The sequence below is a fragment of the Geodermatophilus sp. URMC 62 genome, assembly GCF_052931475.1.
The window spans coordinates 4,116,170-4,172,307 of the sequence record NZ_JBRFHY010000001.1 but is presented as its reverse complement, the minus strand read 5'-3'; the positions used below and the strand labels follow the sequence as shown (position 1 = coordinate 4,172,307).

Genomic DNA, 56,138 nt, shown 5'->3' with positions numbered 1-56,138 from the left:
CGGTCGGCGTCAGCGCGCGGTGCCGCGGGCCGGGGTGCGCCCAGCGGACGGGGTCGCCGGGCAGGAAGACGGTGACGCTGCGGGCGCCGACCGCGGCGGCGAGGTGCGCCGAGCCGGTGTCGTTGCCCACCAGCACGGCGCTGTCGCGCAGCAGCGCGGCGAGCCCGCCGAGGCTGGTGGCGCCGGTGAGGTCGACCGCCGGTGCCCGCATCGCCGCGACCACCCGCGCGGAGATCTCCCGCTCGCCGGGCACCCCGGTGACGACGACGGCCAGGCCGTCGGCGGCCAGCGCGTCGCCGACGGCCGCGTAGCGCTCGACCGGCCAGCGCCGGGTGGGTGCCGAGGCGCCGGGGTGCAGGACGGCGTAGCGGCCGGGCTCGAGGCCGGCGGCCGCGAGGGTGGCCGCGTGCTCGGCCTCGTCGGCGGCGGTCACGGGGAAGCCCATGCCGGCGTCCCCGCCGGGGGGCAGGCCGTCGCGCCGCGGCAGCCCCAGGTGCTCGAGCAGGGCGACGTGCCGGTCGGCCTCGTGCAGGTGCAGCGGGTAGCGCAGGTGCAGCGCCTCGCTGCCGGGCGGCGGGGCCCAGCCGGTCGGGGCGAAGCCGCCGGTGAGCCGGGCGCCGAGGGCGGCGGTGACCCGGTTGGCGGCCGGCCGGTCGCCGTAGGCCTGCAGCGCGAGGTCGAACCGGCGCTCCCGGGCGGCCGCGGTGAACGGTGCCCAGCCGGCGTCGTCGACCGGGCCGTCGGGGATGCCGGGGGCGCCGGGGAAGGCCAGCAGGTCGTCGACGGTGCCGCCGAGCCGCTCGACCACCGGCGCCATCCGGCCGAAGGTGACCAGGCTGACCTCGACGTCGGGACGGGCGGCGCGCAGCCTGCGCAGCGCCGGGACCGTGCAGAGCAGGTCGCCGAGCCCGACGCGCAGCCGGACGAGGGCGACCCGGCGGACGGCGGGGTCGGCGAGCGGGGGTGTCACCAGCGCCCCCTGCCCCGGCCGTGTGGCGGACTAACGCCGGGGCCGCGCCGCGGCGAGACCCGTGGTGCACTACAGGTCCGCCCCCCAGAGCCGGAGGTCCCCGCGTGCCCCGCCCCGCCGTCCCCGCTGGTCCCGTGCACGTGCTGCGGCTGTGCAGCGTCTTCGAACCGGATGCGCAGCAACGACCGGCGCGGCCGGGGCACCTGGCCGGGGAGCTCGACGGGCGGGCAGCGCGCTTCGACCCGATCGGCGGGATGCAGAACCACACCGCCACGCTGACCCGCTGCCTCGACGACCGGGGGGTGCGGCAGACGGTGGTCACCGCCCGGCTGGCCGGCCCCCGCGGCGAGACGCCTCTCGGCGCCGGCGCGCGGGTGCACCGGACCGGCCTGCCGGTGCCGCGGCTGCGGCAGCTGTGGGCCCTGACCGGGCTCCCCGCGGTGCTGCGCGCCGGGCGGCGGGCCGGCTCCCCGCCCGTCGACGTCGTCCACGCCCACCAGGGCGAGGACCTCGCCACCCTGCCGCTGGCCCGGCTGGCCGCCCGGGTGCACGACTGCCCCCTGGTGGTCACGCTGCACTGCAGCGTCGGGCACACGCTGACCGGCCGCGGCGCCCGGGTGCGGCTGCTGCGGGCGCTGGGCGGGTGGATCGAGCGCAGCACGCTGCGGCGGGCCGATGCCGTCGTGGTCCTCACCGGGCGCACGGCCGCCGCGCTGGACGCCGACGGCGTGCCGGCGGAGCGGATCTCGACCATCCCCTCGGGCTTCGACCCGGCGCTGTTCACCCGTGCGGCCGGCGACGTCTTCCCCGGCGTGGCCCGGCCGCGGATCGGTTACGTCGGGCGGCTGGCGCCGCAGAAGCGGGCCGACCTGCTGGTGCGGGCGTTCGGGCGGGTGCGCTCCGCGGCCTCCCTGGTCGTCGTCGGCGACGGCCCCGACCGGGCGCTGGTGGAGCGGCTGGCCGCCGAGGGACCGGCGGCGGAGCGGACGGCGCTGGCCGGGTTCGTCGAGCACGGCCGGGTGCCCGCCGTGCTGGCCTCGCTCGACGTGCTGGTGCTGCCCTCGGCCTACGAGGAGATGGGCTCGGTGCTCACCGAGGCGATGGCCGCGGGGCTGCCCGTGGTGGCCAGCGACGTCGGCGGGATCCCCGAGGTCGTGCGGCACGGCGAGACCGGACTGCTCGTGCCGCCCGGCGACGTCGACGCGCTGGCCGCCGCGCTGGACCTGCTCGCCGGCGACCCGGCGCTGCGGGCCCGCCTGGCCGCCGGTGCCCGGGCCCGCTCGGCCGACTACGGCTGGCCGGCGCTGGCCGCGCGGGTGGCCGGCGTCTACGACCGGGTGCTGGGGGTGCCCGCCGTCGAGCGGGCCGCCGCGTGAGCGATCCCGCCCGGGTCGCCGTCCTGGTGCCGGTGCACGACCAGGCCGCCTTCCTGCCCCGCGCCCTGGAGTCGCTGCTCGCCCAGGAGGAGACCGCGTGGGAGGCGGTGGTCGTCGACGACGGCTCGCGGGAGCCGGACGCCGTGGCCGCCGCCGTCCCCGCCGACCCGCGGGTGCGGCTGGTGCGCACCCGGGACAACCGCGGCCTGGGGGCGGCGCTCAACACCGCGCTCGACGAGACCACCGCCCCCGTCGTCGCCCACCTGCCCGCCGACGACGTCTGGTTCCCCGGCCACCTGGCCGCCCTGCTCGGCTGCCTGGCCGACCCGGCGGTGGTGCTGGCCCGCGCCGGGCTCGACGAGCCCGCCGGCACGCCGTACGCGCAGCTCGTGCAGGTGGCGCACCGGCGCACCGGCGACCGGTGGACCGAGCGCGCCGAGCTGGAGACCGACGACCTCGACCGGCTGATGTGGTCGCGGGTCGCCGCCCGCGGGCGGACCGCCGACACCGGCCGGGTCACCTGCGCCTGGACGCGGCACCCCGGGCAGCGGTCGCGGGCGATCCGCGAGTCGTTCGACGGCGGGCTCAACGTCTTCCGCACGCGCTACCGGGTGACGCACCCGCTGCGGTTCGCCTCCACCGACGGTGGGGAGACCGACGAGGTCGCCCGCTACGCCCGCTTCCGGTCGCGGTCCCACCCCGCCGCCGACGACGGGCTGCGCGTGCTCGTCGTCGGGGAGCTGGCCTTCAACCCCGAGCGGGTGCTGGCGCTGGCCGAGCGCGGGCACTCCCTCACCGGGCTGTGGACCGACACCGCCCTCGGCGACGCCACCGTCGGGCGGCTGCCGTTCGGCTCCGTGCCCGACGTCGACCGCGACCGGTGGCGCGAGGGGGTGCGCGACCTGGCGCCCGACGTCGTCTGGGCGCAGCTGAACTGGCGTGCGGTGCCGTTCGCGCACGCCGTCCGCTCGGCCTTCCCGGACCTGCCGTTCGTGTGGCACTTCAAGGAGTCGCCGCAGCGCAGCGTCGTCCGCGGGGAGTGGCCGCTGCTGGCCGACCTGGTGTGCGGGGCCGACGCCTGCCTGCTGGCCACCGCGGAGGAGCGCGACTGGTTCGCCCTGGCGCTGGCCGGCCGGGTGGACCCCGCGCGGCTCGGCGTCCTGGACGGCGACCTGCCCAAGCGCGAGTGGCTCGACGCGCCGCTGTCCCCGAAGCTCTCGGACGCCGACGGGCAGCCGCACACCGCCGTCGTCGGCCGGCCCTCGGGGCTCGACCTCGACTGGGTGCTGGCGCTGGCCGACCGCGGTGTGCACACCCACCTCTACGGGCAGGTGCGCGCGCCGGGGCCCAAGGGCTCGTGGACCGGCTGGCTGGAGGAGGCCCTCGCCCGCGCGCCCGGCCACGTGCACGTGCACCCGGCGGTGGGGCCGGAGGACTGGGTGCGCGAGCTGTCCCGGTACGACGCCGGCTGGCTGCACCGCTTCGACAGCAGCAACGGCGGGGACCTGCGCCGGGCCAGCTGGGACGACCTCAACTCCCCCGCCCGGCTGCCGGTGCTGCTCGCCGCCGGCCTGCCGCTGCTGCAGCAGGCCAACCCCGGGTCGCTGGTGTCGGTGGAGCGGGTGCTGCGCGCGGACGGGACCGGGCTGTCCTACCGCTGCGCCGACGACGTCGCCGACGTCCTCACCGCCGAGGTGGCGGGGCGGACCGGGCAGGCCGCCGCGCTGGCCGCCCGCGAGCGGCACACCTTCGACGCCCACGCCGACCGCCTGGTCGACCTCTTCCGCTCGATCACCCGCTGCTGAAGGACCCCCTGCCCCCCACCGCTCGCACGCTCGCGGCGGGCCTCTCGGGGCCGGGCGGAAACGTCGGACCCCGCTCGTAGCGTCGGCGCCGTCCCGAGCGAGGAGGGCCGCGAGGAGGGCCGCGAGGAGGTCGAGGTGTCCCACGAGCTGCGCTGGGCGGTCACCGACGGGCCGGACGGCACGGCGGCGGTCGTGCTGCCCGACGACGACGCCTCGGCGCGCCGGCTCGCCGCGCAGGCCGGCGGGTTGTGGTGCGCGCGCGAGGCCGGCGGCTGCGGCGGGGAGCTGGTCGTCGTCCACGGCCGCGGCGTCCCGCCCACCCTCCGCCACACCGGGCACACGGCCTGCGCCTTCGGCCGGGGGTCGCGGTCGGCCGGACCGGCCTACGACCACCTGCGCTACCGGCCCGCCCTCCTGGCCTGGCTGGGCGGGCAGGGACACCGGCCGCGGCTGTGCACGGTGCCCGACCCGGGCGGGCACACCGGCCTGCACGTCGTCGTGGACGAGGTCGGGGCCGCGCTGGAGGTGCAGCTCGCGCCGCTGCCGGACACCGCCTGGCGGCAGCGCGACGACGGCCTGCGCCGGCAGGTCGGGCGGGTCACCTGGCTCCACGGCCCCGACGCCGACGTCACTGCGGCGACCGAGGCGAGCGTGCGCGGCGTCTCCCTCGCGCTGCGCCGCCACGACCGGGGTCTGCTCGTCGGCGTCCGGGACGCTGACGGCCGCACCCGCTGGGTCCGGCTCGCCGCCTGCCGCCTGACGGCCGACGGTGTCGAGGCGCCCGGCGTCGAGGAGGCCCGGGCCGTGCACGCCCGGCGCACCGCCGAGCGGCGCGTGGCGGCCCGGCGGGCCGCGCGGCGTGCCACGGCGGCCGGTTCCCTCGCGGGGCAGCTCCCGCTGTGGCCCCTCCCGTCCCCGCTGTAGGCGTCCGGGCCGGTCAGGACGACGCGGAGGTGGTGCTCTCGTCCGCGGCGACCTGCGGCGCCGGCTCCAGCGGCCGCACGTCCTCGAGCTGCCGCACCTCCTCCGGCTGCCGCGCCTCCTCCGGCTGCGGCGCCTCCGCCGGCTGGTCCGCCCCCGGCTGCTGACGCGTCCGGTGCAGGGTGGGGGGCCACGCCAGGTGCGGCAGGTGCGGGTGCGGCAGCCGCGCGACCACCGCGGGTGGCAGGTGGACGTGCGGCAGGTGCAGGTGCGGCAGGTGGACGTGGGGCACGTGCAGCTCCGGCCGGTGCAACCGGTGCGGCACGCCGGGCGGGAGCCGCTGCGCCATCACCGCCGCCGCCCGCAGCCGCAGCGACTCCTCGCGCCTGGCCCGCATCGCGGCCTGCGCCGCCCGGTGGTTGCGCTCCCAGCGCGCGGTGTTGGTCCGCGCCATGGCGATGACCAGCGCGAGCTCCAGCACGAAGCCGACGACGGCGACGATCGCCCACTCCATGACGGCCCCTCCTCCGAGGCCGCCGCGCAGCCCGGTCCCCCGGCGTCCGCGGCGATGCGCACAGGATGCAGCCGACCGCGTATCCGGAACAAGTCCGTTCGTGCGGCGCACCGGCGACACGCCGGGGAACCGTCAGCGGGACCCGCGGAGGTCAGAACCGCAGCACGGCCTGCAGCGGCGGGGACGGTCGCCGGCGGGCGGCCAGGTCGCCCAGCAGCGCCGGGCCCTCGTCGAACGGGACGACGTCGGTGACCAGGTGCCGGCGGACGTCGTCCCCGCGCTCGCGCAGCAGGTCGAGCGTGACGCCGGCGAGCGCCGTGCGGGGCCACGCGGCCGCCATCCCGCGCGGCACCCGCCCGATCTGCGCGCACACCACCGACAGCCCGTTGTGGTGGAACTCCTCGCCGAGCCGGACCGCGTCCGCGCCGGCCTGGTAGAAGCCCAGGTCGACGACGACGCCCTGCGGCCGCAGCGCCTTGAGCCCGGTGGCCAGTGCCGTGTCGTGCCCGCGGCACTGCAGGACGAGGTCGGCGCCGGCGTCGCCCGGCCCGTGCCGCCACCGCTGCTTGACCGCGTGCCAGGCGTCGCCGTCGACGGTGGCCAGCCCCAGCGCGCCGGCCACGGCGCGGCGCTCGGCGGACGGCTCGGCGACGACGACGTCGGCCGCGCCGTGGGAGACGGCGAGCAGCGCCGAGAGCAGGCCGATGACCCCCGCGCCGGTGACCAGGACGTGCCGGCCGCGGACGCCGTCGCCGACCCCGCCGGCGGGTCCCCCGAACGCGGCGGTGGCGTGCAGCAGGCCGTTGACGCAGATCGGGCCCATCTGCGCGAGGTAGACCCCGAGCAGCGGGTCGAGGTCGCCGGGCACCGGGATCACCGGCGTGACCGCCGGGTCGGCGCAGCGGCCGGTGCGGTGCCCGTAGGCCAGGGCCACCCGGGTGCCCTCGGGCAGGTCAGCGGTGCGGCTCTCGGTGACCCGCCCGACCTCCATGTAGCCCAGGCCCCTCACGGGGTAGCCGGCGGGCGGCCCGTCGGGGGCGAAGGAGCGCAGGTCGGGGTCGAAGTGCAGCCGGTGGTGCGGGTCGGTGCCGCGCACCAGCGCCACCTCGGTGCCGGCGCTGACCCCGCTGTACTCGGTGGTCACCCACACCTGGCCCGGGCCCGGGTCGGGCTCGGTGTCGTCCAGCACGGCCGGCTCCCCCGGGGCGACGACGCCGATGGTGCGGACCGGCCTCACGGCTGCACCGTCCTGCCATCGGCGGCGGCGGGGACGCCGTCCGGCGCGGTCAGCGACTCGACGTGCCGGCCGGTGACGAGCCCGGCTCCCGGCCCGGTGCGGATGCTCACCCGGCCGTCCTGCCCCTGCTCCGCGCCGCCCAACCACGGGCGGGGACGCATCCGCGGTTCAGGTGGGCACCACCGGGTAGTGCACGACCAGTTGCACGACACAACCTCGCCCGACACCCCTACCTGCCCGGGAGGCACCGTGACCTGGATCTGGATCGTCGTGGCCGTGGTGGCGATCGCCGCCGTCTACGGCGTGTGGATCGGCAACACCGTGCGCTGGACGAAGCGCAACGACAACCTGCGCCGGCGCAGCCCCCGGGCCTTCAACCGCGACGACGTCGACCACCTCAACCACCGGCGGTGACCGGACACCCCTGCTGCCGCGACGGCGGCTGGACCGGGGTCGCGCGGGACCGGCCCACCTGACGCGCCGCCGCCCGGCGGCGGCGCGGGCGACGGTCCACCGGCAGCCGCCGCGGCCTGGCAGGCTCCCTGGGTGCCGCCCGGACCGACCTGGCTCGCGACCGCGGTCGGGATCCTGCTGGTGCTGCTGGTCCTGCGCGACGTCGTGCACACCCTGTGGCACCCCAGCGGGCGGCGGGGGCTGAGCCGGCGGCTGATGCAGGCCCTCTGGCGGGCCGGGCGCAGGTCACGGAGGTCGGGGACCGGCTTCCTCGGCGGGCCGATGGCCATGGTCGTCGTCGTCCTCGCCTGGGTGCTGCTGCTGGTGGTCGGCTGGACCCTCGTCTACTGGCCGCACCTGCCGGACGGCTTCGTGTACGGCAGCGGCCTGGCGGCCGACCGGGGCGGACCGCTCGACGCGGCCTACCTGTCGCTGGTCACCCTGGCGACCCTCGGCTTCGGCGACATCGTCCCGCAGGACCCCTGGCTGCGGCTGGCCGTGCCGGTGCAGGCGCTGATCGGCTTCGTCCTGCTGACGGCGGCGGTGACCTGGGTGCTGCAGGTCTACCCCGCGCTGAGCCGCCGGCGGGCGCTGGCGCTGCGGCTGGCGCTGCTGCGGCGGGCCGCGCTGCCCGCGGCGGCCGTCGGCGCGGGCCTGCTGCGGGAGCTGGCCGTCGACCTGGCGCAGGTGCGCATCGACGTCACCCAGCACGCCGAGACCCACTACTTCCGCGACGTCGACCCCGAGACGGCCCTGCCCCTGCAGCTGCCGGTCGCTCTCGACCTGGCCGAGGCGGCCGCCTGCTCCGCCGACGCCCAGGTCCGCACGGCCGCGCAACTGCTGCAGCTCGCGCTCGAGGACCTCACTGGCGTGCTGGACCGCCAGTTCCTCCACCGCGGCGCGACCGTGCGGGAACGGCTGGCCGCCTACGCCGACGACCACGGCCACCCGCCCGCCGCGGGGCTCAGCTGGTGAGGACCTGGGTGGCGGACTCCTTGAGCTTGGCGTTGGCCCAGCGCATCTGGCGCAGCGTGTCGGGGTGGCAGCGCTTCGCCAGCGCGAACAGCTCGCGCTCCTTCGCGCCCTGCGCGGCCTGGGCCAGCAGCTCCCAGTCCAGCGAGACGCCGGCGGCCTCGCGGTGCACGTGCCGCAGGTCGGCCAGCAGCAGCAGGCCCGGCTCCGGGCGCCGGCCGAGCAGGTCCGACGTCGTCTGCCGGATGCGCTCCAGCACGCCGGGCTCGCCCGGTGGCGTGGGGTCGAGGGCGAGGCCGTGGTCGCCGCCGATGCGGGCCAGCTCGGTCACGTGCCGCTGCGACCAGCCGGCGACGTCCCGGGCGACGTGGAAGACCTCGTGGTCGGCCGCGTGCCGGTCGGAGACGGCGAGCAGCGCCCTGGCGAGGTGGGTCTCCGACCGGTGCAGCTCCTCGATGGCCAGTGCCAGTTTGACCGCGCGCCCTCCCGCTCCTCGACCAGCGCCGCCGCGCCGCCCCGGGTCGGCGGGACCCCGTGGGTGACCGGCCGCGAGCCGGTCGTGGTCGGCGCCGGGGCCGGCCGGCCGTCGCCGCGCTCCAGCAGTTCCACCTGCGCGGCCGCGGTCTTGAAGATCGGCTGCTTGGACACCGGGTCCCAGTCGGTCGGGGTGAGCTCGTTGGCCGCCCGCCCGGGAGCGCCGTCCGGCTCGTGGCCGCCGGGAGTGTCCCAGTAGCCGTAGTGGAAGGGCAGGAACAGCACCCCGGGCCGGATGCCGCTGACCCGCAGCCGCGCCTCGACCCGGCCGCGCGGCGTGCCCACCTCCAGCAGGTCGCCCTCGCCCCAGCCGCGGTCGGCGGCGTCGGACGGCGACATCTCCACCCACACCTCCGGTGCCGCCGCCTGCAGCTGCGGCGCCCGGCCGGTCTTGGTGCGGGTGTGGAAGTGGTACAGCGTCCGGCCGGTCACCAGCTGGAACGGGAACTCCTGGCTCGGCAGTTCGTGCGGCGGCAGGTACTCGGCCGCCTTGAGGATCGCGCGGCCCTCCGGGTTGAGCGCCCGGTACTCGGTCTCCTCCAGCGGCGCGCCGGTGAGCAGGTCCCGCCGTAGCTCTCGCAGTACTCGGGGGCGGCGAAGAACCGCCCGTCGGCGTAGAGCCGCTCGGTGCCCTCCGGGGCCTCCTCGGTCACCGGCCACTGGATGCCGTTGCGCTCGCGCAGCCGGGCGTAGGACAGGCCGCTGTAGTCGCAGGGCCGCCCCCGGCTGCACTCCTTCCACCCCTCGAAGGCCGCCTCCGGGTCGGACCACTTCACCAGCGGCGCGCCGTCCTTGTCCCGCAGGCCGAGCCGGTGGGCGAAGTCGACGAGGATGTCGAGGTCGGACCGGGCCTCGCCGGGCGGGTCGACCGCCTTCTCCGACAGGTGCACCGTCCGGTCGACGTTGGTGAAGGTGCCGGTCTTCTCCCCCCACGTCGCCGCGGGCAGGACGACGTCGGCCAGCTGCGCGGTCTCGGTCAGGAAGAGGTCCTGCACGACGAGGAACAGCCGCTCCTGGGCCAGGATCGAGCGGATCCGGCCAAGCCCGGGCAGCGAGACCGCCGGGTTGGTGGCGGTGACGTAGAGGAAGCGCAGCGACCCCTCCTCGGCGTGCCGGAAGATCTGCATCGCGTGGGTCGGCGGCGAGTAGTGCGGGATGTCGAAGGGGTCGAGGTTCCAGACCCGGGCGAGGTCGGCCACCTGCGCGTCGTTGGACCAGTTGCGGAAGGCGGCCAGGTCGCCGTCGGCACCGGCCTCGCGGGTGTTCTCCGCCGTGGGCTGCCCGTTCATCTGCAGGATCCCGCAGCCGGGCCTGCCGAGCATGCCGCGGACCAGGTTGAGGTTGTTGACCTGGACGGCGGCCGCGGTGGCCTGGTGCGACTGGTAGAAGCCCTGCAGCACGGTGGACAGCAGCCGCTCGGCGGCGCCCAGCACGCGGGCGGCCTCCCGGACCTGCGCGGCCGGGACGTCGCACACCTCCTCGGCCACCTCGGGCGGGTAGTCGCGCAGCCGCTCCTCGAGCTCGGCGAAGCCGACGGTGTGCGCCTCGACGTACTCCCGGTCGATCCAGCCGTTGCCGACGACCTCGTGCAGCAGCGCGTTCACCAGCACGACGTTGGTGCCCGGCCGCGGCGCCAGGTGCACGGTCGCGGCGCGGGCGACCGGTGTCTCGCGGGGGTCGACGCAGACGATCCTCGGCGGGTTCGGTCCGGCCAGCCGGTCCAGGATGCGGGTCCACAGCACCGACTGCGTCTCGGCCACGTTGTGCCCGAACAGCGCGATGACGTCGCAGTGGTCGACGTCGGTGTAGGAGCCGGGCTGGCCGTCGGAGGCGAAGGTCTCCTTGAGCGCCGCGGCGGCGGTGGCGGTGCACAGCCGGGTGTTGCCGTCGACGTGGTTGGTGCCGATGCCGCCGTGGGCGATGAGGCCGAGGGTGTAGTACTCCTCCAGGAACAGCTGCCCGGAGGTGTAGAAGCCGACCGCGCTGGGGCCCTGCTCGTCGAGCAGCTCGCGGCAGCGGCCGGCGACGGCGTCCATCGCGGTGTCCCAGTCGGTCTCGACCAGCCGCCCGTCACGGCGGACCAGCGGCCGGGTGAGGCGGTCGGGTGAGTTGTTGGCCTGCCAGCCGAAGAGGTCCTTGGGGTCCAGCCGGCCGTGGTTGACCCGGTCCTCGGCCCGGCCGCGGACGCCCACGATGCGGCCGTCCTTCACCGCGATGTCCAAGCCGTCGCCGTTGCTGTGCAGGATCGTCGCCGACTGCACCCAGCGGTCGACGTCGTCCTCGGTCAGGCCGTCGGCCAGGTGCGAGTCCACCCGGACCGGCCAGGTCTCCCCCGGCCCGTACGGCGTGCGGGTGCCCCACGGCTCCGCGATCCGGTCGATCCGCGCCATCGACGGCCTCCTCGGCCCGGGCTGCTCCGGGCGACAGTTGACACACGGCAAGCGTGCACTGCGGACGGTACGTCCCGGCTCCGGGACCGGCCACCGCGGGCGGGCCGACGCCTCCCCTGAAGCCGCACGTCACGGCCTCGCCGCGGCCGGCCGGTTCCCCCGCGGCTGCCCGGGTAGCCCGGGGATCCGTCCCGGCCACAGGAGCCCGGGTGCCGTCGCCTGCGAGGACCCATGACCGAGAACACCCCGCCGTCGGGCAGCTCCACCGCCGAGCTGCTGCAGTCCCTGACCGACGACCTGACCCACCTGGTCCGCAGCGAGCTACAGCAGGCGCAGGCCGAGCTCGCGGGCAAGGCCCGCCGGGCCGGCCGGGCCGCCGCCCTGCTCGGCGGCGCGGCCGGGCTGGGCGGGCTCGCTGTCGCGACGTCGAGCGCCCTGCTGGTCCGCGTGCTGGAGCGACGGCTGTCCCCGCCGGCCGCCGCGGCCGTGGCGACCCTGCTCTACGGCGGCGGGGCCGCCGCCCTCGGGTCGGCCGGGCTGGCCGAGCTGCGCCGGATCGGCTCGCTGCTGCCCGGGCGGACGGTGGCGAGCGTGCGCGAGGACGTCCGGGTCGCCACGCGGACCGCGCCGCCCGGGACCACACCCGGCACCTGACACCGGGCCCGGCGCGACGTTTGTCTCACAACAAGTGTTGTACGCGACAAGGTCACGGGTAACAGGTCCTCCGGCTCCAGCAGCGGGCCGCTCCCGACACGCTCTCCCGACGGAGGTCCAGTGGACGTCTTCGACACCCCCACGCCCGAGCTGCAGACGATGCCGCTCGGGCTGTACGACCTGGTCACGTACTCGATCGTGGCCGCCGGCTTCGCCCTGTTCGCCTACTTCCTCTACTCGTGGACGAGCCGGGGTGAGATCGGCGTCCGGTACCGGCCCGCGGTCCTGGCCGGGCTGTGCATCGCGGCGGTGGCCACGCTGTCCTACCTCGTGCTGTTCATCCGGTGGGACACCGGGTTCACGCTCACCGACGGGGTGTTCACGCCGAACGCGGAGGCGGCGCGGGCGACGATCTACCCGCGCTACGTCGACTGGACGGTCACCGTCCCGCTGCTGACCGCCGAGCTGCTCGCGGTCTGCTCGCTGGCCGGCGCCCGCGCCCGCAACCTGCGGTTCTCCACGATGGCCGCGGCGTTCCTCATGATCCTCACCGGCTTCCTGGGCTCCCAGGTGCTGGCCGAGGGCCGCGACCGGACGGCGCTGGTCGTCTGGGGCCTGATCAGCACCGCGTTCTACGCCTACCTCTACGTCGCGCTGATCGGCGCCGTCCGCTCCTCGATGTCGTCGATGAGCGTCGAGGCGGGCCGGAGCCTGCGCAACGCCGCGATCGTGCTGCTGGGCACCTTCGGGGTGTACCCGCTGGTCTACGCCGTCCCGGTGTTCGTCGACGTCACCCCGGCGTGGCTCACCGGCATGCAGGTGGCCTACTCCGCGGCCGACGTGCTGGCCAAGGTCGGCTTCGGCGTGCTGGTGCACAAGGTGGCCAAGATGCGCACCGCCGAGGACGTCGCCGCCGGGATCGACACCCACCCGGAGTCGGTGTGGGTGAGCAACGTGCACCACAGCGAGGGCGTGCTGCCGGCGATGGCGGGCGGCCGCACCCAGTTCGCGGACAACACCGTCGACGACGCCCCCGAGTTCGCCGACCACCCGCGGCACCCGCACGAGCACCACGAGGTCGAGCACCTGCGCGAGCACGGGCTCGGCGACGGCCGGGTGCCCGCCGGCGGCGCGCGCCACGGGGCCACCCGGACGGCGGACGACCGGCACTGACCGTGCTCCCGCTGCTGGGGCTGCGGACGGCGGACCGGCGCGGCACCGCTCCCCCGGTCGCCGCTCCGTCCGCCGTCCCGGCCCGGGCGGCGACCGCCGTCTCGCTGGGCGCGGCGGCCGCCGTCGTAGCCGTCGAGGTGGTCGTCCCCGGCGGGTGGGGCCGGGCCGCGTGGGTCCCGCTGGTGGCCGGCCTGCTGGCCGGGCTGCCGCACGGGGCCGTGGACCACCTCGTCCCCGCCCGCCGGCTGGGCTGGGGACGGGCGCGGCTGGCGGCGTTCGCGCTCAGTTACGCCGTCCTGGCCGTGCTGGCCTGGCTGGTGTTCGAGGCCGTGCCGGGGCCCGCGCTCGTGGTCTTCGTGGCGCTGTCGGCCTGGCACTTCGGCACCGGGGAGACCGCGTTCGCCGACCTGCGCGCCGGCCGGCCCGTGCGCCGCGCGGCGCTGCCTGCCGCGGTGACCGGCGCGCTGGTGCTGCTGGTGCCCCTGGTCCGCGGCGCGGACCAGGCGGCGCCGGTGGTGGCCGCGGTCGTCCCGGGCAGCGACGGCGCCCTTCCCCCGGCGGTGGGCCCGGTGGTGCTCGCCGTCGTGCTGCCGGCCGCGGCGGCGCTGGCGCTGGCGCTGCTGCTCGAGGCCCGCTGGCTGGAGGCCGCGGAGGTGGGCGTGCTCGCCGTCCTCGTGCTGGTCGCCCCGCCGTTCGCCGCCTTCGGCGTCTGGTTCGGGTGCTGGCACGCCGTGCGGCACACCGCCCGCGTGGTGGCCGAGGACCCCGCCGACACCGCCGACCTCGCCGCCGGCCGGCTCGGCGCCCCGCTGCGCCGGTTCGCGCGCGCCGCGGCGCTGCCCACGGTCGCGGTCCTCGCCGTCCTGGCGCTGCTGTGGTCGGCCGCCGACGGGTGGCGCGGCTTCCTCGCCGCCGACCTCCCGCTGCTGGCGGCGCTCACCGTGCCCCACGCGCTCGTGGTGACCTGGCTGGACCGGGCGCAGTCCCGGACCGCGGTCCCCGGGGTCGCCGTGGCACGGTGACCGCCGTGGTCAACGTCCTCTCCATCCAGTCGCACGTCGCCTACGGGCACGTGGGCAACTCCTCGGCCGTCTTCCCGCTGCAGCGGCTGGGCGTCGAGGTCTGGCCGGTGCACACCGTGCAGTTCTCCAACCACACCGGCTACGGCGCCTGGACCGGGCGGGTGTTCGACGGGCAGGCGGTCGAGGAGGTCGTCGACGGCATCGCCGACCGCGGCGTGCTCGGCACCGCCGACGCCGTCCTGTCGGGGTACCTCGGCTCGGCCGACATCGGCCACGCCGTCGTCGGCACCGTCGGCCGGGTGCGGGCGGCCAACCCCGACGCCGTCTACTGCTGCGACCCGGTGATCGGCGACGTCGGCCGCGGCGTGTTCGTCCGCCCCGGCATCGAGGAGTTCATGCGCGAGGTCGCCGTCCCGGCCGCGGACCTGGTGACCCCCAACCACTACGAGCTCGACCTGCTGGCGCGGACGACGACGCGGTCGCTGCAGGAGGTGCAGGACGCCGTCGCCGCGGTGCAGGGGCTGGGCCCGCGCGTGGTGCTGACGACGTCGCTGGTCACCGACGACACCCCCGAGGACGCCGTGGACCTGCTCGCCTCCGAGGGCGGGCGGCACTTCCGGGTGCGCACACCCCGGCTGTCGGTGGCGGTCAACGGCGCCGGCGACGCGATCGCCGCCCTGTTCCTCGCCCACTGGCTGCAGACCCGCTCGGCCGGCGAGGCCCTGGGCCGGGCCGCGGCCAGCGTGTGGAGCCTGCTGCGGCGCACCGAGGAGGCCGGGTCGCGGGAGATCCTGCTCGTGGCGGCGCAGGACGAGTACGTCTCCCCGTCGCGCACCTTCGCCGTCGAGGAGCTGTGAGGGCGGTCGCCCGGCGCGCGGGTCCGGGCGGGCGCGCCCAGCATGGGCGGGTGCACCTGTTCCGGACCAAGCCCGTCGAGCGCCTCGGGGACGAGAGCGACGGGGTCGCCGACGGCGTCGGCCACCTGCGGAGGCAGCTGTCGGCGCGGCACCTCGTCGGATTCGGCATCGGCGTGGTCATCGGCACCGGCATCTTCACCCTCACCGGCGTCGCGGCCCGCGACACCGCCGGGCCCGCCGTCGTGGTCTCCTTCGCCATCGCCGGCGTCGTCGCCCTGCTGGCCGCGCTCTGCTACGCCGAGCTGGCCTCCTCCGCCCCGACCGCCGGCAGCGCCTACTCCTACGCCTACGCCACGGCCGGCGAGGTGGTCGCGTGGATCATCGGCTGGGACCTGTTCCTGGAGTTCGCCCTCGGCGCGGCCGTCGTGGCCCGCGGGTGGTCGGGCTACGTCGGCAACCTGCTCGACCTCCCGACGTCGCTGTTCGGCGAGGACGCCCCGGTCGACGTCGGCGCGGCGCTGATCGTCGTGGTGCTGACCGCCGTGGCGGTGCTGGGGATCAAGGAGTCGGCGCGGGTCACCGCCCTGCTCGTGGTGGTCAAGGTCGCGGTCTGCGTGTTCGTGGTCGTGGCCGGGGCGTGGTTCGTCCGCGGCGCCAACCTGACCCCGTTCGTCCCGCAGGGCCGCCCCGCCGAGGGCGGCAGCGGGCTGACCCAGCCGCTGATCCAGGCGATCGCCGGGATCGACCCGGTGGTGTTCGGCGTCGGCGGCGTGCTCACCGCCGCGGCGGTGGTGTTCTTCTCCTACACCGGCTTCGAGGCGGTCGCGAACCTCTCCGAGGAGACCCGCCGCCCCGGCCGCGACCTGCCGCTGGGCCTGCTCGGCACCCTGGGGCTGGCCACCGCGCTCTACATCGGCGTCTCGCTGGTGGTCGTCGGGATGGTCCCCTACGACCGCATCGACGCCGGCGCCCCGATCGCCGACGCCTTCGACCAGGTGGGCCTGGGCTGGGCGTCCGCGCTCATCTCGCTGGCCGCGGTGGCCGGGCTGACCTCGGTGATCCTCGTCGACCTGATCACCGTCGGGCGGATCGGCTTCGCGATGGGCCGCGACGGGCTGCTGCCGCAGTCGGTGGCCCGGGTCAGCCCGCGCACCGGGACGCCGGTGCGGGTCACGCTGCTGTTCGCCGTGCTCGTGCTGGCGATGGCCACCTTCGTGCCGCTCAGCGCACTGGCCGACCTCGTCAGCATCGGCACGCTGTTCGCCTTCCTGCTCGTGTCGGTCGCCGTCATCGTGCTGCGGCGCACCCGCCCCGAGCTGCGCCGGCCGTTCCGGGTGCCGTTCTCCCCCGTGGTCCCGGCGCTGTCCGCGCTCGCCTGCGGCTACCTGATGCTCAACCTGAGCATCGAGACCTGGCTGCGCTTCCTCGCCTGGCTGGCCATCGGCCTGGTGGTCTACGCCGCGTACGGCTACCGCCACTCCCGGGTCGGCCGGCCGGCCGTGACGGAGCGCCGCGCCCCCTGAGCCCGCCGGCGGAGCGAGGATCGTCGCGTGGACCTCAACTCCGACCTCGGCGAGGGCTTCGGCCAGTGGACGCTCGGCGACGACGACGCCCTGCTCGGCGTGGTGACCAGCGCCAACGTCGCCTGCGGCTTCCACGCCGGCGACCCGGTGATCCTGCGCCGCGTCTGCGACCGGGCCGCGTCGGCCGGCGTCGCGGTCGGGGCGCAGGTGGGCTACCGGGACCTCGCCGGGTTCGGCCGCCGCTTCCTCGACGTCGAGCCCGACGCGCTGACCCAGGACGTGCTCTACCAGGTCGGCGCGCTGGAGGCCTTCGCCCGCGTGGCCGGCACCCGCGTCCGCTACGTCAAGCCGCACGGGGCGCTCTACAACGCGATCGTCGCGCACGAGGAGCAGGCGGCGGCCGTCGTCCGCGCCGTCGTGGAGTACGACCGCACGCTGCCGGTGCTCGGGCTGCCCGGGTCGGCGTTCCTGCGGCTGGCCGCCGAGGCCGGGCTGACCGTCGTCGCCGAGGCCTTCGCCGACCGCGCCTACACGCCGGAGGGCACGCTGGTCCCGCGCCGGCTGCCCGGCGCGGTGCTGCACGACGCCGACGGGATCGCCCGCCGGTGCGTGGCCATGGCCACCGGGGAGCCGGTCGACGACGTCGACGGCGGCCGCCTGCGGCTGGCCCCCGACTCGATCTGCGTCCACGGCGACACCCCGGGCGCGGTCGCGATCGCGCGGCGGGTGCGCGAGGCGCTGACCGGCGCGGGGATCGACCTGGCGCCCTTCGCCCCGTGATGCGCGTGCTGCCCAGCGGCTCGACCGCGTTCCTCGTCGAGCTCGGCGACCTCGAGGAGGTCCTCGGTCTGTACGCGGCGCTGACCGAGGACCGGCCGCCCGGCGTCGTGGACCTCGTGCCGGCCGCGCGCACGCTGCTCGTGGTGACCGACCCCTCGCTCACCACGCCGGCCGCCGTCGAGGCGGCGGTGCGGCGGACTCCGCCCCGGCCCGGGCGCCGCGGCACCGGGGACCTGGTAGAGGTGCCGGTCGTCTACGACGGCGAGGACCTGGCCGACGTCGCCGGGCACCTCGGGACGGACGTCGGGGAGGTGGTGCGGCGGCACACCGGCACGGAGTGGACCGTCGCCTTCTCCGGCTTCGCGCCCGGGTTCGGCTACCTGACGGCGGCGGAGGGCGGCTGGGACCTGCCGCGCCGCGCCACCCCGCGGACCCGGGTGCCGGCCGGTTCGGTCGCCCTGGCCGGCGGCTTCACCGGGGTGTACCCGCGCGAGTCCCCCGGCGGGTGGCAGCTGATCGGACGCACCGACCTCCCGGTCCTCGACCTCCGCCGCGATCCCCCCGCGCTGCTGCGGCCCGGCGTGCGGGTGCGGTTCGTCGCGTGCTGACCGTCCTCTCCCCCGGCCCGCTGACCACGGTGCAGGACCGCGGCCGGCCCGGCCTCGGCGGCATCGGCGTGGGCCGGTCGGGAACCGCCGACCGCGCGTCGGCCGCGCTGGCCAACCGGCTGGTGGGCAACGACCCGGACGCGGCGGTCCTCGAGGCGACCCTGGGCGGGCTGGTGCTGCGGGCCGAGGCCGACCTCGTCGTCGTCACCACCGGGGCGCGCTGCCCCGGCAGCCCGGTGCACGCCGCGCCCGGGCTGGTCCGCGCCGGCGCGACGCTGGCGCTCCGGACGCCGGACGCCGGGCTGCGCACCTACCTCGCCGTCCGCGGCGGGATCGCCGCCGAGCCGGTGCTCGGCTCCCGGTCGACCGACGTGCTGTCGGGCCTGGGGCCGCCGCCGCTGCGGGCCGGTGACGTGCTGGCGGTGGGCCCGCCGTCCGGGGAGTGGCCGGGCGTGGACCTGGCGCCCGTGGCCGACCCGCCGTCCGGGCCGGTGACCGTGCGGCTGCTGCCCGGGCCGCGCGCCGACTGGCTCACCGACGCGTCCCTGGCCACGCTCGGCGGCGCCGCCTGGGAGGTGACCGCGGAGAGCAACCGGGTCGGGCTGCGGCTGGCCGGGCCGCGGCTGGAGCGGCGGGTGCCGGGCGAGCTGCCCAGCGAGGGGCTCGTCCGCGGCGCGCTGCAGGTGCCGCCGTCGGGTGCCCCGGTGCTGTTCCTCGCCGACGCGCCGGTCACCGGCGGCTACCCGGTGGCCGGCTACGTGGCCGACGCCGACGTCGACCGCTGCGCCCAGCTCCGCCCCGGCCAGACCGTCCGCCTCCGGCCCGGGAACGGGTAGGCGCCGCCCCCGGTCACGACCACCGCGCACCCCGGGGTGGGACGCGTCCTGCCGCTCCCCCTCGTCTCCTCGGTGGCGGGTCACGGGTCCGGGTTCGCCCCGGCCGCCGGCACCCGGCAGGGTGGGGACGTCGGCAGCCGATGCGTCGGCCGGGGAGACAGGGAGGGTCCATGGGCGTCAGGGACAGCGCGGAGTGGCAGGCACTGGCCGAGCACCACCGGGAGGTGGGCGACCGGCACCTGCGGGACCTGTTCGCCGAGGACCCCGGCCGCGGCACGGACCTCACCGTGGCCGCCGCCGACCTGTACCTGGACTACTCGAAGAACCGGCTCACCCGCGAGACGGTGCGGCTGCTCGCCGCGCTGGCCGAGAGCGTGGGCCTGCGCGAGCGCACCGAGGCGATGTTCCGCGGGGAGCACGTCAACGCGACCGAGGACCGCGCCGTCCTGCACGTGGCGCTGCGCGACCCGGCGACCAGCGGCCTCGACGTCGACGGCCACGACGTCCGGCAGGAGGTGCACGAGGTGCTCGGCCGGATGGCCGAGTTCGCCGACCGGGTCCGCGGCGGCGCGTGGACCGGGCACACCGGCGAGCGGATCCGCACGGTGGTCAACATCGGCATCGGCGGCTCCGACCTCGGCCCGGCCATGGCCTACCAGGCGCTGCGCGACCACTCCGACCGGTCGCTGGCCTTCCGGTTCGTCTCCAACATCGACCCGACCGACCTGGCCGAGGCCACCCGCGACCTCGACCCGGCGACCACGCTGTTCATCGTCGCGTCCAAGACCTTCACCACCCAGGAGACGCTCACCAACGCGACGGAGGCCCGGCGCTGGCTGGTCGAGGGCCTGGGCGGCGACGAGGGAGCGGTGGCGAAGCACTTCGTCGCCGTCTCCACCAACGCCGAGAAGGTGGCCGCGTTCGGCATCGACACGCAGAACATGTTCGGCTTCTGGGACTGGGTCGGCGGCCGGTACTCCTTCACCTCGGCCGTCGGCCTCTCGCTCATGGTCGCCATCGGCCCCGAGCAGTACCGGGAGCTGCTCGACGGCTTCCACGCCGTCGACGAGCACTTCCGCACCGCGCCGTACGAGGAGAACCTGCCGGCGCTGCTGGGCCTGATCTCGGTCTGGTACGTCGACTTCTTCGGGGCGCAGAGCCAGGCGGTGCTCCCCTACTCGCAGTACCTGGCGCGCTTCCCCGCCTACCTGCAGCAGCTGTGCATGGAGTCCAACGGCAAGTCGGTCACCCTGGACGGCTCGCCTGTCGACGTCGCCACCGGCGAGGTCGTGTGGGGCGAGCCGGGCACCAACGGCCAGCACGCCTTCTACCAGCTGCTGCACCAGGGCACGGTGCTGGTGCCGGCCGACTTCATCGGTTTCGCGCAGCCCGACCACGACCTCGACGGCATGCACGACCTGTTCCTGGCCAACTTCCTCGCCCAGCCGCGCGCGCTGGCCTTCGGCCGCACCGCCGAGGAGGTGGCGGCCGAGGGGACGGCGGCCGACGTCGTCCCGCACCGGGTGATGCCGGGCAACCGGCCGTCCAACGCGATCGTCGCGCCGAAGCTGACGCCGTCGGTGCTCGGGCAGCTGGTGGCCGCCTACGAGCACCGGGTCTTCACCCAGGGCGTCGTGTGGGGCATCAACTCCTTCGACCAGTGGGGCGTGGAGCTGGGCAAGGTGATGGCCAACCAGCTCGCGCCCAAGCTGCAGAGCGAGGCGGCGCCGGAGTACGACTCCGACTCCTCGACCAACGCGCTGGTCCGGCTGCTGCGCGAGGGCCGCGGCCGCCCGGCCTGAACGACCCACCGGTCCCCGCGAGATCTGCACACCGGCGGCCTTCGAGGGCTCGAAGGGCACCGGTGTGCAGATCTCGCGACCGGGCGGTCAGTCCTGCCCGCGGAGCTCCTCGAGGATCGGGCCGGCGACCTTGAACGCGTGGTTGGCCGCGGGCACGCCGGCGTAGACGGCCGCGTGCTGGAGCACCTCGGCGATGTCCTCGTCGGACAGGCCGTTGTTCTTGGCCGCCCGCACGTGCAGCGCGAACTCGTCCCAGTGCCGCAGGGCGATGCAGATCGACAGCGTGGCGATGCTGCGCTCGCGCCGCTCGAGCCCGGGCCGCTGCCAGACGTCGCCCCACGCGACCCGGGTGATGAAGTCCTGGAACCCGGCGGTGAACGGCGTCGTGCCCGCCACCGCCCGGTCGACCCAGGCGTCCCCGAGCACCTCGCGCCGGGTGCGCATGCCGGCCTCGTGGCGCTGGGCGTCGGTGGAGAGGTCGGGCTCGCTCACGCGTGGCCCCCCGTCGCGTCGAGGTGCCCGAGCAGCGCGCCGGTGACCTCCAGCGGCTGCTCCAGGTTGGGCAGGTGCGCGCCCGGGCTGATGCTCACCAGCGAGGCGCCGGCGATCCCGTCGGCGATGAGCTGCTGGTGCGGCGGCGGCAGCGCCGGGTCCTCAGCGCCCGACACCACCAGCGTCGGCGCGGTGATCCGGGCGAGCTCCTCGCGCAGGTCGACGGCGGCCACCACCTCGCAGCACAGCGCGTAGCCCTCGTCGTCGGCCCCGGCGATCATCGCCTCCAGCCGCGCCACGAGGTCGGGGTGCTCGGCGGCGTGGGCCGGCGTCAGCCAGCGCTGCACCACGGTCGAGGCCAGCGGCGCGGTGCCCCCGGACCGGGCCTGCGCGGCGCGGTCGAGGAAGCCCTGCGGGTCCGGCCGGGCCGAGGTGGCCAGCAGCGCCAGCTGCCCGACCCGGTCCGGCTCGCGCGCGGCCAGCCGCATCGCCGTCATCCCGCCCAGCGACAGCCCGACGACGTGCGCGCGCCGCGCGCCGATCCGGTCCAGCAGCGCGAGGGCGTCGTCGACCAGGTCGTCGAGCGAGTACGGGCCGGCCGGCGCCGGCGACTCCCCGTGCCCGCGGGTGTCGTAGGTGACGACCCGGTAGCGCTCGGCCAGCGCCGGCACCTGCGGGTCCCACATCCCGCGGGTCGCCCCCAGTGAGTTGGACAGGACGACGACCGGCGCGTCGGGCGGCCCGTCCTCCGTGTACGACACCTCGACGGCGGTCATCCGCGCTCTCCCTCGGTCAGTCGGTCGTGCTCGGCCAGCGCCGCGTCCACCTGCGCGCCGGCCTCCCCCACGTCGGGCGCGGCCGCGGCCAGCACCGCCGCGACGTCGACGTCGCTCCGGGCGGCCACGACCTCGGCCAGCGGCCGGCCGCTCTCCCGCGCCTCCCGGGTGGCCGCGGCGGCCGCGTCGTGCGCCGCTCCCCGGCCCAGCGACGGGGCCAGCGCCTCGGCCAGCGCGCCCGCCAGCGGACCCTCGCCGGCCGCGGTCACCGTCGCCGCCATCCGGGCGACGTCCGGGCGCAGCCCGCGCAGGCTCTCCGCCAGCCAGGACGCCGCCGACCCGACGGTGACCAGCAGCTCGGTGAGCGTCGGCCACTCGCTGTGCCAGGCACCGGCGGCCCGCTCGTGCTCCTGCTCCATCGCCCCGAGCAGCGTGGCCACCAGCCCCGGGGCCCGCCGCGCGCACGCCCGGGCGGAGATCGCCGCCACCGGGTTGCGCTTGTGCGGCATCGCCGACGACCCGCCCCGCCCCTCGCCGACCTCGGCGACCTCGGCCACCTCCGACTGGGCCATCAGCACCACGTCGACGGCGACCGTCGCCAGCACGCCGGCGGCCGTCCCCAGCGCGCCGGCGAGGTCGGCCACCGGCAGCCGCACCGTGAACCAGGGGACGGCGGGCGCCACCAGTCCGAGCTCCCCGGCCAGCGCCGCGCGCACCGCCACCCCGGCGCCGGACGACGCCGCCAGCGTGCCGACCGCGCCGCCGTACTGCACCGGCAGCGAGGCCACCACCTCGGCCAGCCGCAGCCGCGCCCCGTCCAGCCCGGCCAGCCAGCCGGCCGCCTTGAGGCCGAAGGTCGTCGGCAGCGCCTGCTGCATCAGCGTGCGGCCCATGACCACGTCGTCGCGGTGCGCCCGCGCCAGTTCGGCGCAGGTCGCGGCCGCCGCGGCCAGGTCGGCGTCGACCGCCGCCACCGCCTGCCGGGCCAGCAGCACCAGCGCCGTGTCGAGCACGTCCTGGCTGGTGGCGCCCACGTGCACGGCGACCGCGTCGCGCTCCCCGACGGCGTCCTGCAGCGCCCGCACCAGCGGCGGCACCGGGTTGCCGGCGTCGGCGGCCCGGGCGACGACGGTCGCGAGGTCCAGCCGCGACGGGTCGGCGCAGGCGTCGGCCACCGCGTCGGCGGCGGTGGCGGGCACCAGGCCGGAGGACGCCGCCGCGCGGGCCAGCGCGGCCTCGACGTCCAGCAGCGCGCGGAACCAGGCGTGGTCGGACACGGCCGCCGCCGCACCGCCGCGGGCGAAGGTTCCGGTGAACAGACCTGTCACGGGTCCCTTCCTACCGGCGCCGCACGGAGCCAGCCGGGTCAGATCGCGAAGAAGACCGTCTCGCGGTCGCCCTGCAGGTGGACGTCGAAGCGGTAGCCGTCGCCGGTGGGCTGCGCGAGCAGCGTGGCCCGGCGGTCCTCCGGCAGCGCCGACAGCACCGGGTCGGAGGCGTTGGCCTCGGCCTCGTCGGCGAAGTAGACGCGCGTGACCAGCCGGTCGAGCAGGCCGCGGGCGAACACCGAGACGTCGACGTGCGGCGCCTGCAGGCCGCCCTGGCCGTCGGGCACCCGGCCGGGCTTGAGGGTGAACACGGCGAACTCGCCGGTGACCGTGGCGGCGCGGGCGTAGCCGCGGAAGCCGGGGTGGGTGGAGGCACCGCGCGGGTCCTCCGGGGAAGGGAATCGGCCGTCCGGGTCGGCCTGCCACGTCTCGACCATCGCGTCGGGGACGACGTCGCCCGCGCCGTCGAGGACCCGGCCGCGGATCCAGATGCCCCCCGGCGTCCCCTCGGCCGCCGCCCAGGCCCCGTCGGCCCAGGTCAGCCCGATGGCCAGGTAGGGGCCGACCGTGGCGCTGGGCGTGGTGCCCAGCCGGAACGGCTCGGTGAGGAAGCCGGAGCCGCGCTGCCCCGAGCGGGGCTGGAAGGGGACGGCCGGGTCCGGCGGGACGTCGAGGGGGTCGATGACGCTCACGCCACGTCTCCGTCGTCGTCGGTCTCGAACGGCGTCTGCTCGGTGCCGCGCAGCACGATGTCCCACTCGAAGGCCAGCGCCCAGTTGTCCTGGGTCCGCTCGAGGGAGTAGCGGCTCACCGCACGGTGCCGCGCCACAGGAGGGATGGCGTTGTAGATCGGGTCCTGGCCGAACAGCGGGTCGTCGGGGAAGTACATCTGGGTGACCAGCCGCTGGGTGAACGCGCGGCCGAACAGGCTGAAGTGGATGTGCGCCGGGCGCCACGCGTTGTGGTGGTTGCCCCACGGGTAGGCGCCGGGCTTGACGGTCAGGAACTCGTAACGGCCCAGGCTGTCGGTGACCACCCGGCCCAGCCCGTCGAAGTGGGGGTCCAGCGGCGCCGGCCAGTCGTCGGCCAGGTGCCGGTAGCGGCCGGCGGCGTTGGCCTGCCAGATCTCCACCAGCGCGCCGGGCACCGGGCGGCCGTCGCTGTCGAGCACCCGGCCGTACACCAGGATCCGCTGGCCGATCGCCTCGCCGCCCAGCCGCAGCGTCAGGTCGGCGTCCTCGGGCCGGACCCGGTCCTCGCCGAGCACCGGGCCGGTGACCTCGGTGAGCCGGTGCGCCAGGTCGACCGGCGTCCGCAGCGGCGCGCGCAGCGCGGTGCTGCGGTAGTCGGGGAAGCCGACGGGCGTGCGCACCTCGGCTCGTTCGCGCAGGTAGCGCGGCAGGATCAGCCGGCTCTCCGATGTGGTCCCGGTCATACCCGGCAACGTACGTCCGGCGGACTACGCTGCCCAAGCCCGCGCTCCCACCCAGCGGAAGGACGGCCATGGCCGGAGGCAGTGCCGCGCCCGGGCGCTCGGTGACCTCCCGGGCGCTCGCCGTCCTCGACGCCTTCGACGCCGCCGCCCCCCGGCTGACCCTCACCGAGATCGCCGAGCGCTCGGGCACCCCGCTGACCACCACGCACCGGCTGCTCGCCGAGCTCACCGACTGGGGGGCGCTGTCGCGCCGCGCCGACGGGCGCTACGAGATCGGCCGCAAGCTCTGGGACCTCGGCCTGCTCGCCCCCGTGCAGCTGGAGCTGCGCCAGGTGGCCGCGCCGTTCCTGCTCGACGTGCACACCGCCACCCGCGACACCGTCCACCTCGCCGTCCGCGACGGGCCCTCCGCTCTCTACGTCGAGCGGATCTCCGGCCGCGAGTCGGTGCCGGTGGTCAGCCAGGTGGGCAGCCGGCTGCCCCTGCACGCCACGGGGGTGGGCAAGGTGCTGCTGGCGTCGGCGCCGGACGACGTCGTCGCCGAGGTCCTGGCCACGCCGGAGCGGACCACCCGGCACACCGTCGTGGACCCGACCCTGCTCGCCCGGGAGCTGGCCGAGGTCCGCCGCCGCGGCTGGGCGCGCACCGCCGAGGAGATGTCGTTGGGCACCGCCTCGGTCGCCGTCCCGGTGCGGGTGGAACGGCCGGCCGGCCCGGTGGTCGCCGCGGCGCTGGGCATCGTCGTCCCGAGCCACCGGCGCGACCTGGCGCGGCTGGTGCCGGTGCTCGAGGTCGCCGCCCGGGGCATCGGCCGGGCGCTGGCCAGGACCATCCCCTTCCGCTGAGCGGGAGTGCGCGCTGTCCGCCAGGACGTATCCGGGGTCACACTCGACCGCATGCGCACCCAGGTGGGGATCATCGGCGCCGGCCCGGCGGGCCTGCTGCTGTCTCGGCTGCTCGCCCTGCAGGGCATCGACTCGGTCGTGCTGGAGAACCGCTCCCGCGCGTACGTCGAGGCCCGCATCCGCGCTGGCATCCTCGAGCAGGGCACCGTCGACGTCCTCACCGAGGCCGGCCTGGGCGACCGGCTGCACCGCGAGGGCCTCGAGCACCGCGGCATCCACCTGCAGTACCCCGGGGTGCGGCACACCCTCGACTTCCCCGAGCTGTGCGGCCGCCGGGTGTGGGTCTACGGACAGACCGAGGTGGTCAAGGACCTCGTCGCCGCCCAGCTCGCCGGCGGGCCGCCGCTGTACTTCGACGTCTCCGACGTCGCGATCGACGACGTCGACACCGACGACCCCCGCATCCGCTTCACCGACGCCGACGGGACGCCGCAGGTGCTCGAGTGCGACGTCGTCGCCGGCACCGACGGCTTCCACGGCCCGTCGCGGGCGGTGGTGGCCGGGGGCGCCGGGGGGCAGCAGCTGTGGGAGCGCACCTACCCCTACGCGTGGCTGGGCATCCTGGCCGACGCCGCCCCCGCGACCGACGAGCTCATCTACGCCTGGCACCCCGACGGCTTCGCGCTGTACTCGATGCGCTCGCCGTCGGTGTCGCGGCTCTACCTGCAGGTCGACCCGTCGGAGCGGATCGAGGACTGGTCCGACGACCGCATCTGGGCGGGCCTGGCCACGCGGTTCGCGCTGGAGGGCTGGGAGATCAGCACGGGGACGGTCACCGAGAAGTCGATCCTGCCCATGCGCTCGTTCGTCAGCGCGCCGATGCGCCGCGGCCGGCTGTTCCTCGCCGGCGACGCCGCGCACATCGTGCCGCCGACCGGGGCCAAGGGCCTCAACCTCGCCGTCGCCGACGTCGTCCTGCTCTCCCGCGCGCTGGTCCGGCTGCTGCAGGAGAAGCAGACCGACCTGGTCGACGCCTACTCCGACACGGCCCTGGCGCGGGTCTGGCGGGCCACCCACTTCTCCTGGTGGATGACCTCGATGCTGCACACCACCGGCGACCCCTTCGACGCCCAGCTGCAGCTCTCCCAGCTGCGGCGGGTGTGCTCCTCGGAGGCGGCCGCCCGCGAGCTGGCCGAGAACTACACCGGCCTGCCGTACTAGTGGAAGGACCCTCCTGCCCCCCACCACTCGCTGACGCTCGTGGTGGGCCCCTGCAGGAGGGCCGTCAGAGCCCCGGCAGCAAGTCGCACACCCGCTCCGCCGTGCCCGGTGCGAGCGGCAGGTGCGGCAGGACGCCGGCCACCTCGTCCGGCTCCAGCCCCTGCTCGCCCAGCGCGGCCAGCAGCCGGCCGGCGTCCCCGGGCGGCACCGGCGAGGGCAGGCCGGCCTCCCGGACGGCGGCCAGCGCGAGGAACAGCGCGCCGGAGAGCCCCTCGTCCGGCTCGGACGCCGGGGACGGCGGCGCGGCCGCGGCCCGGGCGGTGGCCTCGGCGGCGCGGACCAGCGACAGCGGCAGCCCCTCGGACTCGACCTCCAGCAGCGGCGTGCCCCCCAGCGCGGCGAGCACGAGGTGCTCGGCCTCGGTGCGCAGTGGCTCCTCCCACTCCCCGGCGCGGACGACCGCGGCCACGTCGACGTCGGCGGGGTCCTCCCCGAGGTCGTCGAGCAGCTCGGCCCAGCGGCCGGGGCGGGTCCGGCGGGCGCGGTCGGCGGCCAGCACGCAGGTCTCGCGGACGAACGGCTCGATGACCTCGCGGTCGAAGCGGTCGGCGTAGACGGTCCCGTCGGCGTCGACGGCGTTGAGCGCGTCCTGGAAGCTGCCCGGCCGGGCGTCGCCGAGCTCGAGCCGGCCGTCCTCCTCTCCCGACAGCGACTGCCCGGTGGCGGCGCGGTCGCCGATGGTCGAGCCGGTCGCCACCAGCCGGCCACGGCGGCGCAGGTGGTGCGGGCGGTCGGACAGGCCGACGCTCCAGGCGCAGGCCTCGGCGATCAGCGCGGCCCGCCGCTCGCGCAGCACCTCGCGGCCCAGCAGCCCGAACCAGTCGGGCACGAATCCTCCGCCGTCGAACACCGCTCCTTGCTACCCCGCGGCCGGGCTCGCCGCAGCCGCCCGTCCTCAGCCGGCGGAGGAGCCCGGTGCCGCGCGCTCGGGAGTGCGGACGCGGACCAGGTCCTCGATCGTGGCGCGGGTCCCCCGCGCCCGCAGGGAGGTCAGCGTCGCGGCGAACGCGCCGGCCACCCGGGGGTGGTCGACCAGGTCGCCGAAGACGTCCCGCTCGCGGAGGAAGGCCAGCGGGTCCCCGTCACCGGAGCGGGCCCGGGCGAGCAGCGCGTCGCGCCGGGGGTCGGCCAGCTCGATCGGCCGCCCGGCGTCGTCGGCCCCCTCCGCGGTGCGCGCCCAGCCGGCCAGGACGGCGACCGACCGGCGGATCTCCCGCCCCGCCGCCAGGTCCGCGCGCAGCACCGGGAGCAGGAACTGCGGGATGCGGTCGGAGGCGTTCTCGCACAGCCGGGCGAGGGTGTCCCGGACGGCGGGGTTGGCGAAGCGGCCCACGAGATCGGCCTTGTACCGGCGCAGGTCGATGCCGGGCACCGGCGGCAGGGTCGGGGTGGCCTCGTCGTCGAGGTAGCCGAGCAGGAACTCCCGGAACAGCGCGTCCTGGCAGGCCTCGTGCACGTACACGTGACCGGCCAGCCGGCCGAGGTGGCCCAGCACCTGGTGGCCGGCGTTGAGCAGCCGCAGCTTCATCAGCTCGTAGGGCGCGACGTCGGCGACCAGCTGCACGCCGACGTCCTCCAGCGGCGGCCGTCCCCCGGGGAAGGAGTCCTCGAGCACCCACTGCGTGAACGGCTCGCAGACCACCGGCCAGGCGTCCGCCACGCCGAACCGGGTGTCGAGCTCGGCCCGGTCGGCGTCGGTGGTCACCGGGGTGATGCGGTCGACCATCGAGTCCGGGAACGGCACCTCGGCGGCGACCCACTCGCCCAGCGCCGGGTCCCGCAGCGCCGCGAAGGCGGCGAAGCTGCCGCGGGCGAGGTGCCCGTTGCCGGGGACGTTGTCGCAGGAGACGACGGCGAAGGGCGCCAGCCCGCGCTCGCGCCGCCGCACCAGCGCCTCGGTGACCAGGCCGAAGGTGGTCCGCGGTGCGGCGCCGGGCCGCAGGTCGGCGACCACGTCGGGCGCCTCGGCGTCGAAGGCGCCGGTGTCGGGCGAGGTGTTGTACCCGCCCTCGGTGACCGTCAGGGAGACGATGCGGGTCCCCGGCGCGGCCATCTTCTCGACCACCGCCTCGGGGTCGTCGGGCGCGAACAGGTACTCGACGACCGAGCCGACCACGCGGGCGTCGAGGAAGCCGTCGGGGTGCTTGACGACGAGGGTGTAGAGGCAGTCCTGGGCGGCCATGACCTCGGCCATCCGCCGGTCGGCGGGCCGGACCCCCACCCCGCAGATCCCCCAGTCCTGCGCCTGACCGGTCTCCAGCAGCCGGTCGACGTACATCGCCTGGTGCGAGCGGTGGAACCCGCCGACGCCGAGGTGCACGATCCCGGTGGTCACCGCCGCCCGGTCGTAGCGGGGTGTCCACACCGACGCGCTCAGCGTGGACAGCGTCGTGGCGTCGAGCCGGGGCATCGGCGGTCCTCCTGGCGGGGCGGGTGTCGCCTGCGGGCTACCCGTCCCGCCCGTGGTCACCCGCCGGCCGGCACCGGGCGTGCGGGGACCGGCACGCGCTGCAGGTCCGTGGCGACGACGAGGTCGCCGTCGTACTCCGCGCGCGCCTCGTCCTCGAAGCGGCGCGGGTCGCCGTAGCGCTGCGAGAAGTGGCTGAGCACCAGCCGCTGCACCCCGGCCTCGGCGGCGACGCGTGCGGCCTGGCGGGCGGTGAGGTGCCCGTACTGCTGCGCCGGCGCGGCGTCCTCGGCGAGGAAGGTCGACTCGATCACCAGCAGGTCCGCGCCCTCGGCCAGCGCCGGGACGCCGTCGCACATGCGCGTGTCCATGACGAAGGCGAACCGCTGACCGGGCCGCGGGGCGCTGACGTCCTCCAGCCGCACGGTCCGCCCGTCCACCTGCAGGACCCCCGCGCGCTGCAGCCGGCCCACGTCGGGCCCGGTCACGCCGGCCGCGGCCAGCCGGTCGGGCAGCATGCGCCGGCCGTCGGGCTCGACCAGCCGGTAGCCGAAGGACTCGACCGGGTGGTCCAGGCGGCGTGCCTCCCAGGTGCCGGCCGGGTCCTCGGCGAGCGGCCCGTCGCCGGTGACCGGCCCCGGCCGGACGTCGGCGAGGTCGGCGAACACGCTGGCGTGCCGCAACCGGTCGTAGAAGACCTGCCCCGACGCGGGGTAGTGGGTGACCACCGGGTGCGGGACCCGGTCCAGCGACATCCGCTGCACCACCCCGGGCAGGCCGAGGCAGTGGTCGCCGTGGAAGTGGCTGACGAAGACCCGGTGGACGGCGCTGCTCGGCACCCCGGCCAGGAGCATCTGCCGCTGGGTGCCCTCACCCGGGTCGAGGAGGAAGCCGCGGCCGTCCCAGCGCAGCAGGTAGCCGTTGTGGTTGCGGGTGCGGGTGGGCGCCTGGCTGGCGGTACCGAGGACGACCAGTTCCCGCGCCGCCACGGCCGCGACGGTACCGGCGCCGGGGCGGGCGGGTCGTGCCGCGCGCCGTCGTGCTCTGCCCACGGGTGTGGGCAGAGCACGACGGCCGGCTGGGCGCCCTGTGCCGCCCCGTCCCGCCGCCGCCCCTGGCGTCGGAGCGGGGTGCGTCAGCCGAAGAGGTCGGACAGGAAGGACTCCTTGCGCTTCCCGTGCCCGGAGGAGCCGTGCGAGGAGTGCCCGCTGCGCCCCACCGCGCCGAGCACCTCGTTCACGACCGCCCCGAGCCCGGCGCCGCCCGCGGCCGGGTACTGCGCCCCGTGCTGCGGCTGCCCGTACGACCCGCCGTGGGACCGGTCGTGCTGGGGCGCGCCGTAGGGCTGCTGGGCGTGCTGCGTGCCGGCCGCGGCGCCGTGCCAGGAGTTCTCCGCGTCGATGAGCCGCTCGAGCTCACCGCGGTCGAGGAAGATGCCCCGGCACTCGCTGCACTGGTCGACGTGCACGCCGTTGCGCTCGTAGGTGCGCATCGCGCCCTGGCACTTGGGACAGACGAGATCCATACCGCACCGTACGGCGCACGACGGCCCCCCGGCCCGGCGCCGGCCGTGCCACAGTGCGCGGGCGTGACCACGACCCGCACGGTGACCCTCCGGTTCGGCTCCGCGGCCCGGCGGAGCGCGACGCACACCAACCTCTCCGCCGTCCGCAGCGACGGCCCGGTGCTGTGGGTGGCCGGCGACGAGACGGCCACGATCGAGCGACTGGTGGCCGACGACCCGTCCGCGCCCACCTGCTACGGCGACCAGACCAGCTTCTCCCTGACCGATCTGGTCCCGCTGCCCGGCGGCAGCGGCCCCGGCGCCGAGGAGGAGGCCGACATCGAGGGCATGGCCCGCACCGGCGACGCGCTCTGGGCCGTCGGGTCGCACAGCCTGCGGCGTCGCCGGATCCGCGACGAGCACGACGGCGAGAAGGCGCTGCGCCGGCTGGCGAGGGTGACCGGGCAGCCCCGCCGCCAGGTGCTGGTGCGGATCCCGGTGGTCGACGTCGACGGCCTGCCCACGCCGGTCGCGGACGACGGCGCCGGCACCCGCGCCGCCGTCCTCGGCACGCGGGGCAGGGACCTGCGCGACCTGCTGGCCGACGACGAGCACCTGGGACCCTTCCTGCCCCTGCCCGGCAAGGACAACGGCCTCGACGTCGAGGGCATCGCCGTCTCCGGGGAGCGCGTGTACCTCGGGCTGCGGGGACCGGTGCTGCGCGGCTGGGCTGTCGTCCTGGAGCTGCGGCCGGAGGTCGACGCGGACGACCCCACCCGGCTGCGGCTGCGCCGGTTCCCCGACGGCTGCCGCTACCGCAAGCACGTGCTGCGGCTGGCCGGCCTGGGCGTGCGCGACCTGTGCCCGCAGGGCGAGGACCTGCTGGTGCTGGCCGGGCCGACCATGGACCTCGACGGGCCGGTGTACGTCTACCGGTGGCACGGCGGGTGCGCGGTCGAGGCGCCGGCCGTCGTCCGCGGCGAGCTGCTCACCCGCGAGCTGACCCTCCCGCACGGCGACGGCGACGACCACGCCGAGGGCATCGGTCTGCTCGGCCCGGCGCGGGAGGGGCGGCTGCTGGTCGTCTACGACAGCCCGGCGCCCCGGCGGCTCACCCCCGACGGCGGCGTGCTGGCCGACGTCGTCCCGCTGCCCTGAGCTGCCGGGAGCGGGTCATCCGATCCGCACCGGCCGGGCCGCGAGCACGCCGGCGACGGCCAGGCCGACCGCCAGCGCCGCCAGGAGGAGCAGCGGCGCGGTCCAGCCGCCGGTGGGTCCCGACAGCGCGCCGACGACGACCGGCCCCGCGGCGCCGACGGCGTAGCCGACCAGCTGGCTCATGCCCGAGAGCCGGGCCGCGGTGCCCGGATCGGCCGAGCGCAGCACCACCAGGACCAGCGCCAGCCCGATGCCGGCACCCTGCGCCACCCCCGCGACCGCCGCCCACGCCGGCCACCCGCCCGGAGCGGCGAGCAGCCCGGTCACCGGCACCAGCCACAGCGCGGCCACCAGCAGCGCCAGCCCGGTCTGCCCCGGCCGCCGGGCGACGAGGGCCGGCACGAGCAGGCTCCCCACGATCCCGGTCGCCTGGAACAGCGAGGCGGCCAGCGACCCGGTGGTGACGTCGGTGTCGGCGCGGTCGGCGAGCACCGTGGGCAGCCAGGCGGTGAGCGAGAAGTACAGCGCCGACTGCAGCCCCTGGACGGCGGTCACAGCCCAGGCGGTGGGCGAGCGCCACAGCCGCGTCGGCCCGGCCGGGGGACCACTCGCCGGGCCGGCGGTGCCGAGCAGGTCGCCGCGCCCGCGGGTGGCCGCGGACCAGACACCCGCGCCGACGACGGCCAGCACGCCCTCGACGGCGAGCGCGCCACGCCAGCCGAGCACCGCGGCCAGCGGTGCGGTGACCGCGGCCATGGCGGCCGCGCCGGCGACGAGGCCCGCCGTGTACAGCCCGGTGACCGTGCCGGCCCGCCGGCCGAAGCCGGCCTTGATGACCGCCGGCAGCAGCACGTTGCCCACCGTCATGGCCGCACCGGCGAGGAACGTCCCGGCCAGCAGCACCGGGGGGCCGTCGAGGACCCGCAGCCCCTGCGCCACGGCCAGGAGCAGCAACGAGCCGAGCACCGCCGGACCGGCTCCCACGCGGCGGCCGAGTGCCGCCGACACCGGCGCGAGCAGCGCGAAGCACAGGACCGGCAGGGTGGTGAGCAGTCCGGCGGCCGCCGGCGAGAGCGCGAGGTCGGAGCGGATGTCGCCCAGCACGGGCCCCACCGCGGCGATCGCGCCGCGGAGGTTGAACGCGGTGAGCAGGACGGCGGCCAGCAGCAGCCGCTCGGCGGCGAGGACGGCGCCCGGCGCTGGCGGGGTCGGACGGGACGCGGGGACCACTCCTGTCGGGACGGGCCGGGCGGACCGACGACCCGGCCCGGCGGGACATCCTGCCCCGCGCCCGGACGGCGTCCCGGCGCCACCCCGGCCACGACGGGGTGCGGCCGGCGGCCCGGGCCCGCCCGTCCGCCTCGCCGACGGCCGGAGAGCCGTGTCTACTCCCCGGTAACAAGTGTGGGATCGTCGGGGCACACGTCGAGACGGCACCGCTGCCGTCAGGAGAGAGGTCCCATGCGGTTGCAGCTTTCCCCGGAGATGGAGGCCTTCCGGGATGAGATGCGCACCTTCTTCACCACCCAGGTGCCCGCGGAGATCCGCGACACCGTCGCGGCCCGCCGGCACGTGGGCCGCGACGACTACGTCCGGACCCAGCAGATCCTGAACGCCGCCGGCCTGGCCGTGCCGCACTGGCCGGTCGAGTGGGGCGGCCGCGACTGGACACCGCTGCAGCGCCACATCTGGCGCGAGGAGATGCAGCTGGCCTCGGTCCCCGAGCCGCTGGCCTTCAACGCCAGCATGATCGGCCCGGTCATCGCCACCTTCGGCAACCAGGAGCAGAAGGAGCGGTTCCTGCCGGCGACGGCGAACCTCGACATCTGGTGGTGCCAGGGCTTCTCCGAGCCCGACGCCGGCTCCGACCTGGCCTCGCTGCGCACCACCGCCGTCCGCGACGGCGACGAGTGGGTGGTCAACGGCCAGAAGACGTGGACGACGCTGGGCCAGCACGCCGACTGGATCTTCTGCCTGGTCCGCACCGACCCGACCGCGGAGAAGAAGCAGCGCGGCATCTCGATGCTGGTCTTCCCGATGGACAGCCCCGGGGTGACCCTGCGGCCGATCGAGCTGCTCGACGGCGGCCACGAGGTCAACGAGGTCTTCTTCGAGGACGTCCGCGTCCCCGCCGAGAACCTCATCGGCGAGGAGAACCGCGGCTGGGACTACGCCAAGTTCCTGCTCGGCAACGAGCGCGTGGGCATCGCCCGCGTCGGCGCCACCAAGAAGCTGATCGCCCAGGCGAAGGACTTCGCCCGCGAGATCCGCGTCGACGGCCGCCCCCTGTCGCAGGACCCGCGGCTGACCGCGCGGATCGCCGAGCTGGAGAACGAGCTGGTCGCGCTCGAGCTCACCGCCCTGCGCGTCGTCGCCAACTCCGCCGACGGCAAGCCGCACCCGGCCTCCTCGGTGCTCAAGCTGCGCGGCTCGGAGCTGCAGCAGGCCGTCACCGAGCTGATCGTCGACATCGCCGGCCCGCTCTCGCTGGCTTCGTTCGCCGACGGCGGCTCCGAGGTGCCCGACTGGGCCCGCGTGGCCACGCCGGAGTACCTGAACTACCGCAAGGTCTCCATCTACGGCGGCAGCAACGAGGTCCAGCGGACCATCATCGCCGGCACGATCCTGGGGCTGTGAGGTAACCCGTGGACTTCCAGTACGACAGCGAGCAGAACGACCTCCGCGAGGCCGTCCGCGGCCTCCTGCAGCGCGCCTACGGCGACCCCGAGACCCGCCGTCAGACGGTGGCCACCGACCCGGGCTTCGACGAGAAGACCTGGGCCCGGCTGGCCGAGATGGGCGTGCTCGGCCTGCCCTTCGCCGAGGCGGACGGCGGCATGGGCGCCGGCCCGATCGAGGTCGGCATCGTGGCCGAGGAGATGGGCCGGGTCCTCGCACCCGAGCCCTTCGTCGAGTCGGTGGTCCTGGCCGGTGGCCTGGTCGCGGCCGTGGGCACCGCCGCGCAGCGGCAGGCCGTCCTCGGTCCCCTGTCGGAGGGCAGCAGCGTGCTGGCCTTCGCCCACGCCGAGCCGGGCAGCCGGTGGAGCACCTCGGCGAGCGGCGTGACCGCCACCGAGGACGGCGGCACCTGGCGGCTGACCGGCGTCAAGGAGCCGGTCCTGGCCGGCGCCCGCGCCGACGTGCTCGTCGTGTCCGCCGTCGTCGACGGCGCGACGGCGCTGTTCCTCGTCCAGGGCGACGCCGAGGGCCTGACCCGCACCGGCTACCGCTCCCACGACGGCAGCCGCGCGGCGAACGTCACCTTCGCCGCCACCCCGGCCGAGCTGCTCGGCGAAGGGACCGCCGACCGCGCTGCCGACGTCGAGCGGGCCCAGTCGCTGGCCCGGATCGCTTACGGCAACGAGGCGGTCGGGGCGATGGAGACGGCGCTGCGGACCACCGCCGAGTACCTCAAGACCCGCAAGCAGTTCGGGGTCACGCTCAACCGGTTCCAGGCGCTGACCTTCCGCGCGGCGGACATGTACGTGTCGGTGGAGCTGGCCCGCAGCACCGCGCTGTGGGCGAGCATGGTGGCCGACTCCGGCGGCGACGTCGTCGCCGCGGCCGACCGCGTGCGGCTGCAGACCAGCCGCGCGGGCCGGCACGTCGGCAAGGAGGCGATCCAGCTGCACGGCGGCATCGGCGTCACGGCGGAGTACTCGGTCGGGCACTACACCAGCCGGCTCACCGCGATCGACCACGTGCTCGGCGACGGCGACTGGGCCGCGGCCCGCCTGGCCGAGAAGGTCGACGGCTACCCGACGGTCGACCCGCTGGGGGCGCCCTACACCCGCGCGCGCTAGGCACCTCGCACCACCGGCCGCGGCCGGCGTCCCCCTCCTCGGGGACGCCGGCCGCGGTCGTCTCCGGGTCCCGACGTCACGGTGCCGAGCGGGTGCGATCCGGGTCACGATCGGGCTCCCGGCGCACGGTGCGTCACCGGGGCCTGCCACGATGCAGCGCGGGGTGCGGTCAGCCACCTCCCCCGCTGCACCACGCCAGGCCCCGCCGGCACGGTCGCCGGCCCGAGCTGTCCTTGGAGTGCGCGTGCTCATCGGTGTTCCCGCAGAGACCCGGCGCAACGAGACGCGCGTCGCCGCGACCCCCACGAGCGTGGGCCGGCTGTGCGCGCTCGGCTACGACGTCCTCGTGCAGTCCGGCGCCGGTGCCGGGGCCGACTGCCCCGACGAGGCCTACGTCGCCGCGGGCGCGCGGATCGGCGCGGCCGCCGACGCGTGGGGCGCCGACGTCGTCCTGCACGTCAACGCCCCGACGCCGGACGAGATCGACCTGCTGCGCCCCGACGCCGTGCTGGTCTCCCTGCTGGCCCCGGCCCTCTCCCCCGACCTGCTCGACGCGCTGGTCGCCCGCGGGGTGACCGCGCTGGCGATGGACGCCGTCCCCCGCATCTCGCGGGCCCAGTCGCTCGACGTGCTCTCCTCCATGGCCAACATCGCCGGCTACCGCGCCGTCGTGGAGGCCGCGCACGCCTTCGGCCGGTTCTTCACCGGCCAGGTCACCGCCGCAGGCAAGGTGCCGCCGGCGAAGGTGTTCGTCGTCGGCGCCGGCGTCGCGGGGCTGGCGGCCATCGGCGCGGCCAGCAGCCTGGGCGCGATCGTGCGGGCCACCGACGTCCGCCCCGAGGTCGCCGAGCAGGTCCGCTCGCTCGGGGGCGAGTACGTGGGCGTCCCCGCCGACGAGGACGAGGCCGCCGGCAGCGGCACCGGCTACGCGTCGGTCACGTCCGAGGACTTCAACGCCCGGGCCGCGGTCATGTACGCCGAGCAGGCCCGCGACGTCGACGTCGTCATCACCACCGCGCTCATCCCCGGCCGCCCGGCTCCCCGGCTGCTCACCGAGGACATGGTGGCCAGCATGAAGCCGGGCTCGGTGGTCGTGGACATGGCCGCCGCCCAGGGCGGCAACGTCGCGGGCTCGGTCCCCGACGAGGTGGTGACGACGCCGAACGGCGTCACGATCATCGGCTACACCGACCTGCCCGCCCGCCTGCCGGCCCAGGCCAGCCAGCTGTTCGCCACCAACCTGGTCAACCTGCTCACGCTGCTGACGCCGGGCAAGGACGGGCAGCTGGTCCTCGACCTCGACGACGTCGTCGTGCGGGGCATGACCGTCGCGCGGGCCGGCGAGAAGCTGTGGCCGCCGCCCCCGGTGCAGGTGTCGGCCGCCCCGGCACCGGTCGCCGCGCCGCCGTCACCACCACCGGTGCGCACGGCCCCGGCCGGTCCGGGCCGGCGCATCGCGCTGGTCGGCCTGGGTGCGGCACTGCTGTTCCTGCTCGCCGCCTTCTCCCCCGACCAGCTGATCGGCAACCTGACGGTGTTCGCCCTCGCCGTCGTCGTCGGCTTCTACGTCATCGGGCACGTGCACCACGCGCTGCACACGCCGCTGATGAGCGTCACCAACGCGATCTCCGGGATCATCGTGGTCGGCGCGCTGCTGCAGCTGGGCCACGTGAGCACGGTCGTCACGGTGCTCGCCTTCCTCGCGGTGCTGCTGGCCAGCATCAACGTCTTCGGTGGCTTCGCGGTGACCCGCCGCATGCTCGCCATGTTCCGGAGGGCCTGACCCCATGACCGCCACCACCGCCGCGTCGGCGGCCTACATCGTCGCCGGCCTGCTGTTCGTGCTGAGCCTGGCCGGGCTGTCGCGGCACGAGACCGCCAAGACCGGCAACGCCTACGGGATCGCCGGCATGGCGATCGCGCTGGTCGCCACCATCGGCCTGGCCTGGCGCAACGGCGAGGCGCTCGCCGTCGGGGCGATCGCGGTCGCGATGGCGCTGGGCGCGGCCGTCGGCCTCTGGCGCGCGCGCGTCGTCGAGATGACCGGCATGCCCGAGCTCATCGCGCTGCTGCACAGCTTCGTCGGCCTGGCCGCCGTGCTGGTCGGCTGGAACGGGTACCTGTCGGTCGAGGGCGCGCCCGCCGGCGAGGCCGAGGAGCTCGGCCTGCCGGTGGGCATCCACTCCGCCGAGGTCGCGATCGGCGTCTTCATCGGCGCGGTCACCTTCACCGGCTCGATCGTGGCGTTCCTCAAGCTGTCGGGGCGGATCCGGAGCAACCCGCTCATGCTGCCGGGCCGCAACGCGCTCAACCTCGGCGCCCTCGTCGTGTTCGCGGCGCTGACCGTCGTCTTCGTCGTCTCCCCCGGGCTGGCGGTGCTCGCGGGGCTCACCGTGCTCGCGCTCGCGCTGGGCTGGCACCTGGTCGCCTCGATCGGCGGCGGCGACATGCCGGTCGTCGTCTCGATGCTCAACAGCTACTCCGGCTGGGCGGCCGCGGCCTCGGGCTTCCTGCTCGACAACGACCTGCTGATCATCACCGGCGCGCTGGTCGGCTCCTCGGGTGCCTACCTCTCCTACATCATGTGCCAGGCGATGAACCGCTCGTTCCTGTCGGTCATCGCCGGCGGCTTCGGCAACGAGGGCAGCACGGCGGCCTCCGGGGACGTCGACGGCGAGCACACCGAGGTCACCGCCGAGGAGGTCGCGCAGCTGCTGCGCGACGCCGACAGCGTCGTCATCACGCCCGGCTACGGCATGGCGGTGGCGCACGCGCAGAACGCCGTCGCCGAGCTCACCCGCACGCTCACCGACAAGGGCGTCGACGTCCGGTTCGGCATCCACCCGGTCGCCGGCCGGCTGCCCGGGCACATGAACGTGCTGCTGGCCGAGGCGAAGGTGCCCTACGACGTCGTCCTGGAGATGGACGAGATCAACGACGACCTCGCCAAGACCGACGTCGTGCTGGTCATCGGCGCCAACGACACGGTCAACCCGGCCGCCGCCGAGGACCCGAGCAGCCCGATCGCCGGGATGCCGGTGCTGCACGTCTGGGAGGCCGGGCACGTCGTCGTCTTCAAGCGGTCGATGAGCACCGGCTACGCCGGCGTGCAGAACCCGCTGTTCTTCCGGGAGAACACCCGGATGCTCTTCGGCGACGCCCGCGAGCGGGTCGAGGACATCCTCCGGGCGCTGTGAGCCGTCCGCCGTCCGGGCTGCTGCGGTTGCGGCCCGGACGGCGGGGGGGCGACCGTTGCCGTCGTGGACCCCTTCCGCCTGGGCATGCCCAAGATCCCCGGCCTCACCGAGCTGCTCACCACGCTGCAGGCCCAGACCGAGGCGCTGGCGCAGCTGCCCCGGACGCTGACCGACCTCAACGCCGCCGTCCGCGAGCTGATCGCCGCGACGTCGACGGCCACCTCGGCGATCGCGTCGGCCCAGCGCACCGCCGAGCGGCTCGAGGAGCTGGTCGGCGAGCTGGAGGAGCCGGTGCGGGCGCTCAAGCCGGGGATCGAGCGGGTGGGCCGGGTGCTCGACGACCCGGTGGTGGAGAAGGTCCCGGACATCATCCGCACCGTCGACGAGGACCTGCGGCCGCTGATCGCGACCCTGCACCAGGCGCAGTCGCGCGTCGCCGGGGTCACCGGGCTGCTGCGCCGCCGCGCCCGGCCGGAGGACGACGACCTGCCCTGAGCCCGGCCGGGGCCCGGTCGCGTCCCCGCGCGGCGGTCACCGGGGCGCCGGACGCGGCGGTCCCCAGTGCGGCGGGTGCTCCAGGCCGCCGGGCAGGCGGGTCGTGGCGTCCCCGCGGGCGGCGGCCACCTGCCGGCGCGTGAGGAACAGCGCGCCGGAGAGGTCGCTGCCGCGCACGTCCGCGCCCCGCAGGTCGGCACCGAGCAGGTCGGTCAGGTACAGGTCGGCACCCCGCAGGTCCGCCCCGAGCAGCAGCGCCCCGCGCAGGCTCACGCCCCGCAGGTCCGCGCGGCGCAGGTCGGCGCCGGACAGGTCGGCGTTGCGCCGGTCCGCCCGGCGCCGGCCTCCCGCCCGCGGCCGGACGCCGGCCCGTGCCAGCTCGCTGACCGACAGCAGCAGCGCGCCGGCCTCCCGCTGCAGCGCGTCGGCGTCGACCGCCGCGAGCTCGCCGGGCCCGGCGGCGGTGAGGCCGGTGGCGCGCCGGTGCGCGGCCGTCAGGTCCCTGTGCAGCGGCGCGGCCGCCTCGAGGGCGAGCGCCTCACCGAGGTACCAGAGGACCTCGTGCAGCAGCCGCTGCACGCCGAAGGCCGCGAACACCGCCGTCGCCCGCTCGGGGCTCCCCCGCCAGCCCGCGTCGCCGGCGAACGTCACCTGCACGGTCTGCTGGCCGGCACCGAAGCAGTCGAACACCGTGCAGCCGGGGAAGCCGCGCTCCCGCAGCTGCGCGTGGATGCCGCAGCGGTCGTCGTCGCGCAGGTTCGGGCAGGGCCGACCCGCGGGCTTGTCGATCGCGAAGTCGGCCGAGGCCGCGAAGGCCGGGGCCACGCAGCACAGCCCCGCGCAGCTCGCGCAGTCCGCGCGCAACCGCGCCCGGGCATCGACGGCGTCGGACACGGACGCTCCTCGTGGGATCGGTCAGGTCGTGGGGCGCTCCAGCGTCACCAGGACGCCCTCGACACCCCCCGGGCCGAGGCGCCCCTTGACCTCGACGGAGGTGATGGCCTTGAGCTGCCATCCCTCCCGGGCGTTCTGGTTGAGCACCTTCTCCAGCTTGTCACCCGACATCTTCCCGCCGATGAGCCCCTCGCGGATCTCCACCACCCGGTACTCGTAGCGCTGCGCCACGGCGTCCTCCTCGTGTCGGTGTCCTGCCCTGCGGCGATGATGCCCGGGTGGACGTCCTCAGCAGCCGGGTCCTGCTCCGGCCCCCCGACCCCGCGCGGTCGCAGGCGTTCTACCGGGACGTGCTGGGGCTCGCGGTGTACCGCGAGTTCGGGCCGCCCGGGCACCGCGGCGTGGTGTTCTTCCTCGGCAACGGCCTGCTCGAGGTGTCCGGCTCCGGCGACGAGCCGCCGCGCGGGACCGCGCTGTGGCTGCAGGTGCGCGACGTCGCCGCCGAGCACGCCCGGCTGCGGGCGGCCGGCGTGCCGGTGCTGCGCGAGCCGCGCACCGAGCCGTGGGGCCTGGTCGAGGCCTGGGTCGCCGACCCCGACGGCGTGCGGATCGTCCTGGTCGAGGTCCCGGCCGACCACCCGCTGCGCCGCGACCAGCGCTAGGAGACTGCTGAACAAGTCGCCGAGATGATCATGCGCGAGGCGCCGACCTGCGCATCTTCTCGACGCGACACCCGGATTCTCGGGTTATTCAGCAGGCTCCTAGATGTACCCGGCCAGGACGTTGGTGACAGGCGTCGGGGCTTGAACGAAGGAGAACCTCCGAGTGGGGTGTGGCTTGTCGAAGGCCCAGTCCCTGCTCGGAGGTTCTCGTGTCCCACGCTAATGCCCGCACCACCGTTCATGGCCGGCAGTTGATCGTCCAGCGGTATCAGGGAGGCTGGAAGAAGGCGCACATCGCTGCGGCGATGGGGATCTCCCGTAAGTGCGTGCGGACCTGGATCGACCGCTACGCCGCCGAGGGCCAGGCGGGCCTGCAGGACCGGTCCAGCCGCCCGCGTACCAGCCCGCGGCGAACGGCGGCCGAGGTGGAGGACCGCATCGTTGAGCTTTGGGGGCGCGAGCGTCGGGGGCCGGCCTTCATCAGCGCCGAGCTGGGGGTGCCGGCCCGCACGGTGTCGCGGGTGCTGGTCCGCCGCGGGCAGCCCCGGCTGGCCGCGCTGGATCCGATGACCGGGCAGGTGATCCGCGCCTCGAAGACCACCGCGATCCGCTATGAGCGGTCCCGGCCCGGCGAGCTGGTCCACATGGACGTCAAGAAGCTGGCCCGCATCCCCGTCGGCGGTGGCTGGCGGGCGCACGGGCGCGCCGCTGGCAGCACCAGCCGGGACCGGGCAACCCGGGTCGGCTTCGACTACGTGCACTCACTCGTCGATGACCACTCCCGGCTGGCCTACTCCGAAATCCTCCCCGACGAGAAGGGACCCACCTGCGCGGCGTTCCTCGCCCGCGCCGCGGCTTACTTCGCCGCCCACGGCATTCCGCTCATCGAGCGGGTGATGACCGACAACGCCTGGGCCTACCGGTGGTCCCTGCGCGAGGTCATCACCGCCCTCGGCGCCCGGCAGAAGTTCATCCGCCCGCACTGCCCGTGGCAGAACGGCAAGGTCGAACGCCTCAACCGCACCCTGGTCAGCGAATGGGCCTACCGGCAGGTCTTCACCAGCAACGACCAGCGCGCCGCCGCCCTCGCTCCCTGGCTCGAGCACTACAACACTCGACGCCGTCACAGCGCACTCGGCGGCCATCCTCCGATCAGTCGCCTGGCACCAACCTGATGGCCGGGTACAGCTAGAGCGTCCCCGCCGGCGGGGTGTCGCGGTCGGACGACGGCCGGCGCAGCACGTCGCCGAAGGACTGCTCGAGGCGAGCCCAGGTCCGGCTCCACTCCTCGATCGGCTCGAGCACCCGCTCGAACACGGCGAGCTGCTCGTCGAAGGCCTGCAGCTGACCGATCAGGCCCGTGATCAGCTGACGCTGGCCCCGCACCGCCTGCGCGACCGCCCCGACCTGCGCCGCCGACATGGCCCCGGGCGGCGAGGGCAGGCGCGGCAGCGACAGCCCCGACGGCACCGCGCCGGTGGCCAGCCCGCGCGCCCGGTCGGTGAAGCCGCGCAGCTGGGCGACGAACTCCTCGACCGACCGGCTGACCAGGTTCCCCTGCCCCTGCCCTGGCTTCGTCCCGTCGTCCTGCTCGCTCATGACCCCAGTCTCCCGCCGCCGCGCCCCGCTCGCCGCCCGGTCAGCTGCCGGTCAGCGCCCGCAGCGTCTCGGCGTTGCGGACGGCGTGGCCGTGGCCGTCGTTGTTGAAGTAGGCGTGGACGTCGCGGCCGTCGCGCGCCCACTCCGCGATCCGGTCGGCCCACCAGCGCAGGTCCGCATCGGGGTAGGAGCCGGCGTACAGGGCGGTGTCGTCCGGGCCGTGCAGCCGGACGTAGACGAACGGCGCGGTGGCCCGCAGCACGCAGGGCAGGCCGGCGCCGCTCATCACGCAGTAGGCCGCGCCGTGCCGCTCGAGCAGCGCGAACACCTCCTCGACGTGCCAGCTGGGGTGGCGGAACTCCACGGCCACCCGCACCCAGTCCGGCAGCAGGGAGAGGAAGTACTCCAGGCGGGCGTCGTCGCGGGCCGCGGCCGGGTGCAGCTGCACCAGCAGCACGGCCCGCCGGCCGTCCAGCTCGTGCCAGGCCGCGGTGATCCGCTCGACCCACGCCTCCGGGGCGTACAGCCGCTTGGCGTGGGTGAGCCCGCGCGGGGCCTTGACCGACAGCCGGAAGTGCTCGGGCAGCCGGTCGCGCCAGCCGGCGAAGGTCGCCGTCCGGGGCCAGCGGTAGAAGCTCGCGTTGAGCTCGACGGTGCCGAACCGGCGCACGTAGTGGGCCAGCCGGTCGCGGGGCGGCGTCCCCGGCGGGTAGAGGACGCCGTCCCAGTGGTCGTAGCTCCAGCCGGAGGTGCCGACGTGGACGGCCACCGGTGCCGCCGTCTCAGTGCCCGTGCCGGGCGACGGCGGTGCCGCGGGTGGGGTCGAGGAGGGCGGGAGCGCTCACGGCAGCCGCCACACGGTGGTGCGGCGCAGCCCCGGGCCCTCGGTCTCGGGCACGTCGTAGGCGGCGACGGGCTCCAGCCGCTCGTGCGGCAGGTAGGGCCGCCCCGGGTCGCCGACGAGCACCTCGCAGCCGCGCGCCCGGGCCCGGTCGAGGAAGGGCAGTACCCGCTCGGTCATCTCCCGGTCGTAGCAGACGTCGCCGGCCAGGACGACGTCGACGGCCGGCGGCTCCCGGTCGAGGACGTCGCCGGCCACGCCGATCCCGGTCACCCCGTTCAGGCCGGCGTTGACGCCCACCGCCGTCCGGGAGAACGGGTCGACGTCGCTGGCCAGCACGTGGCCGGCGCCGGCGAGGACGGCGGCGATCGCGACGAGCCCGCTGCCCGACCCCAGGTCGAGGACGCGGCGGCCGGCCACCGTCACCGGCCCGTCGAGGACGGCGCGGGCGAGGGCCTGGCCGCCGGGCCAGGCCGCGGCCCAGAACGGCGGTGCCTCGCCGGCGCCGCCGGCCGCGTCCTCCATCGCCTCCCACAGGGCGACGACGTCGTCGGCGACGTGCAACCGCACCTCCGGGACGAGCGAGGGCCGGCGCACCTGCGTGTGCGCGCGGACGAACCCCACGGGCACCACACGGGTGGCCGGCCCTCGCTGCGTCACGCCCCCAGTGTCACGCGCCGGGTTGGCGACGTGCCGCCACGGCCCGGTGCGGGGCACCGGGGTCCTGTCAGTACCAGCCGGTGGACTGCGAGTGCACCCAAGCGCCGCACGGCGAGCCGTAGCGGCTGTCGATGTAGATCAGGCCCGCGTCGATCTGCCGGTAGCCGTCGGAGGTCTTGGCGATGCCGGTGCTGGCCCAGGTGGAGTCCAGGAACTGCGGGATGCCGTAGGCGGTGCTGGAGGGGTTCTGCGCGTTGGGGTTCCAGCCGCTCTCCTTGCCCCACAGGTTCTCCAGGCAGCTGAACTGCTGGGCGCTGCCCACCTTGCTCATGGCGTAGTCCTTGAAGGAGCCACGGGCGGCCGGCGCGGCGGCAGGTGCAGCCGCCGGGGCGGGCGCGGCCTGCGCCGCGGCGGCCCGCTGAGCGGCCGCAGCCTCGGCCGCGGCCTGCGCCTCGGCCGCGGCCTGGGCCTCCGCGGCGGCCTGGGCCTCGGCGGCGGCCTGGGCCTCGGCGGCGGCGCGGGCGGCCTCCTCCTCGGCGGCGCGGCGGGCGGCCTCCTCGGCGGCGCGGCGGTCGAGCTCGGCCTGGTCGGCGGCGGCCTGCGCCTCGGCGGCGCTGGTCTCCTCGGCGGAGCGCTCGTTGCGGGAGGCGGCGAGGTCCTCGAGCGGCGCGAGGTCGGCGGTCTGCGACGCCGCGGTCCCGGTCGGCTGCCCGCTGAGGCCGAGCTGCTCGGCCACGCTCACCGTGGAGCCGGCCGTCTCGGTGCCGGCCTCGGCGGCCGGGCCGCTCGTGCTCACCACGCCGACGACCAGGGCGCCGGCGGCGGCCGTGGCCAGCAGCAGGGCGGGGCGGCGCGGGCCCAGCGGGGGGCTGCTGCGCCGGGCGCGGGTGCGGGCCGGCAGGCCCAGGCGGCGGGCGCGACGACGGGGGGCGGTGTCCGCGGTGCCGACGGCGGCCATGACGGCGGTGTCGGCGGGCGTCGCGGCTGCGGACAGCTCGACGGTCTCGGGCGTGTGGGCAGGCGTACGCGGGGTGGGGCGGGGCATGAGGGTGAGGGCTCCGAGGGAGAGTGCGCGCGCGGCAGCCCGGTTCGCGGGCAGGGACCGGCGCACGGCGGTCGTCGGGTCCCCGCGCGCGATCGGCGGCGCGGGGTCAGCAGGGCAGGGCGGCGGCCGGACTCAGATGGCGCGGTGGACGCGCACCCGGCGGCACCTGCGGGCCGCGGCGGCCCGGAGGCGGGGCATGCGGAGAGTCTCCGTTTCTTCCGGTGCCGCCTACCGAGTTAGCTGACGGGTTCGGGCGGGAAGAAGCCCTACGCGCTGCGAGCGGAGCTCGGCAGGCGATTCACCCCAGGACTGCGGTGGGTCCCCGGCTCGCGCCCGCGGCTGCGGACACGACTCGGCGGCGTCCGGCCGGGCTCCCCGGAAGGGGACGAGACGACCAGCCGGACGTCAGGAACGGTACGTGTCGTTACCTGCCCGTGACAACAGCGGAACGCGAGATGCACACGTGACACGAGTTACGGTGCAGCCGGCGCACGCCACCCCTCGGCGCCGGCGCAGGTCAGGACGCCGGGTCAGGACGCCGCGGCGACCTCGCTCCGGTTCCCGCCCCGATCGGCGTCCCCGCGCAGCGCCGTGACGTCGGCCGGGTCACCCTCCGGCGTCCGGGGGCCCTCGTCGCGGGCCGCCGCGTCGCGCCGGTCGGCGAGCACCGAGACGTCCTCGGGCAGCGCCCCGGTGCGCACCGTGTCGGTCCGCGGCGCGCCGGTGCCCGCCGGGTCGGGACCGACGTCGTCGCCGCGCAGCACGCGGGCGAGACCGGCCAGGGCGTCGTCGACGTGCCCGGTCAGCACCCGGAGCGTCTCGCGCACCCCCTCCTTCTCGGCGCGCAGCGCGGCCAGCTCCGCCTCGACGGCGGCTCGCTCCCGCTGGGCCTGCGCCGCCGCCGCCCGCCGCGCCTCCTCGGCCTCGCGGTGGACCGCCTGCAGCTCGGCCGCCGCCTCCGCCCGCCGTGCGTCGGCCTCCCGCCGGGCCTGCTCGCGCAGCGCGGTCACCGCCTGGCGCATCTCCGCGACCTTGGCCAGGCGCGCCTCGGCCTCCGCGCGCGCCTCGGCACGCACCTGGTCGGCCTCCTCCTCGGCACGCTGCAGCAGGGCGCGCGCGTCCTCGGGGCTGGGGAGCGACTCCCGCTCGCGCACCAGCTGGGCCAGCCGGCGGCGGGCGTTCTGCAGCTCACCGGAGCAGGCGGCGTAGCGGCTGAGCAGGTGGTCGTTCTCCCGGCGGAGCACCAGCAGCTCGGTCTCGGCCGCGGCCACGTAGTCGTCGACCTGCAGGCAGTCGTACCCGCGCAGTGCGTGTGTGAAGACCGGGCCGGTGCCCAGCAGTCCGTCGAGGCCCCTCGCCGGGACGTGCTCCGCGGCGGTGTTGCCCGTGAAGGCCGTGCGCCTGGCCGCGTCCGCCCCGGCGTCCGGAGCAGTTCCCTGCGAGTGCTTCGACATCCGGTTCCCCCCGGTCCGTCATGCCCGCCCGGGCCCGTCGGGCGATCCAGGTGGTGGGCGCCAGACTCCCAGCGGGTCCCCCGGTCGGGGGGTCGGACCAGGTCACGGGACGGTCACCGACGGAGTGGTCCGCCACGCCGTGGTCGTCCGACTACCGCCTGCAGCCGGAGCCGAGGAATGTCCGTACGGACACCACCGTTGAGCGAGACAGTAGTTGCACTCTCAACCACAGGGAGCACGAGATGCAGTTCGGCGTCTTCTCGGTCAGTGACGTCACGACCGACCCCACCACCGGCCGCGCCCCCAGCGAGGCGGAGCGGATCCAGGCGATCGTCGCGATCGCGCGGAAGGCCGAGGAGGTCGGGCTCGACGTCTTCGCCCTCGGCGAGCACCACAACCCGCCGTTCTTCTCCTCCTCCCCCACCACCACGCTGGCCTACATCGCGGCGCAGACCTCGACGGTGCAGCTGTCGACGGCGACCACGCTGATCACCACCAACGACCCGGTGAAGATCGCCGAGGACTACGCGATGCTGCAGCACCTGGCCGGCGGCCGGGTGGACCTGATGATGGGCCGCGGCAACACCGGGCCGGTCTACCCGTGGTTCGGGCAGGACATCCGCAACGGCATCCCGCTGGCGGTGGAGAACTACGCACTGCTGCGGAAGCTGTGGGACGACGAGGTCGTCGACTGGTCCGGCCGGTTCCGCACGCCGCTGCAGGGCTTCACCTCGACACCGCGCCCGCTCGACGGCGTCCCGCCCTTCGTGTGGCACGGCTCCATCCGCAGCCCGCAGATCGCCGAGCAGGCCGCGTACTACGGCGACGGCTTCTTCTCCAACCACATCTTCTGGCCGGCCGAGCACACCCGGCGGATGGTCGAGTTCTACCGCTCGCGCTTCGAGCACCACGGCCACGGCAGCGCCGACCAGGCGATCGTCGGTCTCGGCGGCCAGGTGTTCGTGCGGAAGAACAGCCAGGACGCCGTCCGGGAGTTCCGGCCCTACTTCGACAACGCGCCGGTCTACGGCCACGGCCCGTCGCTGGAGGACTTCTCCCGCGAGACGCCGCTGACCGTCGGCAGCCCGCAGCAGGTCATCGAGCGCACCCTCGGCTTCCGCGACTACGTCGGCGACTACCAGCGGCAGCTGTTCCTCGTCGACCACGCCGGGCTGCCGCTGACGACCGTGCTCGAGCAGCTGGACGTCCTGGGCGAGGAGGTCGTGCCGGTGCTGCGCCGCGAGTTCGCCGCGCTCAAGCCCGCCCACGTGCCCGACGCCCCCACGCACGCCTCGCTCGTCGCCGCCCGGCAGCGCACCCCGGAGGAGGTCTCGGCATGACCACCCGCAGCACCACCCGCACGCTGGCCGTGGTCAGCGCCGGGCTGTCGACGCCGTCGTCGACCCGGCTGCTGGCCGACCGGCTGGCCGCGGCGACCGTCGCGGCGCTGCGCGAGCGCGGCGAGGACGCCGTCGTCGAGGTCGTCGAGCTGCGCGAGCACGCCCGCGACCTGGCCGACGCCTTCGTCACCGGCTTCCCGGACGCGGCCCTGCGCGCGGCGATCGGGACGGTGACCGGCGCCGACGCGGTCATCGCCGTCACCCCGGTGTTCACCGCCTCCTACAGCGGGCTGTTCAAGTCCTTCGTCGACGTGCTGGAGGAGGACGCGCTGACCGGCACGCCCGTGCTGCTCGGCGCGACCGCCGGGACCGCCCGGCACTCGCTGGTGCTCGAGCACGCGATGCGCCCGCTGTTCGCCCACCTGCGGGCGGTCACCGTGCCGACGGCGGTGTTCGCGGCCAGCGAGGACTGGGCCGGCGGCGACGGCGGTGAGCTGGGCCGGCGGATCGTCCGGGCCGCCGGCGAGCTGGCCGACGTCGTCACCGGGCGGCCCGCGTCGGCGCGCCCGGCCGACCCGTTCGCCGACGTCCCCTCCTTCGAGGACCTGCTCCGCGGCCGCTCCTGACGGGCACGTCCGCGGGAGCGCACCGTGCACCTCCGCGGACGTCCCCGTCAGCGGACGGCGTCCTCCGAGGGTTCGGCGGAGCCGCCCTGGGGTGCCCCGGCCGTCATGAGCTCCACGATCGCGGAGCGGTCGGCGGCCGAGGGCATCCCCCAGCCGGGCTCGTAGCCGTACACCTCCGCCAGCGGCGTGGACGCGCTGCGCCCGGTGAGCACCTCCACCGACTCCGTGCCGATCAGCCCGGGGTGCTCCACGCCGCAGGCCTCCGCCACCTTGAGCAGGTCGCGGCGCAGCGTGGCGAGGTAGCCGGCCAGCCGCACCGACTTCAGCGCCGGGTCCAGGCCGTGCGCCAGCCAGGCGTTCTGGGTGGCGACGCCGGTCGGGCAGGTGTCGGTGTGGCACTTCTGCGCCTGGATGCAGCCGATCGCCAGCATCGCCTCGCGGGCGACGTTGACTGTGTCGCAGCCCAGCGCGAAGGCCACGACCGCGTTGTCGGGCAGGCCGAGCTTGCCGGCGCCGACGAAGGTGACCCGCTCGGCGAGGCCCCGGCGGGCGAAGGTGGAGTAGACGCGCGCGAAGCCGAGCTGGAACGGCAGCGACACCGAGTCGGTGAAGATCAGCGGCGCGGCACCGGTGCCGCCCTCGCCGCCGTCGATCGTCACGAAGTCCACGCCGCGGCCGGTGGTGGCCATGAGCTCGGTCAGCTCGTCCCAGAAGGCCATGTCGCCGACGGCGGACTTGATGCCCACCGGCAGCCCGGTCTCGGCAGCGAGCAGCTCCACCCAGTCGAGCAGGCTGTCGGCGTCGCTGAACTCCGCGTGCCGTGACGGGCTGACGCAGTCGACGCCCTCGGGCACCCCGCGGGCCGCGGCGATCTCGGCCGACACCTTCGCCGCCGGCAGCACCCCGCCGAGGCCGGGCTTGGCGCCCTGGCTGAGCTTGATCTCCAGCGCCCGCACCGGGGCGCCCGCCACCAGGTCGCACAGCCGCTGCAGGTCGAAGCGGCCCTGCTCGTCACGGCAGCCGAAGTAGGCGGTGCCGATCTGGAACACCAGCTCGCCGCCGTGCCGGTGGTGCACCGACAGGCCGCCCTCGCCGGTGTTGTGCAGGCACCCGGCCAGCGCGGCCCCGCGGTTCAGCGCCTCGACCGCCGCGCCCGACAGCGAGCCGAAGCTCATCGCCGACACGTTGACCACCGACGCCGGCCGGAAGGCCCGCGCCCGGCCGCGGGGGCCGCCGAGCACCTTGGCCGAGGGCAGGACGACGTCGGCGGCCGACGCCGGGTGCGACGGTGGGACGGCGCGGCCGAACGTGCGGTGGTTGATCACCGGGTAGCCGGCGGTGTACTCGAGGTCGTTGTCGGTGCCGAAGCCGAAGTAGTTGTTCTCGCCCTTGGCCGAGGCGTACACCCAGCGGCGCTGGTCGCGGGTGAACGGCCGCTCCTCGTTGTTGCCGGCGACCAGGTACTGCCGCAGCTCCGGGCCGACCGACTCCAGCAGGTAGCGGGCGTGCCCGAGCACCGGGAAGTTGCGCAGCAGCGTGTGCTCCCGCTGCAGCAGGTCGCGGGCGGCCACCGCGGCGACCGCCCCCAGCCCGGCCACCGCGGCCCGTCCGGCACCCCTCATGACAGCTCCCCTCGCGCTCCGTGGCGGCCCGGGTCGTCCCGGACGGCCATCGTGGCCCCGGGAGCGCCCGGCGGACAGGGAGTGCGGCGTGCCTCGGCGACCGGGCGGGTCAGAGCGGCAGGCTGCGGGTGTCGTCGAGGCCGTCGAGCGTGGTGAGGACGTCGGCCAGCGCGCGCGTGGACTGCTCGACCAGCGGGCGGGTGCGCCGGTAGAGGCCGGCGGCCGCGGGGTCGGGTTCGACGGGGTCGGAGACGCCGATCAGCGCGGTGGCCGCGTCGAGGTCGGGCAGCGCGCCGAGCGCGTGCAGCCCCAGCAGGCAGGCGCCGAGGCCGGTGCCCTCCGGGGAGTCGGCGATGCGCACCGGGAGGTCCAGCGTCGCGGCCAGCGTGGCGACCCACAGCGGGGAGGCCACCGCGCCGCCGGTGGCGCGGACCTCGCGGACGGGCAGGCCGGTGGCCGAGAAGGCGTCGCGCACCAGGGCCAGCTGCTGGCACACGCCCTCGACCGCGGCGCGCACCAGGTGCGGACGACGGTGCTCGCGGCGCAGGCCGACGTAGGCGCCGCGCAGCCCGGAGCGCCACCACGGCGCCCGCTCCCCCAGCAGATAGGGCAGACAGAGCAGCCCCGCGCTGCCGGCCGGCACGGCGGCCGCCTCGGCGAGCAGCCGCGCGTCGAGGGCGTCGGCGTCCTCTCCCGTGACCCCGTCCCCCTCGGCCAGCGCCTGGGCGGCCCAGCGCACCACCGAGCCACCGTTGTTGACCGCGCCGCCGACCACCCAGTGCTCGTCGGTGAGGGCGTAGCAGAACAGCCGGTGCGCCGGGTCGGCGGTCGGGGCGGGGACGACGACCCGCATCGCGCCGCTGGTGCCCAGCGAGACGGCGGCGACCTCGGGCCGCACGGCGCCGATGCCGAGGTTGGCCAGCACCCCGTCGGAGGCGCCGAGGACCAGCGGGGTGTCCGCGGGCAGGCCGGTCGCGGCGGCCACCTCCGGCCGCAGCCCCGGCAGCACCGCCGTGGTCGGGAGCACCTCGCCGAGCTGCCCGGCCCGGACGCCGGCGATCTGCAGCGCCTCGGCGTCCCAGGTGCCGGTGCGGATGCCGTAGAGCCCGGTGGCCGAGGCGCACGCCCGGTCGAGCACCTGCGGGCCGCCGCGCAGGGCCGCGACGACGAGCTCCTTCACCCCGCCCCAGCGGGGCACCCGGGCCAGCCGGTCGGCGTCCTCGGCGCGCAGCGAGGCGAGCTTGAGCAGCGGCGACATCGGGTGCACCGGCGTCCCGGTGCGCTCGTGCAGGCCGCCGGCGCGGCCGTCGCGGCGCAGCGCCTCGGCGTACCCGGCGGCGCGGTCGTCGGCCCAGGTGACGACGGGGCCCAGCGGCCGGCCGTCGTCGTCCATGGGGACCAGGCCGTGCATGGCCGCCGACAGGCAGACGCCGACGACGCGGTCGCCGCGCTCACCGGCGCGGGCGGTGACGGCGGCCAGCGCCTCGACGGCGGCGTCGGCCAGGCGGTGCGCGTCGAGCTCGGCGCGGCCGGGGGCGGGCACCGACAGCGGGTAGCCGACGCTGACCGCGTCGCGGACCCGGGCGTCGGTGCCGGCGGTGACCGCCTTGGTCGCCGTCGTCCCGGAGTCCAGCCCGACCACCACGTCCATGCCCCGTGATCGTGCCGAGCGCGACGGGCCCGCGCGACCCCGGGCTCAGTGGTAGGCGGACTCCCCGCGCAGCCGGGCGGAGACGGCGACGTGCAGCGGGACCAGGACCACACCGTCGCGGGCCAGCCGCGCGCGCAGCGCCCGACGGTGGCGCAGCACGCCGACCAGACCGATCGCCCAGAACACGTACTGGACGGCGAAGGCGGCGCGGAAGGCACCGAGGTCGTAGGCGGTCGAGTCGCCGGGCGTGAGGACGTCGAGCACGGCGCCGATGGCGAGGACGGTGAGCAGCGAGGCGACGAACCCGCCGACGTTGACCACCCCGCTGGCGCTGCCCTGGCGCTCGGCCGGGTTCCAGGTGCGGGCGAAGTCGAAGCCGATCATCGAGCCGGGGCCGTTGGTGCCCAGGACCAGGACCAGCACGACCAGCAGCCACAGCGGCGCCCGCCCCGGCCAGAGCAGCACCACCGTCCACAGCGTCGCGGTGGCGGCGAGGATGGCCAGCACCAGCGACGAGCGGCGCAGCGGCCACCGGCCGCACAGCCGGCCCAGCAGCGGGCCCACGCCCATGCCGACGAGCACGAGCAGGGTGAGCAGGCCGGCCGCCGTCGCCGGGGACAGGCCCTGGCCGACCACGAGGAACGGATAGCCCCACAGCAGCGCGAACACGGTGCCGGAGAACTGGGTGACCAGGTGGGTGTAGAGGCCGATGCGGGTGCCCGGCTCGCGCCACGTCAGCGCCAGGCTGCGGCGCACCTCGGCCAGGCCGGCGGGGGCGGTGGCCGCCGTGCCGGGCGGCGCGTCGCGCAGGGCGGCCAGCACCAGGACCACGGCCAGGACGCCGACCGCCGCGGCGCCGAGGAAGGTGTCGCGCCAGCCGGCGGCGTGCAGCAGCGCGACCAGCGGGTAGGCGGCCACGATCTGCCCGACCTGGCCGAGGATGCCGGTGAGCTGGGTGACCAGCGGGACGGTGCGGCCGGGGAACCAGAAGCCGATGACCCGCAGCACGCTGATGAAGGTCATCGCGTCGCCGGCGCCGACCAGCACGCGGGCGGCGACGGCGGTGGGCACGTCAGTAGCCAGCGCCAGCACCAGCTGCCCGGCGGCCATGGTCAGTCCGCCGGCCGCGATGAGCTTCCGCGAGCCGAAGCGGTCCACCGCCACCCCGACGGGCACCTGCAGGCCGGCGTAGACCGCCAGCTGCAGCACGAGGAACAGCGAGATCGCCGACGCCCCGGCGGAGAAGCGCTCCTGGGCCTCCACCCCGGCCACGCCGAGCGAGGCGCGGTGGAAGACGGCGACGACGTAGGCCGCCAGCGCGGTGAGCCACACGGCGTAGGCGCGCAGAGGGGTGCGGGCTGGCGTCGGGGGCGTCACCTGGGGGACGACAGCGCCCGCGCGCCGGTTGTTCCCCGCCCGGCGGTGAGTCGCCTCACCCGTCCGCCGGCCCGGCGGCCGGGCGCTGGCGGCCGCGCTGGAGCTGGCGCGGTAGATCGCCGGGAACGGCCCACTGGCGGTGCCGGGCACCAGGGGGATCGTCACCGAGGGCCCCTCGTGGCCGGCCGAGGAGGCCTTCGTCCGCCCGTGGGAGGTCTGCGCGCCCATCCGTGCGTCGGAGGACCCGCAGGAGGGGGCGCGGGCGTTCACCGAGGAACGCGCCCCGGTGTGGCGGAGCCGCTGACCGGCGGCCTCACCGCCAGCTGATCACCTGCTCCATCAGCTGCGGGTGCCGCTGGCGCACCCAGTCGGCGTGCTCCTGCATGTGCTCGCGCATGAGCCGCTCGGCGGCGTCGGCGTCGCCCTCGGCGATCGCGCCGGCGATCGCCGCGTGCACCTCGAGCACGCGCCGGCGCTCGTCCTTCGGCGACAGCAGCCCGCTGACCTGGTCGCGGAAGACGTCCTCCAGCGACACCGACACCAGGGTGAGCACCGGGTTGCCCGACATCGAGGCCACGCCGCGGTGGAAGTCGGTGGTCGCGTCGCAGTGGGCGGTGTCGTCCTCGACCGCCGTCGCGTCGGGGTCGGCCACCTGGCCCACCAGCTCCTGGCCGCGCCGCTCGGCGGCCAGGCGGGCCATCATCGGCTCGAGCACCAGCCGGGCCTCGACCAGCTGCCCGAGGGTCGTGCCGCCGAGGTGGAAGAACAGCGTCGACATCCGCCCGTAGTCGCGGGTGCCGGCCTCGACGACCATCGGGCCACCGTTGCGGCCGGGCTTCATCGTGATCAGCCCGTGCACCTCGAGGATGCGCAGCGCCTCCCGCAGCGAGCCGCGGCCGACCCCGTACTCCTCCAGCATCTGCGCCTCGGAGGACAGCAGCGTGCCGGGCGGGAGCCTGCGGGAGACGATCTCGTGCACGATCTCCTGCGCGAGCGCCTCGGCGACCTTGGCGCCCCGCTTGATCGGCCGCGGAGCCGTGCCGTCGGCGCGGGAGCGCTGCGCGGAGATCATGACCGGAGAGTAACGACCGGTACCCGTTCCGGCGCGCACCCGACACCGGAATCCCCCCGATGATGAGCAGGGTTGTTCCGCGGACCGCGGCGAGCGGACGGCGGCGCGCGGCACCGACCGTAGGATCGCCCCCGTGGAAGCCCTGGTCTCGCCCGAGGACCTGACCGAGGCCGACGCCAGCCGTCGCGTGCGCATCCTGCTCGCGCTGGCGACGAACATGGCCACCAAGGGCTACCGGGCCACGACGATCTCCGACATCGCCCGCGTGGCGCGGGTCTCCAAGACCGTCGTCTACGCGCACTTCCGCGACAAGGAGCACTGCCTCCTCGAGCTGTACACGCGGGCGTCGACCACCATGCTCGCCGCCGTCCACGCCGCCCAGGAGCAGGCGGCGGCGGCCGGCCGGTCCTGGCGCGACCAGCTCCGGGCCGCGGTGCGCACCTACCTCGAGGTCCTGGCCGCCAACCCGGAGATGGCCTGGGCGACCCTCATCGAGGTCCAGGCCGCCGGCCGGCCGGCCCTGACCCTGCGCCGCGAGGTGATCGACCGCTACGTGGAACTGCTCGGCGGCATCGCCGCCACCCTGGCCGAGCGGCACCCCGACGAGCTCCGCCCGGTGGACCGGTCGCTGGTCGTGGCCGCCGTCGGGGGCCTCAACGAGCTCGCGCTGGTCCGCGTCGAGCGCGGGGAGGCGACGTCGCTGGCCGACGACACCGACGTCGCCACCGACGTCCTCGTGCAGCTGGTGGCCCGGCCCGGCCGGTGACGCGGCGGCGCACCCCGCGCGGCCGCGGCGGTCAGCGGCGAACCGGCCGCAGCGCCAGCACCGCCAGCGCCCCCACCACGCTGAGCGCCGCGCCGGCGAGCGCGGCGGCGTCCCAGCCCTCGACCAGGGCCGCGGCGCCGCCCGAGGCCGGCCCCGCGGTGACCAGCAGGACGACGAGGGTCACCCCGACCGCGCCGCCGAGGTAGCGGGCGGTGTTGTTCGCGCCGCTGCCCATGGCCGCGCGCTCCACCGGCACGTGCGCGACCGCCTCCCGGCCCAGTGCCGCGTTGGCCGCGCCATAGCCGACGCCGAGGACCACCAGCGCGGGCAGCACGGCCGTGCTGCGGTCGCCGACGTCCAGGACGGCGAGCCCGGCCAGCCCGGCCGCCGACACCGCCAGCCCGCCGGCGAGCAGCACCCGCCCGTCGAGGCGGGGCACCCAGCGCAGCCCCCACGACGTCGCCGTGGCGACCGCCGACCAGACGACCACGGGCACCGTCGTGGCCAGCAGGCTCTCCCCCAGCGCCCGCTGCAGCACCGTCGCGAGGTAGGACATCAGCCCGACCGTGGCCGCCCCGGTGACCAGCGCCCCGACGTTGGCGGCCACGAAACCGCGGACCCGGAACAGCGCCAGGTCGACCATCGGCGCCGGCACCCGCGCCTCGGCGAGCACGAAGGCGGCGGCCAGCACGGCCCCGGCGCCCAGCAGGGCGACCGCCGCGCCGGTGCCCGCCCCGCTGCGGGGGGCGAGCAGGCCCACCAGCAGGCAGCACACCGCGGCGACGAGCAGCAGCGGGCCGAGGACGTCGACCCGCGGACGGCGGCCGCGCGGCGTCTCGGGCAGCAGCAGCCGCGCGGCGACCGCCAGGGCGGCGGTGAGGACGGCGGTGGCGGCGTGCGTGGCCCGCCAGCCGGTGTTCCCGTCGAGGACGACCGCTGCGACGCCGCCCACGCCGGTGCCCGCGCCGAGGCTGGCGCCCCACACCGCCGCCGCCCGCGCCCGCAGCGGCCCCAGGGGGAAGACCTGGGCGAGCAGGCCCAGCGAGCAGGCCAGCACGGCCGCCCCACCGGCGCCCTCGACCAGCCGGCCGGCGACGAACACCCCGGTGGAGCCGGCCGCGGCGGTCAGCGCGGCGCCCGCGGCCAGCAGGACCAGCCCGGCGGTGAAGACCCTGCGGCGGCCGAGGTCGTCGGCGACCGCACCGGTGACCAGCAGGGCCGCGGCCAGCCCGACGCTCATCGCCGACAGCAGCCAGGCCTGCCCGCCCGGGCCGGTGCCGAGCTCCCGGGCCGTGCTCACCGCGGTGGCCAGCGGCGTCACGAAGGCGGCGAGCACCACCAGCGTGCTGGTCGCCACGACGGCCAGGGTGCGTCGCTGCAC

At 76.2% G+C, this 56,138-nt stretch carries 55 protein-coding genes and 1 riboswitch (2 of these 56 running past the window's edge); of the genes, 27 read left to right on the top strand and 28 right to left on the bottom strand.

The features are described from left to right. Positions 1 to 970, bottom strand: partial view of a glycosyltransferase family 9 protein gene (locus ACU616_RS20220; RefSeq protein WP_446760209.1) — the 5' portion only. 110 nt of this gene lie to the left of the window's left edge; only the first 970 of its 1,080 coding nucleotides appear in the window; its start codon is at positions 968 to 970; the stop codon falls past the left edge of the window. Between the two features lie 104 nt (positions 971 to 1,074). On the opposite strand from ACU616_RS20220, the gene ACU616_RS20215 reads away from it, so the two are divergent. The 3 genes from ACU616_RS20215 (at position 1,075) to ACU616_RS20205 (ending at position 5,075) form a co-directional block, all read left to right on the top strand. Next, entirely contained in the window at positions 1,075 to 2,346 is a 1,272-nt protein-coding gene (locus ACU616_RS20215) for a glycosyltransferase (protein ID WP_446760208.1), read from the top strand. Then, on the top strand, positions 2,343 to 4,151 hold the full coding sequence (locus tag ACU616_RS20210; protein ID WP_446760207.1) for a glycosyltransferase: 1,809 nt from the start codon (positions 2,343 to 2,345) through the stop codon (positions 4,149 to 4,151). Before ACU616_RS20215 ends, ACU616_RS20210 begins: the two co-directional genes overlap by 4 nt. A 135-nt stretch (positions 4,152 to 4,286) precedes the next feature. Then, positions 4,287 to 5,075: a hypothetical protein gene (locus tag ACU616_RS20205; RefSeq protein WP_446760206.1), complete on the top strand. Its 789-nt coding sequence runs from the start codon at positions 4,287 to 4,289 to the stop codon at positions 5,073 to 5,075. Positions 5,076 to 5,088: 13 nt separating this feature from the next. On the opposite strand, the gene ACU616_RS20200 is transcribed toward ACU616_RS20205, so the two are convergent. Together ACU616_RS20200 and ACU616_RS20195 are read right to left on the bottom strand one after the other, a co-directional pair. Next, complete coding sequence (locus ACU616_RS20200; RefSeq protein ID WP_446760205.1) at positions 5,089 to 5,586, bottom strand: hypothetical protein; 498 nt, start codon at positions 5,584 to 5,586, stop codon at positions 5,089 to 5,091. A gap of 151 nt (positions 5,587 to 5,737) precedes the next feature. After that, on the bottom strand, positions 5,738 to 6,823 hold the full coding sequence (locus ACU616_RS20195) for a zinc-binding dehydrogenase (RefSeq protein WP_446760204.1): 1,086 nt from the start codon (positions 6,821 to 6,823) through the stop codon (positions 5,738 to 5,740). Positions 6,824 to 7,072: 249 nt separating this feature from the next. On the opposite strand from ACU616_RS20195, the gene ACU616_RS20190 reads away from it, so the two are divergent. After that, positions 7,073 to 7,237 carry a hypothetical protein gene (locus ACU616_RS20190; protein ID WP_446760203.1) on the top strand — a complete coding sequence of 55 codons (165 nt, stop codon included), beginning with the start codon at positions 7,073 to 7,075 and terminating at the stop codon, positions 7,235 to 7,237. Positions 7,238 to 7,369: 132 nt separating this feature from the next. Next, positions 7,370 to 8,251, top strand: a complete 882-nt coding sequence (locus ACU616_RS20185) for a potassium channel family protein (RefSeq protein ID WP_446760202.1) — start codon at positions 7,370 to 7,372, stop codon at positions 8,249 to 8,251. Here the strand turns inward: ACU616_RS20185 and ACU616_RS20180 are convergent. Genes ACU616_RS20180 through ACU616_RS20170 form a run of 3 tightly spaced genes read right to left on the bottom strand, consistent with a single transcriptional unit; the run spans position 8,241 to position 11,172 of the window. Then, positions 8,241 to 8,579 carry a hypothetical protein gene (locus ACU616_RS20180; protein WP_446760201.1) on the bottom strand — a complete coding sequence of 113 codons (339 nt, stop codon included), beginning with the start codon at positions 8,577 to 8,579 and terminating at the stop codon, positions 8,241 to 8,243. The two genes, ACU616_RS20185 and ACU616_RS20180, sit on opposite strands and share 11 nt — an antisense overlap. Then, positions 8,576 to 9,214 (bottom strand): molybdopterin dinucleotide binding domain-containing protein, encoded by a 639-nt coding sequence (locus tag ACU616_RS20175; protein ID WP_446760200.1) that lies wholly within the window; start codon positions 9,212 to 9,214, stop codon positions 8,576 to 8,578. The genes ACU616_RS20180 and ACU616_RS20175 overlap by 4 nt, the downstream gene beginning before the upstream one ends. Beyond that, positions 9,211 to 11,172, bottom strand: coding sequence for a molybdopterin-dependent oxidoreductase (locus ACU616_RS20170; protein WP_446760199.1), 1,962 nt, complete (start codon positions 11,170 to 11,172; stop codon positions 9,211 to 9,213). Before ACU616_RS20170 ends, ACU616_RS20175 begins: the two co-directional genes overlap by 4 nt. Positions 11,173 to 11,403: 231 nt before the next feature. Here ACU616_RS20170 and ACU616_RS20165 point away from each other — a divergent pair, with 231 nt between their 5' ends. The 9 genes from ACU616_RS20165 (at position 11,404) to pgi (ending at position 20,427) form a co-directional block, all read left to right on the top strand. Next, positions 11,404 to 11,826, top strand: coding sequence for a phage holin family protein (locus ACU616_RS20165; RefSeq protein WP_446760198.1), 423 nt, complete (start codon positions 11,404 to 11,406; stop codon positions 11,824 to 11,826). Positions 11,827 to 11,946: 120 nt separating this feature from the next. Then, positions 11,947 to 12,999, top strand: a complete 1,053-nt coding sequence (locus ACU616_RS20160; RefSeq protein WP_446760197.1) for a bacteriorhodopsin — start codon at positions 11,947 to 11,949, stop codon at positions 12,997 to 12,999. A 2-nt stretch (positions 13,000 to 13,001) separates the two neighbouring features. Further along, entirely contained in the window at positions 13,002 to 14,021 is a 1,020-nt protein-coding gene (locus ACU616_RS20155; RefSeq protein ID WP_446760196.1) for a Brp/Blh family beta-carotene 15,15'-dioxygenase, read from the top strand. Then, the gene (gene pdxY / locus ACU616_RS20150) at positions 14,018 to 14,878 is read left to right on the top strand and encodes a pyridoxal kinase PdxY (RefSeq protein WP_446760195.1); all 861 of its coding nucleotides are present in this window, start codon (positions 14,018 to 14,020) and stop codon (positions 14,876 to 14,878) included. Before ACU616_RS20155 ends, pdxY begins: the two co-directional genes overlap by 4 nt. Positions 14,879 to 14,928: 50 nt before the next feature. After that, positions 14,929 to 16,401 carry an amino acid permease gene (locus ACU616_RS20145; RefSeq protein WP_446760194.1) on the top strand — a complete coding sequence of 491 codons (1,473 nt, stop codon included), beginning with the start codon at positions 14,929 to 14,931 and terminating at the stop codon, positions 16,399 to 16,401. Between the two features lie 27 nt (positions 16,402 to 16,428). Beyond that, complete coding sequence (locus ACU616_RS20140; RefSeq protein WP_446760193.1) at positions 16,429 to 17,181, top strand: LamB/YcsF family protein; 753 nt, start codon at positions 16,429 to 16,431, stop codon at positions 17,179 to 17,181. Beyond that, positions 17,181 to 17,789, top strand: a complete 609-nt coding sequence (locus ACU616_RS20135) for a 5-oxoprolinase subunit B family protein (protein WP_446761504.1) — start codon at positions 17,181 to 17,183, stop codon at positions 17,787 to 17,789. Before ACU616_RS20140 ends, ACU616_RS20135 begins: the two co-directional genes overlap by 1 nt. Next, positions 17,783 to 18,625, top strand: coding sequence for a 5-oxoprolinase subunit C family protein (locus ACU616_RS20130; protein ID WP_446760192.1), 843 nt, complete (start codon positions 17,783 to 17,785; stop codon positions 18,623 to 18,625). The genes ACU616_RS20135 and ACU616_RS20130 overlap by 7 nt, the downstream gene beginning before the upstream one ends. A gap of 170 nt (positions 18,626 to 18,795) precedes the next feature. Continuing rightward, positions 18,796 to 20,427: a glucose-6-phosphate isomerase gene (gene pgi, locus ACU616_RS20125; protein ID WP_446760191.1), complete on the top strand. Its 1,632-nt coding sequence runs from the start codon at positions 18,796 to 18,798 to the stop codon at positions 20,425 to 20,427. An 87-nt stretch (positions 20,428 to 20,514) separates the two neighbouring features. Here pgi and pcaC read toward each other — a convergent pair whose 3' ends face one another. Genes pcaC through pcaH form a run of 5 tightly spaced genes read right to left on the bottom strand, consistent with a single transcriptional unit; the run spans position 20,515 to position 24,458 of the window. Continuing rightward, positions 20,515 to 20,919 carry a 4-carboxymuconolactone decarboxylase gene (pcaC, locus tag ACU616_RS20120; RefSeq protein WP_446760190.1) on the bottom strand — a complete coding sequence of 135 codons (405 nt, stop codon included), beginning with the start codon at positions 20,917 to 20,919 and terminating at the stop codon, positions 20,515 to 20,517. Further along, positions 20,916 to 21,695: a 3-oxoadipate enol-lactonase gene (pcaD, locus tag ACU616_RS20115; protein ID WP_446760189.1), complete on the bottom strand. Its 780-nt coding sequence runs from the start codon at positions 21,693 to 21,695 to the stop codon at positions 20,916 to 20,918. The genes pcaC and pcaD overlap by 4 nt, the downstream gene beginning before the upstream one ends. Then, positions 21,692 to 23,023 carry a 3-carboxy-cis,cis-muconate cycloisomerase gene (gene pcaB / locus ACU616_RS20110; RefSeq protein WP_446760188.1) on the bottom strand — a complete coding sequence of 444 codons (1,332 nt, stop codon included), beginning with the start codon at positions 23,021 to 23,023 and terminating at the stop codon, positions 21,692 to 21,694. Before pcaB ends, pcaD begins: the two co-directional genes overlap by 4 nt. 38 nt (positions 23,024 to 23,061) lie before the next feature. Continuing rightward, positions 23,062 to 23,715 (bottom strand): protocatechuate 3,4-dioxygenase subunit alpha, encoded by a 654-nt coding sequence (gene pcaG / locus ACU616_RS20105; RefSeq protein WP_446760187.1) that lies wholly within the window; start codon positions 23,713 to 23,715, stop codon positions 23,062 to 23,064. Beyond that, a complete protein-coding gene (pcaH, locus tag ACU616_RS20100; RefSeq protein WP_446760186.1) occupies positions 23,712 to 24,458 on the bottom strand; it encodes a protocatechuate 3,4-dioxygenase subunit beta in 747 nt (248 codons plus the stop codon). The genes pcaG and pcaH overlap by 4 nt, the downstream gene beginning before the upstream one ends. Positions 24,459 to 24,526: 68 nt before the next feature. Here pcaH and ACU616_RS20095 point away from each other — a divergent pair, with 68 nt between their 5' ends. Together ACU616_RS20095 and ACU616_RS20090 are read left to right on the top strand one after the other, a co-directional pair. Then, the gene (locus tag ACU616_RS20095; protein WP_446760185.1) at positions 24,527 to 25,303 is read left to right on the top strand and encodes an IclR family transcriptional regulator; all 777 of its coding nucleotides are present in this window, start codon (positions 24,527 to 24,529) and stop codon (positions 25,301 to 25,303) included. 51 nt (positions 25,304 to 25,354) lie between these two features. Continuing rightward, positions 25,355 to 26,524 carry a 4-hydroxybenzoate 3-monooxygenase gene (locus tag ACU616_RS20090; RefSeq protein ID WP_446760184.1) on the top strand — a complete coding sequence of 390 codons (1,170 nt, stop codon included), beginning with the start codon at positions 25,355 to 25,357 and terminating at the stop codon, positions 26,522 to 26,524. Positions 26,525 to 26,588: 64 nt separating this feature from the next. Here the strand turns inward: ACU616_RS20090 and ACU616_RS20085 are convergent, their stop codons facing one another. The 4 genes from ACU616_RS20085 to ACU616_RS20070 all read right to left on the bottom strand — a co-directional run bounded on the left by ACU616_RS20085 (position 26,589) and on the right by ACU616_RS20070 (position 30,516). After that, on the bottom strand, positions 26,589 to 27,413 hold the full coding sequence (locus ACU616_RS20085) for a hypothetical protein (protein ID WP_446760183.1): 825 nt from the start codon (positions 27,411 to 27,413) through the stop codon (positions 26,589 to 26,591). 66 nt (positions 27,414 to 27,479) lie between these two features. Beyond that, the gene (locus ACU616_RS20080; protein ID WP_446760182.1) at positions 27,480 to 28,994 is read right to left on the bottom strand and encodes a mannitol dehydrogenase family protein; all 1,515 of its coding nucleotides are present in this window, start codon (positions 28,992 to 28,994) and stop codon (positions 27,480 to 27,482) included. 56 nt (positions 28,995 to 29,050) lie between these two features. After that, the gene (locus tag ACU616_RS20075) at positions 29,051 to 29,980 is read right to left on the bottom strand and encodes a ribonuclease Z (RefSeq protein ID WP_446760181.1); all 930 of its coding nucleotides are present in this window, start codon (positions 29,978 to 29,980) and stop codon (positions 29,051 to 29,053) included. Positions 29,981 to 30,126: 146 nt separating this feature from the next. Then, positions 30,127 to 30,516 carry a TFIIB-type zinc ribbon-containing protein gene (locus ACU616_RS20070; RefSeq protein ID WP_446760180.1) on the bottom strand — a complete coding sequence of 130 codons (390 nt, stop codon included), beginning with the start codon at positions 30,514 to 30,516 and terminating at the stop codon, positions 30,127 to 30,129. A 63-nt stretch (positions 30,517 to 30,579) separates the two neighbouring features. Between ACU616_RS20070 and ACU616_RS20065 the strand changes: the two genes are divergently transcribed. Beyond that, positions 30,580 to 31,653 carry a DUF3616 domain-containing protein gene (locus ACU616_RS20065; RefSeq protein WP_446760179.1) on the top strand — a complete coding sequence of 358 codons (1,074 nt, stop codon included), beginning with the start codon at positions 30,580 to 30,582 and terminating at the stop codon, positions 31,651 to 31,653. 15 nt (positions 31,654 to 31,668) lie between these two features. Here ACU616_RS20065 and ACU616_RS20060 read toward each other — a convergent pair whose 3' ends face one another. After that, positions 31,669 to 32,883 carry an MFS transporter gene (locus tag ACU616_RS20060; RefSeq protein WP_446760178.1) on the bottom strand — a complete coding sequence of 405 codons (1,215 nt, stop codon included), beginning with the start codon at positions 32,881 to 32,883 and terminating at the stop codon, positions 31,669 to 31,671. A gap of 231 nt (positions 32,884 to 33,114) precedes the next feature. Here ACU616_RS20060 and ACU616_RS20055 point away from each other — a divergent pair, with 231 nt between their 5' ends. The 5 genes from ACU616_RS20055 to ACU616_RS20035 all read left to right on the top strand — a co-directional run bounded on the left by ACU616_RS20055 (position 33,115) and on the right by ACU616_RS20035 (position 39,148). After that, positions 33,115 to 34,290 carry an acyl-CoA dehydrogenase family protein gene (locus ACU616_RS20055; protein ID WP_446760177.1) on the top strand — a complete coding sequence of 392 codons (1,176 nt, stop codon included), beginning with the start codon at positions 33,115 to 33,117 and terminating at the stop codon, positions 34,288 to 34,290. 8 nt (positions 34,291 to 34,298) lie between these two features. Further along, a complete protein-coding gene (locus ACU616_RS20050; RefSeq protein ID WP_446760176.1) occupies positions 34,299 to 35,456 on the top strand; it encodes an acyl-CoA dehydrogenase family protein in 1,158 nt (385 codons plus the stop codon). A gap of 244 nt (positions 35,457 to 35,700) precedes the next feature. Beyond that, positions 35,701 to 37,239, top strand: a complete 1,539-nt coding sequence (locus ACU616_RS20045; protein ID WP_446760175.1) for a Re/Si-specific NAD(P)(+) transhydrogenase subunit alpha — start codon at positions 35,701 to 35,703, stop codon at positions 37,237 to 37,239. Between the two features lie 4 nt (positions 37,240 to 37,243). Next, a complete protein-coding gene (gene pntB, locus ACU616_RS20040; RefSeq protein WP_446760174.1) occupies positions 37,244 to 38,653 on the top strand; it encodes a Re/Si-specific NAD(P)(+) transhydrogenase subunit beta in 1,410 nt (469 codons plus the stop codon). A 63-nt stretch (positions 38,654 to 38,716) separates the two neighbouring features. Further along, entirely contained in the window at positions 38,717 to 39,148 is a 432-nt protein-coding gene (locus ACU616_RS20035; RefSeq protein WP_446760173.1) for a hypothetical protein, read from the top strand. Between the two features lie 36 nt (positions 39,149 to 39,184). Here ACU616_RS20035 and ACU616_RS20030 read toward each other — a convergent pair whose 3' ends face one another. Both ACU616_RS20030 and ACU616_RS20025 read right to left on the bottom strand, forming a co-directional pair. Beyond that, a complete protein-coding gene (locus ACU616_RS20030) occupies positions 39,185 to 40,042 on the bottom strand; it encodes a pentapeptide repeat-containing protein (RefSeq protein WP_446760172.1) in 858 nt (285 codons plus the stop codon). Between the two features lie 21 nt (positions 40,043 to 40,063). Continuing rightward, positions 40,064 to 40,273 (bottom strand): DUF4177 domain-containing protein, encoded by a 210-nt coding sequence (locus ACU616_RS20025; RefSeq protein WP_446760171.1) that lies wholly within the window; start codon positions 40,271 to 40,273, stop codon positions 40,064 to 40,066. A 47-nt stretch (positions 40,274 to 40,320) separates the two neighbouring features. Between ACU616_RS20025 and ACU616_RS20020 the strand changes: the two genes are divergently transcribed. Next, a complete protein-coding gene (locus ACU616_RS20020) occupies positions 40,321 to 40,704 on the top strand; it encodes a VOC family protein (protein ID WP_446760170.1) in 384 nt (127 codons plus the stop codon). A gap of 209 nt (positions 40,705 to 40,913) precedes the next feature. Beyond that, positions 40,914 to 41,879, top strand: coding sequence for an IS481 family transposase (locus tag ACU616_RS20015; RefSeq protein ID WP_446760169.1), 966 nt, complete (start codon positions 40,914 to 40,916; stop codon positions 41,877 to 41,879). A 13-nt stretch (positions 41,880 to 41,892) separates the two neighbouring features. Here the strand turns inward: ACU616_RS20015 and ACU616_RS20010 are convergent, their stop codons facing one another. The 5 genes from ACU616_RS20010 to ACU616_RS19990 form a co-directional block, all read right to left on the bottom strand. After that, a complete protein-coding gene (locus tag ACU616_RS20010; RefSeq protein ID WP_446760168.1) occupies positions 41,893 to 42,303 on the bottom strand; it encodes a hypothetical protein in 411 nt (136 codons plus the stop codon). Between the two features lie 40 nt (positions 42,304 to 42,343). Next, positions 42,344 to 43,072, bottom strand: a complete 729-nt coding sequence (locus tag ACU616_RS20005; RefSeq protein WP_446760167.1) for a DUF72 domain-containing protein — start codon at positions 43,070 to 43,072, stop codon at positions 42,344 to 42,346. A gap of 72 nt (positions 43,073 to 43,144) precedes the next feature. Further along, positions 43,145 to 43,804, bottom strand: coding sequence for a class I SAM-dependent methyltransferase (locus tag ACU616_RS20000; RefSeq protein ID WP_446760166.1), 660 nt, complete (start codon positions 43,802 to 43,804; stop codon positions 43,145 to 43,147). 67 nt (positions 43,805 to 43,871) lie between these two features. Beyond that, positions 43,872 to 44,849, bottom strand: coding sequence for an aggregation-promoting factor C-terminal-like domain-containing protein (locus ACU616_RS19995; protein ID WP_446760165.1), 978 nt, complete (start codon positions 44,847 to 44,849; stop codon positions 43,872 to 43,874). 210 nt (positions 44,850 to 45,059) lie between these two features. After that, positions 45,060 to 45,217: riboswitch (cyclic di-AMP (ydaO/yuaA leader) on the bottom strand. A 162-nt stretch (positions 45,218 to 45,379) separates the two neighbouring features. After that, the gene (locus tag ACU616_RS19990; protein WP_446760164.1) at positions 45,380 to 46,303 is read right to left on the bottom strand and encodes a hypothetical protein; all 924 of its coding nucleotides are present in this window, start codon (positions 46,301 to 46,303) and stop codon (positions 45,380 to 45,382) included. 242 nt (positions 46,304 to 46,545) lie between these two features. On the opposite strand from ACU616_RS19990, the gene ACU616_RS19985 reads away from it, so the two are divergent. After that, positions 46,546 to 47,643 (top strand): LLM class flavin-dependent oxidoreductase, encoded by a 1,098-nt coding sequence (locus tag ACU616_RS19985; protein ID WP_446760163.1) that lies wholly within the window; start codon positions 46,546 to 46,548, stop codon positions 47,641 to 47,643. Beyond that, positions 47,640 to 48,269 carry an FMN reductase gene (locus tag ACU616_RS19980; protein ID WP_446760162.1) on the top strand — a complete coding sequence of 210 codons (630 nt, stop codon included), beginning with the start codon at positions 47,640 to 47,642 and terminating at the stop codon, positions 48,267 to 48,269. The genes ACU616_RS19985 and ACU616_RS19980 overlap by 4 nt, the downstream gene beginning before the upstream one ends. A 47-nt stretch (positions 48,270 to 48,316) precedes the next feature. Here ACU616_RS19980 and ACU616_RS19975 read toward each other — a convergent pair whose 3' ends face one another. From ACU616_RS19975 to ACU616_RS19960, 4 genes are all read right to left on the bottom strand, one after another. Beyond that, positions 48,317 to 49,891 carry an FMN-binding glutamate synthase family protein gene (locus ACU616_RS19975; protein ID WP_446760161.1) on the bottom strand — a complete coding sequence of 525 codons (1,575 nt, stop codon included), beginning with the start codon at positions 49,889 to 49,891 and terminating at the stop codon, positions 48,317 to 48,319. Between the two features lie 109 nt (positions 49,892 to 50,000). Next, positions 50,001 to 51,542, bottom strand: a complete 1,542-nt coding sequence (locus ACU616_RS19970; RefSeq protein WP_446760160.1) for a gluconokinase — start codon at positions 51,540 to 51,542, stop codon at positions 50,001 to 50,003. 45 nt (positions 51,543 to 51,587) lie between these two features. After that, positions 51,588 to 53,084 (bottom strand): MFS transporter, encoded by a 1,497-nt coding sequence (locus ACU616_RS19965; RefSeq protein WP_446760159.1) that lies wholly within the window; start codon positions 53,082 to 53,084, stop codon positions 51,588 to 51,590. Positions 53,085 to 53,232: 148 nt separating this feature from the next. Further along, a complete protein-coding gene (locus ACU616_RS19960; protein WP_446760158.1) occupies positions 53,233 to 53,991 on the bottom strand; it encodes a FadR/GntR family transcriptional regulator in 759 nt (252 codons plus the stop codon). Positions 53,992 to 54,124: 133 nt separating this feature from the next. On the opposite strand from ACU616_RS19960, the gene ACU616_RS19955 reads away from it, so the two are divergent. Further along, on the top strand, positions 54,125 to 54,757 hold the full coding sequence (locus ACU616_RS19955) for a TetR/AcrR family transcriptional regulator (protein WP_446760157.1): 633 nt from the start codon (positions 54,125 to 54,127) through the stop codon (positions 54,755 to 54,757). A 31-nt stretch (positions 54,758 to 54,788) separates the two neighbouring features. Here the strand turns inward: ACU616_RS19955 and ACU616_RS19950 are convergent, their stop codons facing one another. Next, positions 54,789 to 56,138 carry the 3' portion of an MFS transporter gene (locus ACU616_RS19950; protein WP_446760156.1) on the bottom strand. The gene runs 60 nt beyond the window's last position, so only the last 1,350 of its 1,410 coding nucleotides appear in the window; its start codon lies beyond the right edge, outside the window; the stop codon is at positions 54,789 to 54,791.

Excerpts from the sequence above, each read along its gene's own strand:
- ACU616_RS20095 (WP_446760185.1), top strand. The coding sequence starts at position 24,527 with ATGGCCGGAGGCAGTGCCGCGCCCGGGCGCTCGGTGACCTCCCGGGCG.
- ACU616_RS19985 (WP_446760163.1), top strand. The coding sequence starts at position 46,546 with ATGCAGTTCGGCGTCTTCTCGGTCAGTGACGTCACGACCGACCCCACC.
- ACU616_RS19975 (WP_446760161.1), bottom strand. The coding sequence starts at position 49,891 with ATGAGGGGTGCCGGACGGGCCGCGGTGGCCGGGCTGGGGGCGGTCGCC.
- pcaH (WP_446760186.1), bottom strand. The coding sequence starts at position 24,458 with ATGACCGGGACCACATCGGAGAGCCGGCTGATCCTGCCGCGCTACCTG.
- pcaD (WP_446760189.1), bottom strand. The coding sequence starts at position 21,695 with ATGACCGCCGTCGAGGTGTCGTACACGGAGGACGGGCCGCCCGACGCG.
- ACU616_RS20070 (WP_446760180.1), bottom strand. The coding sequence starts at position 30,516 with ATGGATCTCGTCTGTCCCAAGTGCCAGGGCGCGATGCGCACCTACGAG.
- ACU616_RS20010 (WP_446760168.1), bottom strand. The coding sequence starts at position 42,303 with ATGAGCGAGCAGGACGACGGGACGAAGCCAGGGCAGGGGCAGGGGAAC.
- ACU616_RS20200 (WP_446760205.1), bottom strand. The coding sequence starts at position 5,586 with ATGGAGTGGGCGATCGTCGCCGTCGTCGGCTTCGTGCTGGAGCTCGCG.
- ACU616_RS20165 (WP_446760198.1), top strand. The coding sequence starts at position 11,404 with ATGACCGAGAACACCCCGCCGTCGGGCAGCTCCACCGCCGAGCTGCTG.
- ACU616_RS19980 (WP_446760162.1), top strand. The coding sequence starts at position 47,640 with ATGACCACCCGCAGCACCACCCGCACGCTGGCCGTGGTCAGCGCCGGG.
- ACU616_RS19990 (WP_446760164.1), bottom strand. The coding sequence starts at position 46,303 with ATGTCGAAGCACTCGCAGGGAACTGCTCCGGACGCCGGGGCGGACGCG.
- ACU616_RS20055 (WP_446760177.1), top strand. The coding sequence starts at position 33,115 with ATGCGGTTGCAGCTTTCCCCGGAGATGGAGGCCTTCCGGGATGAGATG.
- ACU616_RS20090 (WP_446760184.1), top strand. The coding sequence starts at position 25,355 with ATGCGCACCCAGGTGGGGATCATCGGCGCCGGCCCGGCGGGCCTGCTG.
- ACU616_RS19970 (WP_446760160.1), bottom strand. The coding sequence starts at position 51,542 with ATGGACGTGGTGGTCGGGCTGGACTCCGGGACGACGGCGACCAAGGCG.
- ACU616_RS20135 (WP_446761504.1), top strand. The coding sequence starts at position 17,181 with ATGCGCGTGCTGCCCAGCGGCTCGACCGCGTTCCTCGTCGAGCTCGGC.
- ACU616_RS20080 (WP_446760182.1), bottom strand. The coding sequence starts at position 28,994 with ATGCCCCGGCTCGACGCCACGACGCTGTCCACGCTGAGCGCGTCGGTG.
- pntB (WP_446760174.1), top strand. The coding sequence starts at position 37,244 with ATGACCGCCACCACCGCCGCGTCGGCGGCCTACATCGTCGCCGGCCTG.
- pgi (WP_446760191.1), top strand. The coding sequence starts at position 18,796 with ATGGGCGTCAGGGACAGCGCGGAGTGGCAGGCACTGGCCGAGCACCAC.
- ACU616_RS20170 (WP_446760199.1), bottom strand. The coding sequence starts at position 11,172 with ATGGCGCGGATCGACCGGATCGCGGAGCCGTGGGGCACCCGCACGCCG.
- ACU616_RS19995 (WP_446760165.1), bottom strand. The coding sequence starts at position 44,849 with ATGCCCCGCCCCACCCCGCGTACGCCTGCCCACACGCCCGAGACCGTC.
- ACU616_RS19960 (WP_446760158.1), bottom strand. The coding sequence starts at position 53,991 with ATGATCTCCGCGCAGCGCTCCCGCGCCGACGGCACGGCTCCGCGGCCG.